The organism is Labrys sp. F242 (genome assembly GCF_057813875.1).
This window is the reverse complement of record NZ_JBVASG010000001.1, coordinates 1,977,464-2,033,155: the sequence shown is the minus strand read 5'-3', so window position 1 is coordinate 2,033,155 and position 55,692 is coordinate 1,977,464. Positions and strand designations below refer to the sequence as shown.

Below are 55,692 nucleotides of genomic sequence, written 5' to 3'. Positions count from 1 at the left end.
CTGATAGGGAGCCTTCGCAAGATTGCGGGCATAGTCCAGGAGCTTGTCCCGAGAGAAGACCTCGCCTTCCTTCAGACCGGGGGCGTCGATCGCAGCCCGAGCCCCCTGGGGGGCAGCCAGCACACCGGCGGCAATGGAAGCAAATTTCAAGAAGTCGCGTCTGTTCATGGTCTTCTTAACGCGCTTTCGGCAGGCGCAATAGGTGTGGCTGGGCAAGGAACGGCACCACGTCCCTTGGGAGGAAGCGTCTAGTCTTCATCGGGGCACCATAGGTTATACGGTCGCCGGCAACAACTGGCGGGTGTATTCGCGACGTCGTTCCCCGACCATCCCACACCCGAGCCGTCGGCCTTCAACCGAAGAATCGTGACAACTTCATGATGTAGAAGGAGAGGCTTTCCATTTTGTTGTCACAAGTCGGCCAAACCCCAGGCATGAGGGCCCGTATCAGGGCGGAGGGCGACGGGGGCCTTGAGGAGCGCATTGCGTGGGGAAATGCCGGAATGTACCCGCGCGTAGTGGCTTAAGCGCTTGTTTCGTTGACTTTAAGGGTTCGTTTCTGCCACTACCGGCCGTGAATTGCGTGGGTTGCTTGCTCATCGGCGTGCCGGCAGGCCGAATCACGGAGATGCCGGCGCCTGTGCCCGCTGCCCACGCTAGCTGACCTGCCTTGAAAGAAGATCATGATCGAGACCACCTTTGACCCCGCCAGCGTCGAGCCGCGCGTGTCCGCGGCCTGGGAAGAGGCACAGGCTTTCCGTGCTGGCCGGCCCGATCGGGCCGGCGCCGCACCCTATTCGATCGTGATTCCGCCGCCGAATGTCACCGGCTCGCTCCATATGGGCCATGCGCTCAACAATACGTTGCAGGATATCCTCTGCCGCTTCGAGCGCATGCGCGGCAAGGACGTGCTCTGGCAGCCCGGCACCGACCATGCCGGCATCGCCACCCAGATGGTGGTCGAACGCCAGCTCCAGGAGCGCCAGATTCATCGGCGCGAGATCGGGCGCGAGAAATTCCTCGAGCGTGTCTGGGCCTGGAAGGAAGAATCGGGCGGAACGATCGTCAAGCAGCTCAAGCGCCTGGGCGCTTCCTGCGACTGGTCGCGCGAGCGCTTCACCATGGACGAGGGCCTGTCCAAGGCGGTGATCGAGATCTTCGTGCGGATGAACGAAGCCGGTCTGATCTATAAGGACAAGCGCCTGGTCAGCTGGGATCCCAAGCTGCTCACCGCGATCTCCGACATCGAAGTCGAGCAGATCGAGGTGAATGGCAGTCTGTGGCACTTCGCCTATCCGGTGGTGGATGAGGCGGGCCAGGAAACGGGCGAGACCATCACCGTCGCCACCACCCGCCCCGAAACCATGCTCGGCGATACCGCCGTGGCGGTGCATCCCACCGATGAACGCTACACCCATCTGGTTGGCAAGATGGTGCGGCTGCCGCTGGTCGGCCGGTTGATTCCGATCGTCGCCGACGAATATTCCGATCCCGAGAAGGGTACCGGCGCGGTGAAGATCACGCCCGCGCACGACTTCAACGATTTCGAAGTCGGCAGGCGGCACAACCTCGAGGTGATCAACATCCTCACGGCCGAGGCGCATATCAACGACAACGCGCCGGAAGCCTATCGCGGCCTGGAGCGTTTCGAGGCGCGCAAGCGCATCGTCGCGGACATGGAAGCGGCCGGCCGCCTGGTCGAGATCGAGAAGCACAAGCACCAGGTGCCGCATGGCGACCGCTCGGGCGTGCCGATCGAGCCCTGGCTTACCGACCAGTGGTATCTGAACGTGCGTCCGCTCGCCGAGGAAGCCCTGGCGGCGGTGCGTCGCGGCCAGACGCGCTTCGTACCGCAGAACTGGGAAAAGACCTTCTTCGACTGGCTGGAGAACATCCAGCCCTGGTGCGTGTCGCGCCAGCTCTGGTGGGGCCACCAGATCCCGGCCTGGTACGGGCCTGATGGAGGTTACGTCATCGCCCGCGACGAAAAAGAAGCGCGCGCCAAGGCCGATGCCAAATGGGGTGCCGGCGCGGCGATCACCCGCGACGAGGATGTGCTCGACACCTGGTTTTCCTCGGCGCTGTGGCCCTATTCGACCTTCGGTTGGCCGGACAAGACGGCGGATCTCGCCAGATATTACCCGACCTCCGTGGTGGTGACCGGCTTCGACATCATCTTCTTCTGGGTTGCCCGCATGATGATGACAGGCCTGTTCACCCAGAACGACGTGCCCTTCAAGGATGTCTATCTCCACGCCCTCGTGCGTGACGAGAAGGGCGCCAAGATGTCGAAATCCAAGGGGAACGTCATGGACCCCCTGGATATCATCGACGGTGTCGAACTCGATGCCCTCATCGCCAAGCGTACTGCGGCGCTCGCCAACAAGGCCGATGTCGCTCACGTCACTTCGGAGACCCGCAAGGCCTATCCGAATGGCATCGAGCGCTATGGTGCCGACGCCTTGCGCTTCTTCCTGGCCGCGATGGCTGCACCCGGCCGTGACATCAAGCTGTCGATCGACCGCGTCAAGGGCTATCGCAATTTCGGCACCAAGCTGTGGAACGCCATACGCTTTGCCGAGATGAAGGGCTGCGTGCGCGATCCGTCCTTCGATCCGAAATCGGCGAAGATCGCCCTCAATCGCTGGATTGCCGGCGAAGCGGAGAAGGCCGTCGGTGAAATCCAGCGTGCCATCGAGGCCTATCGTTTCAACGATGCTGCCAGCGCGGTTTATCGCTTCATCTGGAACGTGGTGTGCGACTGGTATGTCGAGCTTGCCAAGCCGATCATCGAGGGCGAGGACGAGGCGGCGCGGGCCGAAACGCGCGCCATGGTCGCCTTCATCCTCGACCAGTCCACGCTCCTGCTGCATCCCTTCATGCCCTTCATGACCGAGGAGCTCTGGTCGGTGACGGCGGGGCCGGTTCCGCGTGAGCAGATGGCGGCCCTGACCGCGTGGCCTGACCTTGGCGGCCTGCTCGATGCAGCGGCGGATGAGGAAATCGGCTGGCTGGTCGATCTCGTTACCGAGATCCGCTCGATCCGTACCGAGGTCGGCGTGCCCGGCGGCGCCCAGGTGCCCCTGGTCATGGTGAACGCCTCCAAGGCCATCGAGGCACGCGTCGCCGCTCATGGCGAGACGCTCAAGCGCCTGGCCCGCATCAGCGAGATCGGCTTTGCGCCATCGGCTCCGAAGGGCTCGGTGCAGATCATCGCCCGCGGCGCCGTGGCGGCCCTGGCCCTGGAAGGCGTGGTCGACATCGAGGCCGAGAAGGCGCGCCTGAAGAAGGAAACCGACAAGATCGACGGCGAGATCACCAAGATCAACGCCAAGCTCGGCAATCCCGACTTCATCGCCCGGGCCAAGGAAGAGGTGATCGAGGAAAATCGCGAGCGTCTCGAGGAAGCCACGGCCCGCCGCGCCAAGCTGCAGGACGCTCTGGCCGGCCTGTAATCGATACGGCGTGCCGATCTCCGGATCGGTACGCCGTATCACCACTACGGCTATCGGCCGGTCAGGGCGATCGGCCGCCGGCCCCCGACACGCGGGCCAGGAAGGCCTTCGAGCGCTCCGATCGTGGTGCCGTGAAGAAGGTTTCGGGCGATGCCTCCTCCACGACGAGGCCGTCATCCATCATCACCACGCGGTCGGCGACCTCGCGGGCAAAGCCCATTTCATGGGTAACGACGATCATGGTCATGCCGTCGCGGGCGAGCTCCTTCATGACTTCCAGCACTTCGCCGACCATTTCGGGATCGAGTGCGCTGGTCGGTTCGTCGAACAGCATCAATGTCGGCTTCATCGCCAGCGCCCGTGCGATAGCCACGCGCTGCTGTTGGCCGCCCGAGAGCTGGGCAGGATAGGCATCCGCCTTGTCCTTGAGGCCCACACGGGCCAGCAGCGCCTCCGCTTCGCGGCGGGCCGTCGCCGGGTCGATGCCCAGCACCTGCGTCGGTGCTTCGATGATGTTGCCCAGTGCACTCAGATGCGGGAACAGGTTGAAGCGCTGGAAGACCATGCCGATGTCGCGGCGTTGCCGGGCGATGTTGCGCTCGCTGTCTTCGACGAGGCGTCCTTTCTTTTCGCGGTAGCCGATGAGATGGCCGTTCACACGGATGCGGCCGTTCTGGATCTTCTCCAAATGGTTGATGCAGCGCACGAAAGTGGTCTTGCCCGACCCGGAGGCGCCGACGATGACGACGACCTCTCCGCGCCTGACGTTGAGCGAGACGCCCTTGAGCACCTGCATCGGGCCGAACCATTTCTCGACGCCCTCGGCCTCGACCGTCCATTGGATGTCTGTATCGCTCATGGGTTGGCTCCGAACAGGCCGGTCAGAAGCCGTCGGCGCGGCGCCCTGCTGCGCGTCTCGGCAAAGGGCGTGCTGAAACGAGCCTCGATATAGCGTTGGAGGAGGCCCCAGAGGGTGGTGAGCGAGAGGTAATAGAGCGCGACCACCGAATAGAGTTCGAAGACACGGAAGGTTGCCGACGTCACCATCTGGGTTGCCAGCAGCAGTTCGGGCACGCCGATGACGCTGAGCAGCGTCGTGCTCTTCAGCATGCCGTTGAAATTGTTGCCGAGCGGCGGAATGATGACCCGCGCGGCCTGTGGCAGGATGATGCGCCGCAGGAGCTTGGCCGGCGTCATGCCGAGCGATTTGGCCGCCTCCGTCTGCCCGCGATCGATCGAGGTGATGCCGGCGCGAATGATCTCGCCCATATAGGCCGCTTCGTTCAGGCTGAGGGCGATGATACCCGCCTGAACATTGCCCGGCAGGATCATGAAGCCGAGATCGATGTCGTGAAAGCGCAGTACGCCGGCGGCGGCAAGGGCGGTGTAGATGAACACGATCTGCACCAGCAGCGGCGTGCCGCGCATCACCCAGACATAGAAGGAGGTGATCGCCTGCAGGACCCGCCAGGACGACAGCCGCCCCAGGGCCACGAACAGGCCGAGGGTGGTGCCGACGATTTGCGCGACGATGCTGATGCTGAGCGTCAGCCAGAGGCCGTGCAGATAGATGCTGGAGGGTTCGAGCAGATAGTGAAAGAAGAAGGCCCAGTTGAAGTTCATGGCAGGACCTCACAAGGCGTCGCGTTCGATACCCCAGCTTTGCAGGATCTTCAGGTAAGTGCCGTCCTTGCGCACGGCCTCGAGCCCCAGGGTGAAAGCCTTCTGCAGATCGGTGTCGTCCTTCCTGAAAGCAGCGCCGATGATGGCCTGGGCGAAGGGCTTGCCCCCCAGTTCGAAAAGATCGGGTGCCTGCTGGAAGTAGTAGCCGGCCGTCTTGATCGTGGTGCCATAGGCATCGACCTGGCCGATGCGCAGGGCCTGGAAAGCATCGGTATCCTTGGGAAAGACGACGACCTGTGCCTGTGCCCTGCCTTCGCCGGCGAGCTTCTTGTTTTCCTCGTCGACCAGGGACTGGATCGTGGTGCCGTTCTCGACCGCAACTTTCTTACCGGAGAGATCGGCGAGCCCGGTGATATGGCTCGAATTGCCTTTCAGCACCACAAGCGACTGGCTGGAGGCGAGATAGTCGACGAAATCGACGACTTCGCGGCGCTTGGGCTTGTCATAGAGCTCGGACATGATCACGTCGCACTGCTTGGCGATCAAAGCGGGGATGATGCCGTCGAACTGCACCTGCTTCCATTCAGCGCTGACGCCCAATTGCTTGGCGATGGCATTGCCGAGTTCGATCTCCGCTCCCGTCAGCGACCCGTCGTCCTTGTAGAAGGATAGGGGCGGCGATCCGATATCGGCACAGATCACCATCTTCTTGGCTTCGGCGATGGCTGCCGGCGGTTCGATGGGCTGCGCCAGGGTTGGGGTGGCGATGCTCGCCGCCGCGAGGGCAACCGACAGGAAAGCAAGGTCAGGGCGAAGACGAGGCAGTACGGCACGGAATGCGCGCATGGTGGTGCTCCGGGGTGACTTGTTCCTGGTCCCGATATGGAACCAATTTTATTATTGATACCGATATTGGGACATAACATTGGCATGCCAGCAAGAAAAATCGCATGGACATTTCGAGAAAATCGATACTAAGTTATGGAACCAATATTTGAATTGGTTTCAAAATGAACAGCAAACAACAAGCCGCCCAGAGCCTCCGCAGCCTGCTGAACGGGGGTGTCTATCCTCCTGGAAGCCGCTTGCCGCCAGAGCGTGACCTGTTGCATCAGCTCGGCCTGAGCCGCCGGGCGCTCCGCTATGGTCTTGAGCAATTGGAGGCCGAGGGACGCCTGTGGCGACATGTCGGCAAGGGCACCTTCGTGGGCACCCGGCCGCCCGAGCGGGAACTGGGCATGTCGCTGATCACCGCCAGCACCAGCCCGGCCGAACTTATGGATCTCTGCCTGTGGACGGAGCCTACCTATGCCAGGGTTGCCGCCACGCGGGCGAGCCGCATGGATATCGACAATCTGCGTTATCTCCTCGATAAGAGCGCCGCCGCCCGCGATGCCGCGACCTGGGACATCTGGGATGTCCGCCTGCATCGGGCCATTGCGGAGGCCACGCACAATGCCCTTGCCCTCGCCGTGTTCGACAGCCTGAACGCCGTGCGGGAGGAGGGAGCGTGGCGACGCTTGCGCAACGATCCCACCACGGCGGAGCGTTTCGAGGAACTCACGCTTCATCATCGCCAGATCGTCGATGCCATCGCTCGGCATGATCCACCAGCCGCCGAAGCGGCCATGCGGCGGCATCTGCGTTCGGTCCAGCATGCCTTGCTGCTGGAACACGCCGACGCAGACGCCGGCGATGGCGACGACCTGTCGACCGATCTTGTGCGCAACGCATTTCAGGAAGAAGCACCATGAGGGATTTTCAGCTTCCGGGCCGCTCACCCGTCCGTGCCATGGACGCAATGGTCGCGACGTCCCATCCGTTGGCCAGCGCAGCCGCTCTGACCTTGCTGCAGGAAGGGGGCAATGCCATCGACGCGGCAATCTGCGCGTCTGCCGTCCTGGCGGTGGTGGAGCCGCAGTCGACGGGAATTGGGGGTGACTGTTTTTGCCTCTACGTGCCCGGCGGAAAGGGGCCGGTGCTTGCTTATAATGGGGCCGGCCAGGCGCCCGAGGCCGCAACCATTGACTGGTACGAGGGCCGAGGTTTCACGGAGATACCGGCCGATAGCCCGCATGCCGTCACCATTCCTGGCGCGATCGATGCCTGGTGCCGTCTTTCGGCCGATCACGGCCGCACTCCGCTCGCGCGCGTGCTCGCTCCTGCCATCCACTATGCCGAGGCCGGCTATGTGATTCACGACCGTGTCGAGGCCGATTGGCAAGAGGCCAAGGACCTGTTGGCGCAAGATACTACGGCGGCCCGCATCTTTCTGCCTGGCGGTTTCGTCCCAAGGGCCGGCGATGTCCATCGCCAACCCGAGCTTGCCCGGAGCCTGCGCCTCATCGCAACCAGGGGGCGGGAAGTTTTCTACGAGGGAGAGCTCGCCGAGGATCTGGTTGCCCATCTGCGCAGCAAGGGAGGGCTGCACACGCTCGACGACTTCGCTGCCGCCGGGGGCGGTTACGTCGAGCCTGTCAGAACCACCTATCGCGGTGTCGATATCTGGCAGATGCCGCCGAGCAATCAGGGGCTGACAGCCCTGGTGATGCTCAACCTGCTGTCTGGTTTCGATCTGGCCGGGCTCGATCCGCTGGGGCCTGAGCGGCTGCATCTGGAGGTCGAAGCCGGGCGCCTCGCCTACCGGATCCGGGACGAGTTGATCGCCGATCCCGATCATGCTGACGTCCCCGTCGACGCCTTGCTGGCGCCAACCTATGCCGATGCTTTGAGACGCAGGATCGATTCGGATCTTGCCAACCGCGAACTGCCGGCAGCGGTGATGGAACCGTCGGATACCGTCTATCTCTCGGTCGTGGATCGCGATCGGAATGCGGTCAGCTTCATCAACTCGACCTATCACTCCTTCGGCAGCGGTCTGGTCGGCCCGAAATCGGGTATTGTCCTGCAGAACCGTGGCAAGGGATTTCGTGTCGATCGCAGCCATCCAAACTGCATCGCGCCACGCAAGCGCCCCCTCCACACCATCATGCCCGGCATGGCGACACGCAATGGCCGTGTGATCGCGCCCTTTGGTGTCATGGGAGGCGACTACCAGCCCTTCGGCAATGTCCATGTGCTAAGCAATCTGCTCGATTACGGCATGGATCCCCAGGCCGCGATCGACCTGCCGCGGGTTTTCTACCAGAAGGGCGAGCTCGTTGCCGAGCGCGGCGTTCCGGTAGCCACGCTCCGCGCGCTGGAGGCGCGCGGTCACAAGGTCGGCCCGGCCGAGGAGCCACTCGGTGGCGGGCAGATGGTTCTCATCGATTGGGACAGGGGAACGCTGACAGGTGGCTCCGATCCGAGAAAGGATGGGCTTGCCATCGGCTACTGAGCCCCAAATCGGCGCTCCTTGTCGGAACCGCTTGATCTCGCACGTCCTTGGGACGGATTGGCGCGAGGAGAACGCGATGAGAGAATTGATCCTGACGATGACCATGTCGCTCGATGGCTTTGTCTGCGGCCCTGAGGGCGAACTCGAATGGATATTCGACGGCGATCAGGAGGCCATTGCCTGGAAGTTGGAGAATGTCAGGAACGCCAGCCTGCACATCATGGGCAGCCGTACCTTTCAGACCATGGCGGCCTATTGGCCGACGTCCACCAGCGTGTTCGCACCGCCGATGAATCAGATTCCCAAGGCCGTCTTCTCAGGCCAGGGGCCGGCGATCCTGAAGGTGGTTGAAACCCAATCCAACGTAGGCGGCACTCATTCGGAACGGCTGCAGCCTGGTGCGGAAAGTTGGGGTGAGGCTTATGTGGCCGGCGGCGATCTGGCTGACGAGATCGCCAGGATGAAGGCCGGCGACGGCAAGCCGATCATCGCCCATGGCGGTGCCGCCTTGGCGCGCAGTCTCATCGCCCAGGATTTGGTCGATCAATACGCCCTGGTGGTGCATCCGCTGGTTCTCGGCAAGGGCTTGCCGATCTTTTCCGACGTCGTCCCGCCAAGGCGCCTCAAACCGATCAGCTCGACAGCCTTTCCGGGCGGCTCGGTGGTGCAGATCTATCGGCCGGCGTGACTACGTCTCATACCGATAGGCATTTTCAATGACTCTCGGTTCCTTCTGATGATTTTCGCCAGATCTTTGATTTGGTGTCGAAAATCGTCTGCTGTTCAAGCTGAGAATGCCTCAGCATTTTCGAGGCTTGGCATTATGCGCGACTTCTAATCCCTGAGTGCCTGGATCAGGTCGATCGTCTGCGTCAGCGTTTCGATCTCGCGAAAACGCGGCTCGTGCAGCGGCGCTTCCGCATGTTCGAAGGCCCAGGTCAGGGGATGGGGGACATAGACGCCCCAACTCCCGACCCGAAGCGCTGGAATCACGTCGGACTTCAGCGAATTGCCGATCATCATGCTGGCCTGGGGGCCGTCGCCATGCCGGGCGAAGGCCTGCGCATAAGTGTCGGCGCTCTTCTCGCTGACGATCTCGACGGCCTCGAACAACCCCCTCAGCCCCGATTGCGCGATCTTGTTCTCCTGGTGGAACAGATCGCCCTTGGTGATGAGGACCAGCCGGTAGGTGCCCGCCAGGCTTTCCAGCGTGTCGGCGACCCCCGGCAACAGCTCGACCGGATGGTTGAGGATTTCCTTGCCGAGCGCCAGGATTCGCCCGATCACCGGCGCCGGCACGCGGCCGCCGCTGACGTCGATGGCGGTGTCGATCATCGAGAAGGTGAAAGTCTTCATGCCGAAGCCATGGCTGACGACATTACGCTTGCTGACTTCCAGAAGATGCGCCAGCAGCGTGTCCTTGTCGGCATAGTCGGCCAGGAGGGTGATCACTTCCGCTTCGGCCGTCCGGAAATATTGCTCGTTCTGCCAGAGCGTGTCGTCGGCATCGAAAGCCAGGGTGGTGAGGCGGGCAGGGGACATGACGGTCTTCCGAAGTGAGGCCGTCCCTATAAGCCCAAAAGCGCCACCGAGGCCAGCCCGTGTCGGATGCAAGCAAGGTCTTCTCGCGATGTATTCCGACAATTGTTATTCCCCTTTGCGAATCCAGCCCAGCGCGTCAGGCCCGTCATGTCCCAGTCCAAGCCCAATATTCTCATCATCATGGTGGACCAGCTCGCACCGGCCTTCCTGCCGGTGCACGGCTTCGATCTCGTCAAGGCGCCCAACATCATGGGGCTGGCCGAGCGCGGCGTGGTGTTCGACAGCGCCTATTGCAATTCGCCCTTGTGTTCGCCCTCCCGCGCCGTGTTCATGAGCGGGCAATTGCCGTCACGCTCGGGTGTCTACGACAATGCCGCCGAGTTCCGCGCCGACATCCCGACCTGGGCGCATTATCTCAGGCGTGCGGGCTACCGCACGGTGCTGTCCGGCAAGATGCATTTCTGCGGGCCCGACCAGCTTCACGGTTTCGAGGAGCGGCTGACCACCGACATCTATCCGGCTGATTATGGCTGGACGCCAGACTGGGATCATCCGCAGGAGCGCCCGAGTTGGTATCACAACATGTCCTCGGTTACCGATGCCGGCCTTTGCGTGCGCACCAACCAGCTCGATTTCGACGATGAGGTGGTGTTCGCGGCCGAGCGCGCCCTCTATGAGCACGTACGCAGCCCCGACAAGCGCCCCTTCTGCATGGTGGCCTCGCTCACCCATCCGCATGATCCCTATGCGATCACGCAGGACTATTGGGATCTCTATCGCAACGAGGAGATTCCCTTGCCTCGCCATGCGGTGCCGGTCGAAGAGCTCGATCCGCATTCCCGGCGGCTGCGCCATGTCTGCGACATGGACAAGGCCGAGATCACCGACCAGCACATCCGCAATGCCCGACATGCCTATTTCGGCGCGATTTCCTATGTCGATGCCAATGTCGGCAAGCTGCTCAAGGCCTTGGAAGCAACGGGCCTCGACAAGGAAACGATCATTCTGTTTACCGGCGATCACGGCGAAATGCTGGGCGAGCGTGGTCTCTGGTACAAGATGAGCTGGTTCGAAGGCTCGGCCCGGGTGCCACTGATCATCAGCGCGCCTCAACATTATCGGCCGCACCGGGTTGCTGCCAGCGTGTCGCTGGTCGACATCCTGCCGACCCTGGTGGATATGGCCGAGCCCGGCTCGGCTGCGGGGCTTAGCGGCATCGATGGGGCCAGCCTGGTGCCGCATTGCCTCGGAGAAGGCGGGCATGACGAAGTCCGTGGCGAATATCTTGCCGAAGGCGCCATCGCGCCCTTGCTGATGCTTCGTCGCGGCAGCTTCAAATTCGTGCACTCGCCCGCCGATCCCGATCAGCTTTATGATCTTGCCGTCGACCCTGATGAATTGACGAATCTCGCAGCGGCGCCGGCGCATGCCGAAATCGTCGCGGGATTCCGTAAGGAAATAGAAACGCGTTGGAACCTCGCTGCTATTGATGCCGATGTGCGTGCCAGCCAGCGGCGCCGGCGTGTGGTCGATGATGCCTTGAACTCGGGGAAAGCGACTTCTTGGGACTTTCAACCTTTCAAGGATGCTTCCAGGCAGTATATGCGCAACACCATAGACCTCGATGATCTGGAAGCGATGGCCCGCTATCCTCGCGTGCGTCCGTAAATGCTATGGTTAATGCTTCACTGTCCGGTGTGGCAATAGAGCAACACGGATTCGAAGTCTTGCGTTGACGGCTCCCACTCGTCGACTTGGCCGCGTTCCTGCCACAAAGTGACCGCTGAATTCAGCCCGCACCTTGGAGCATCCAGAGATCTCCAGCGTGCTGGACATAGTTGAGTTGCTTAAGTGGCGGTCGAACTTGGATAGAGCTTTTCGCGAACACGCATTGGACAGCGCCGGACTTGCCAGTGGTCGTGTCCACGTGCCCGGGGGATTCCGCTGGCCGGTCGGCACCGTCGCGAAAAAGCCATCAACTTTGCGGCTTTGGCATAAGAGCTGCCGTGAATCGGTCAAAGAATCGGCAGAAGTGTCGGCTATGTCCTTCACGATGAACCAGATTTCTCTCTTGGCCGATTGGCAGGACGCTGGCGGATCCGCAGGCCGGGTCCAGGCGCGTCATGGCCAATCCTTGACCTGGCTGCGCTGCCTTCTCGGCGCCGGTGGTCTCGGCCTTTTCCTGTCCCTGGGTTGCGTGGGGGCACAGGCTTTCGATGGCACCAAGACGCCGGCGGATGATCCTTCTCCGATGCAGGCCTTTCGCAACGGTACCAAGGCCTATAAGGCCGGTGACCTCGCCGGAGCGTCCCAGGCACTGGAATTCGCCGCCAGCAAGGGCCATGCTTTGGCCCAGTGGAAGCTCGCCCGCATGTATTCGGAAGGGGATGGCGTTCCTCGCGACGACAAGAAGGCATTCGACTATTATCAGGCCATCGTCGATGCCCATGGCGAGGACAGCCCGGATACCGCCCAGGCCCGCTTCGTCTCCAGCGCGATCGTCGCGCTCGGCTCCTATTATGTTTCCGGCATCCCCAATGAGGTGAAGCCCAACCCCAGGCACGCGACCGAGCTGTTCCAATATGCCGCCACCTATTTCGGTGACAGCGACGCGCAATATAATCTCGGCCGCATCTATCTCGACGGCAATACCGTGCAAAAACGCGATGCCATCACGGCCGGCCGCTGGTTGCGCTTGGCCGCCGACAAAGGCCATCGCCAGGCCCAAGCCGTGCTCGGCCATCTCCTGCTGTCGGCAAGCGACATGCCTCGCCAAGGCGCTCGTGGCCTGATGTATCTGACTCTGGCGCGCGACGGCGCCAATGGCGAGCGTGATCAGTGGATCATCGATCTGTATGACGATGCCTTCGCCAAGGCTACGCCGGACGAGCGCGAGATGTGCCTGACCTATCTGGCGCAGTTCCTCAAGGATCATTCCTGATCCGACGCGTCGGCTCGGGGAGGCGTGAGACGCGACCTCGGGCGTTATGTGGCGCCGCGGATTATATCAATCCGCATTGAGATCCGCTCTTCATCGGATCGCAGCCCTATCCTCAGGATGTCAGTATTTTCGAGGCTAAGTAGAACCGGGCAGCGTTGAACGTGCAGCGATCAAAGCTGGGTCACGCCCTGCCAATTGGGTTTCGGATTTTCTATCAACTTTTTGAAATGGTTTGAGTAATAGTCATAGAGGCGCTGATACCCTCCCTGATAGGTCGAGGCATTCTTCTCCAATAGGCTGAGGGCTTCAACGAAATCGCCGGCCCGATAGGGCGGCAGGATTTCCGCCTGGGCGCCTTGCAGCCGGAGGAAGGCGGTGTCCGCCTCGCCGGTATGGAGGGCGAAGAGGCCGATGGCGCCCTGGCGGCCACGCACCATGGCACGATCGAGTTCCAGGAAAGGCATGTCGGCGGCAGCGCGGCTGGTGGCCTCGGTGACGAGAATCTCCACGCCATAGAGCTTCGTGAGGGCTTCCAGGCGCGAGGCGAGGTTGACCGCGTCGCCGAGGGCCGAATATTCGAGCCGCTGCTCCGAACCGAGATTGCCGACGCAGGCTTCGCCCGTATGCAACCCGATGCCCATCTGGATCGGCGGATCACGGAAAGCGCGCGCCATGATGGCGATATCCAACGCGGCCTTGCAGGCAAGAGACGCATGGTTCGGCATGTCGAGCGGCGCATTCCAGAACGCCATCATGCCGTCGCCGATGAACTTGTCGATAGTGCCGCTATGGCGAAGAACGGCCTCCGTCGCCGGCGTATGGATGCGCCGGATCAGCGACACCACGCCTTCCGGCGACTGCGTCTCGGCGATGCCGGTGAAATTGCGCACGTCGGAAAACATGATGGTGAGTTCGCGGATCTCGCCGCCGAGCACGATGCGATCCGGCGCCTCGACCAGCCGCTCCACCACCGCCGGCGTCACGAATCGGCCGAACATGCTGCGCACCTCCGCACGCCGATGCTCGGCCTCCTGGTAATGATAGACCGTGGCGGCGAGGAAAATGATGAGAATGCCCGTGCCCGGCATCACCGCATCGAACAGCACGCCCTGCCGCACATAGAGAATCCAGCTCCAGCAGGCGATCATGATCGGGATGGAGAGGCCTGCAACGGTCGAAACCAGCGGCATGTTGCGGGTGCGCCGCAAGATCCAGGCGAGCAGGACGCCGAGCACGATGATGAGGAAGGCTTCAACACCCCGCATCCAGTCTGGCCGCACCAGGCTGGCGCCGGCGAGAATCTGCTCGACGATTTGTGCGTGTACCTCGACACCGGGGAGCGCCAGTTCGACAGAGGTCGTCCTCTGGTCGCGCAGGCCGATGGCGACGGCCCCCACGAAGATGATGTGATCCTTGACGTCCTCAGGATTGAAGGTGCCGTCCAGCACGGAAGCAGCCGAGATCCAGGACGAGGGCTCCGAGCGGCGGGCAACCAGGCGGACTTCGCCGTTGCTGTCCGTGTCGATGAAGATGGCCCTATCGCCGTCACCGATCTTGACGGTGTTGATGCCACTTTGAACGCCGAAGGCCGGCGCGCCGCTGGCATTGGACGAGCGCACCATGAAAGTGTCGGCCCCGATGGCGACGCGAATTGTTTCCATCGACAGGGATGGCGCCATCTTGCCGCCGATGGCGACGAAAGTCGGCACCTTGCGAATGACGCTGTCGCCATCTGGGAGCCAGTTGATGGTGCCGGCGCCCCTGGCAGCATCGTACAGCACGGGAATCGGCATCTTGGCAGCGGGGAAGGCCTGAACGAAATTGATCGGATCGTCCCCCAATTGCCCGTATCCGCTCTTGATTTTGACGGGGTCCCCCACATCGGTTCCAAGCACGCCGAGCACGACCGGTGTCTGTTCCATGGTCTGGGCGAACATGACATCATAGGAGGCAGTGGACGGAGACATTGCCTTTTCCAACGCTTCTCGTTCGGCGCTGGTTGGCAATTTCTTGACGAGCAATCCAGGCGAGGTCTGATCCGCTTCGCTGAACAGGATATCATACGCGATAACGACGGCTCCGGCATCGGCGAGCTTGCGCGTGAGTTCGGCAATCACGTTGCGCGGCCAGGGAAACTGGCCGATCTCGGCGAGGGATTTCTCGTCGATCACCACGATACGCACGGGCGAATCGGGGTCCCTGCCTTTCGCGTGCCAGCGCTGGTAGGTATCGAAGACGATGTCCTGCAGCCGAGGCAGCGGGGCCGGGCTCAGCAAGGTCAGCAGACTGAAGATCAGCAGGGGTATGGCTACCACCAGCGGATATCCCAGGAAGCGCTTCAGCCGCATATCGATGTCACGCTCACACTCCGCCCCGAAGCTTACTACTGGAGTAATTCGGCACGGTCTGCCAGTGATTTATCCCAATCTCGATGTTTTCGGGCGGGCCATTCGGTTGCAGATTCGAAAACCCTCGCCTCTTGATCGTGGAAGCGAATGCGTCATGATGAAGATTGCATCGGCACCTGCAAATCGGTGCGCTTGGCGAAGGTGCCGGAGAATGGGTGCCGCTTCCCGGCAAGAACGATACGACCACAGTCTCTCCAACGGGTTACCGGCATGCCCTCATCGCGCTTCCTGACCTTCCGTCTCCTGGGACTAGGCGCCCTCTGCGCGGTTGCAGCCATGCCCGCTTCGGCAGCGGAGACCGTGGGCAATACGGTCGGCGTCACCCCCGCCGCCATCGGCACGGTTTCGGGGGAACTCGGCGTCGATATTGCGGTCTATCGCGACGAGACTGTGCGCACTGGCCCTTCCGGCGCGCTTGAAATCAAATTCCTCGACCAGACGCGTCTGGCGCTGGGCTCCTCGTCATCGGCCAAGCTCGATCGTTTCGTCTATTCGGGCGGGCAGGCCAGGGATGTGGTGATCGGCCTGTCGAAGGGGGTGTTTCGCTTTGCCAGCGGTCTCTCCGCCAAGAAGGCTTATTGGATCCAGACGCCGCTCGCCGGCATCGGCGTGAGAGGGACCAATTTCACCGCTGAAATCAGCAACAATTATGAACGCTTCACCATCTGGGAAGGTGTCATCGAAGTCTGTCCGCGTCAGAAAGGGCTCTCGATCGACGAGGAGCGCAAGCGGCGTTGTCCCCTTCTGAAACGGCGGGGAGATACCATCACCATCTTCCCCGGAAGTAGATCGCGCCGGGGCGGGCCGCCGGTGGTGTTCTCGCCCCATTGTGCCGAGACCGGCGCCGGAGCTCAGCTCTGCGGACGCTATGGCGGCGAGGGCGGCAAGAATCGTGGCCAGAGGCGGCCAGGCTTCAACTTCCCCACTTTCAACCCGCCGCAGCAGCGAGGCTGACGCCCCGGTCGTCGACTGGACGACGAGCTCTTCGACCGTCAGAGGGCCAGATCGCAGCGAATCGGCACGTGGTCGGAAGCCTTTTCCTGCCCGCGCATCGCCTTATCGATGGCGCAGCCCTGGAGGCGCGAGGCGGCTTGCGGCGACAGCAGCAGATGATCGATGCGAATGCCGTTGTCCTTTTGCCAGCCGCCGGCCTGATAGTCCCAGAAGGTGTAGTGCCCTGGCGCATCCTCGCAGGCCCGGAAGGCATCAGTCAGGCCCAAGGCCAGTAATTCGCGGAACTTGGAGCGGCTCTGCAGCAGGAACAGGGCATCGTTCACCCATTCGGCCGGATTCTTGGCGTCGGCCGCCTGCGGAATGATGTTGTAGTCACCCGCCATCACGAAGGGTTCTTCCAGCGCGAGCAGACCGCCGATATGCAGCCTGAGGCGCTCCATCCAGCCGAGCTTGTAAGGGTATTTCTCGGTGCCGACCGGATTGCCGTTGGGCAGGTAGATCGAAGCGACGCGCAGCGCTCCCGAAGCGGTCGAGATTACGGCCTCGATATAGCGGGCCTGTTCGTCACCCTCGTCGCCCGGCAGGCGCGTTTTCACTTCGTCGAACGGGTGTTTGGAGAGAATTGCCACGCCATTGAAGGTCTTCTGGCCGTGGACGGCGACATTGTAGCCCAGCGCCTCGATGTCGGCGGCAGGAAAGGCCTCGTCGACGCATTTGATCTCCTGGAGGCAGACGACGTCCGGTTGGGCGTCCTTCAACCAACCCAGCAGATGGGGAAGCCTCTGGCGGATGGAGTTCACGTTCCAACTGGCAATACGCACCATGTTACACCGAGAAGCTCGTGCCGCAGCCGCAAGCAGCAGTGGCCTGCGGGTTGTTGATCTTGAAGGCGGAACCGATCAGATCCTCGACATAATCGAGCTCGGCGCCTTCCATATAGTGCTGCGACATCTCGTCGATCAGTACCGTGGCGCCTTCCTTGGCGATCGCCAAATCATCGTGATGACGTTGGGTGTCGAACACGAATTTGTATTGGAAGCCGGAGCAGCCGCCCCCCTCCACGCTGATGCGCAGCATCGAGCCGGAAGGTTCATTCTCAAGGATCTTGGCGATCCGGCGCGCAGCGCGGTCGCTTACGGAAACGGGGCTGGTCATGGCATCCTGCAAACTTGCTTGTGTCCTGTTCCGAAAATATGTGCGAAGGGCCGAAGGTTCAATGCTCGATCGTGTAGCGTGAAGAGCGAAGCCGAACTGGGTACGGATGGGCAGCATCCAGAAAAACGACGTTTCCTAATGCGTTTTGCGATGAGATGGAATTCCCAAAAATCGCAAAGACGCGCTGAAACAAAGAGTTAAAGCAAATCGGCGTTCAATTGTGCACGCACTTTGCTCTAGGATTGCAGGGGAACAAGGCTTGTCCGCCGGATTCCAAACGCTCTTCGATCTCGAAAAGAATTGGCATGCGCTCCGCAGTGTTGTCGATGACATTATAGCGCCAGCGGCCTTGCGCCTGCCATAGGCCGCGTTCCTCGTTGCCAGTGAAGGCTATGCGGCGACCCGGCCTGCGTATCGGTGAGCGATAAGCCGGGGATGTCACTGCCCTGGGCGCTAGCGTTCCACCAGCGAGAGTGCCGGCCGGCTTCCCGGCGTGTGGGTTTCCCGTCCGTTTCGGACATGGCGCGCATATCGAGAGCAGGTCGCCGATACTGGGCACGCCTGTGGGCTGCTGCGACGTCCGCCACTTCGGAAAGAAGCTTTGCCATGACCCGTGGCAGTCTCTATGCAGGCGCAAGCAAGGCGTGAGGCGCGATGGCCGAACTCGACATACCCGATTGCGTGATCCGCCCTCGTGGCCCGTGGGCGGTGGCGCCTCGATCGCGCGGACGGCTGTTCGCTGAGCCGCAGTCACCGACGCGGACCGATTTCCAGCGAGACCGGGACCGCATCATCCACTCCACCGCCTTCCGCCGCCTCAAGCACAAGACCCAGGTTTTCGTCGCGCATGAGGGCGATCATTACCGCACCCGGCTGACCCACACGATCGAGGTTGCCCAGATCGCCCGTTCGATCGCCCGTTCACTGGCGCTCGACGAGGATCTCGCCGAGGCACTGGCACTGGCTCATGATCTCGGCCACACGCCGTTCGGCCATACCGGCGAGGACGCGCTGGACGAGGCGATGCGTTCCTATGGCGGCTTCGACCACAATGCCCAGTCTCTGCGCATCGTCACCCGCCTCGAGCGGCGCTATGCCGAGTTCGACGGGCTCAATCTTGCCTGGGAAACCCTGGAAGGGCTGGTGAAGCATAATGGGCCTCTGCTGCGGGCAGATGGTAGCCCCGTCGCCCGCTATCGCGAACGGGGCATCCCCGTCGCCATCCTGGAATATCAGGCTCAGCAGAATCTCGAACTCGAGAGTTTCGCCAGCGCCGAAGCGCAAGCCGCCGCCATCGCCGACGACATCGCCTACAACGCACATGACATCGATGATGGGCTGCGCGCCGGCCTGTTCGAACTTGCGGACATGCAGCAGGTAGCGTTGGCGGGGGAACTGCTCGCCGAGATTGCCGAGCAACATCCCGGGCTCGACCGTGGGCGCACCACCCACGAATTGATGCGCCGCGTGATCACCCGGCTGGTGGAGGACGTGATCGGCGTGGGCAAGGCTGCCTTCACATCCGGGCTCTACCGGTCGAGCGAGGACGTGCGGGCCGCCGGCAAGATGCTCATCACCTTTTCGCCGTCCGTCGCGCAGGCCGACAAGGGTATCAAGGGCTTTCTCTATCCCAACATGTACCGACACGAACGGGTCATGCGCGTCCGCTCGCATGCCGCACAAGTGGTGACCCGCCTGTTCGATGGCTTGTTTGCGGATATCAGCCTGATGCCGGCCGAATGGTGCGAAGGGCTGGAAACCGCTCGGGAGGACAAACGTGCGCGCCGTGTCGCCGACTATATTGCCGGCATGACCGATACTTTCGCTCTCAACGAGCATCGGCGCCTGTTCGGAACGGCGCCGGATCTGCGCTGACGCCGCCATGGACCTGATCGAATGGCTCAGGCGCGGTGTAGAGGGAGCCGTCGCCTCGTTGCAGGCTGCGGGTCGTCTGCCGGCTGGTCTCGACCTGGCCTCGATCGAGATCGAAGCGCCAGGCGGGTCGGGGCGGGGAGATTTCACCTGCAACGCTGCGCTCGTACTGAGCCGGCCGGCGGCACTGCCATCCCGGACCCTGGCTGGTCTCTTCGCCGAAACGCTGGATGGCATCGAAGGCGTCGGCGCCATCGACATTGCCGGACCCGGTTTTTTGAACTTGACGCTGACGCCGGCCATCTGGGCACGGATGCTTGCCGCTGTGCTGGAGGCCGGTAGCGGCTATGGCGCCAGCGAGCGCGGCGGGGCAGGTTTCTCCACGATCGCCTTTCACGCCACGGATCCGCAGAGCACTAGGCCCTTGTCGCCGGCGCGCCGCGAGGCTGTCGGCACCGCCTTGGCCAACATGATCGAGCATCTCGGTTTTCGTGCAGACAGGCGCTTTCGGACGCGCTCTGAGAAAGCCGATGTCGTTGTCAGGCTCGGACCATTCCTTGGCGTGAAAGGGCGGGAAGCTGCCACCATGGCGGGCCGCTTTGCAGACGATCTCGATCTTTCGGTGGTCGCCGGCGTCGTCGGTCGCGATGCCGCTTGCCTGGGCATGCTGATGCAGCCCGCCGGCGCTCCGCTCGTGCTCGATCTCGACCATTTGGCCGACCAGAGCCATGCCAATGCCGTCTTTCACCTGCATTATGCCCATGCTCGTTGCTGCGCTCTGCGCCAGCGGGACGAAGGGATGGGGCATGTCGATTTCGACCACAGTCGTTGGGATGTCCGCGCTTTCGAGGATGAGGGAGCACGGTTGATTCTACGCCTGCTCGCCCTATATCCAAGCCAGATCGATCTCGCCGTCAGGCAGTGCGAGCCCTACAGGGTGGTCCAGCACCTGTGTGGCCTCGCCGACGGGCTGCACCAGCAATATTATCGCAGCCTTGGTGCTCCGCATTTACGCTTCATTAGGGATGATGATCGATTGTTAACAGGCGCCCGCTTGGCGTTGGTGCGCGGGGTCGAGACGGTTCTTAAGTCTGGACTCGCCTTGCTCGGCAGTTCTGCGCCGGACGAGATGCGCTGAAACGAGATCGGCCGCTTTGGCCGCAGATCGCCCCGGTGGTCGACCAGCCTGGTCAGGAACGAGTCATGATTGAAACCGAACATCGCCGTGCACAAGCCAGCAACAGCGATCAATGGCTGGCAGATCTGGCAACCACAGGCGCCGATCACGATGTTTATGCTGAAAGGCGCGACACAAAGGCCTATGGTGCGGCCGGCGTTTTGCGTTCGCGGGAGGCGGGCATGACGGATCGCTATGATCGCAACGGGCACGAGGTTCGCGACGGCCATCCCGAAACCGTGACCAAACACGCGCAATCAGAGCAGGCGCAGGCCTATCAGGACGAATATTACGACGACCGAGATGTCGCCACGCGCTCGTCGAAGGCCTATGTCTTCGACGATGAACGTGAAGAGCGAGGGCCCGAATGGGTCTATGACGAACAACGTGGCGTTTGGGTCGACCACGACGGCAATCCCTATGTCGAGGCCTATCCCGAGGGCGAGGAAGATCGCTATGCTCCGGCCGCCGATGACGAGTATCTGGCGCCGCGTGCCGAGGCCCGGGTACCACGCCGCAAGTCACGCGGCAGTGCCGTCAGCCTTGCCGCTCTCGTTCTTGTCGCCAGCATCGGCGGCGGTATGGCCTATGTCTGGAAGAAGGGCGGCTTCGTCGGCAGCGACATCCCTGGCATCGGCAGCGCGCCGCCGGTGATCAAGGCGAGCACCGATCCGGTCAAGATCAAGCCGGCCGAGAACGCAGCGGCCGCCAGCCAGCCGACTCACGAGATCTTCAATCGCAGCAACCAGACCGCCTCCGTCGCCAACGAAAGGCTGGTGCGTCATGAGGAGCAGCCGGTTGCGGTGGTGCCGACGCGTCCGGAAGGGACGGCAGCGCCGGCTCAGGCGGCGCCCGACGCCAATGCGACGCGTCCGGTGACCACCAGCAACATCGTGCTCCCCAATCCCGAGGGGGCTACGACGCCCGACCAGACGGCCAGCAACACTGCGGAAACCCGGGTTGCGCAGGCACCCGATGAGCCGCGGCGCGTGAAGACCATCAAGATCATGCCGGATAGTTCGGTGGTGACCGGTGAAGCGCCGATCACCAATGCGGAGCCGCCTGCCCAGCAGACCCGTTCTCTCGATGTCTCGGCCCTGGCGCCGACGCCTCCGGCCGGCCAGCCATCGTCCGAGACGGCGCCGGCCGCTCCCGCGGCCCCCGATGCCGCTCCGCTTGTGCAGGGCGGCTCTGGTCAACCGGCTGCCCCGGTCGCAACCGTGCCTGCCGGCACGGCTGCTGCCCTGCCGGACGACCAGGCACCCGCGCAGGCGCTGCCGGGCGAGGAGGATGGCGGCGCCACCACGGTGGTCGAACCGACGCAGACCCCGGCGGCACCGCCGGCGGTGCCGCCGGTCCGTCCCCGCCATATGCCTCCGGCGCCAAAGCCGGCACAGGTGGCGTCGGCCGAGCCAGCCGCTGGGGCTGCCCCGGCGGCGGCTCCGACCGCTGCCCCGGTCGCCAATGGCAGCTATGTCGTCCAGGTTTCGTCGCAGCGCACGCCGGCCGACGCCCAGAACGCCTTTCAGTCGCTGCAGCGCCGCTTCGCAGCCGTGCTGAACGGTATGAAGCCTTCGATCCGCAAGGTCGATCTGCCTGATCGCGGCACTTATTACCGGGTGCGTGTCGGAGGCTGGTCCACCCCGGCCGAGGCTACGGCTTTCTGCGGCAAGCTCAAGGCCGCCGGCGGTGACTGCGTAATCGCCCGCAACTGATTGCGGGCCGCTCCGAGACTGCAGATTTGAGAGTTTTCGACAGGCCAAACTGGATCGGGGCGACCGGAGCCGAGTTCCGATCGCTCCGATCCAGTTTGGCCTGATCGACCTTTGCAGATTTTTCTGAAAGCCAAAGCGTTTTGCGATTTGACGGAATCACCTGGAATCGCAAAGACGCGCCAGAACAATGAGTTAGAGCAAAGAGCGTTCAGCCATGAACGCTCTTTGCACGAGGAGACTGCCATGCCCCAATCAGCGCTGATCCTGGGTTGTTCCGGTCTGTCGCTCACGTCCGACGAGCGCGCCTTCTACCGGGATGCAAATCCGTGGGGCTTCATCCTGTTCCGGCGCAATGTCGGCACGCCGGAGGAAGTGCGGGCCTTGACGGCTTCCTTGCGCGACGCAGTGGGGCGCGACGCTCCGGTCCTGGTGGACCAGGAGGGGGGGCGGGTCCAGCGGCTGACCGCACCCCATTGGCCCAAATATCCGGCAGCGCGCCGCTATGGCCAGATCCACGCCAATGATCCGGTGACGCGCCGCGAGATCACCCGATTGGCGGCGAGGCTGATCGCGCACGATCTCCTGGCAGTCGGCATCAATGTCGACTGTCTGCCCGTGCTCGATATTCCCGTACCAGGCGCTCATGACGTGATCGGCGACCGGGCCTATGGCCTCGACGCGACTACGGTGGGCACGCTGGGCCGGGCCGCCGCCGAGGGCATGATCGCTGGCGGTGTGCTGCCCGTCATGAAGCATATGCCGGGGCATGGCCGGGCCGGCGTCGACAGCCATCTCTCGCTGCCGATCGTGACGGCGAGCAAAGCCGAACTCGAATCACTCGACTTCCTGCCCTTCCGCATGCTCGCCGACATGCCCGCTGCGATGACCGCGCATGTGGTTTACAATGCTTTGGACCCGTCATCCCCAGCTACGACGTCCAGAAAGGTGATCCGGAATGTGATCAGGAAGGCGATCGGCTATGATGGTCTCCTGATGAGTGACGATCTTTCCATGCAGGCTCTCGAAGGAACATTGGAGCAACGGGCGGCGGCCGCCTTTTCGGCCGGCTGCGATCTCGGCCTGCATTGCAATGGCAAGATGGATGAAATGATCGGGGTGGCGCGTGCCGCTCCAAGCTTGGCAGGCAAGGCGCGGCGCCGCGCCGATGCCGCCTTGGCCCGCATCCGGCATTTGCCGGAGCCGCTCGACATTGACGAGGCGCGTGAACGGCTGGCTGGGGCGCTCGCCGGCGGAGAGACGGTCTGAATGAGCGATGAATTCGAGGAGGAGGTGAGGGCGGATAAGGCGGTCAGCGATCCCATGCTCGTCGTGGATGTCGATGGCTTCGAAGGACCGCTCGATCTGCTGCTCGAATTGGCGCGTCGCCAGAAGGTCGATCTCACGCGGATTTCCATCCTCGCCCTTGCCGAGCAATATCTCGTCTTCGTCGAGGAGGCCCGCCGCGTCCGCCTCGAACTGGCGGCCGACTATCTGGTGATGGCGGCCTGGCTGGCCTATCTCAAGTCGCGCCTGCTGCTGCCGGAATCGCCAAGGGGCGAGGAGCCTCCAGCAGCGGAATTGGCCGCGGCCCTTGCCTTCCGCCTGCAGCGCCTGGAAGCCATGCGCAATGCCGCCGCCCAGTTGCAGGAGCGGGCCGTGCTTGGCCGCGACGTGTTCAAGCGAGGCATGCCCGAGGGCATCCGGCTCAACAATCACGGGCGATTCGAGGCGACGCTGCACGATCTGCTCTGCGCCTATGCCCAGCAGCGCCAGCGGGCGATGGTCGGCTATGTCAAATTGCCCGAGCGCAATGTCTGGACGCTGTCCGAAGCACGCGAATTGCTGGAATCGTTGATCGGCCCGGCGGCGGACTGGCTCAGTCTCGACGAATTTCTGGTGGACTATCTGGCCGAGCCCTCGACAAGGGCTACGGTTCGGGCCTCTAGCTTCTCTGCAAGCCTCGAACTCGTGAAGGAAGGCAAGCTCGATCTGCGCCAGGCTACTCCCTTCTCGCCGATCTATCTGCGCTCGCGTGGTGATGCTGGGCAAGCAGATTCCTCCTGATCGAACCATGGCTCGATCAGGAGGAATCTGCAGAATTTCAAGCGCTTGCGGAGTTTCTGGCCTTGGAGGCAGGGCGGGTGACGGCCACTCCGTCGGGGGCAGACTGGTGTTGGCAGGCCATGCAGGTAAGCGCTCAATTTCGTGGCGCGGCCCGCATAGGGAAGGATTAGACCTTGGGCGAGATTGCATCGTTCCAGCCGGAAGGCACGGAGCAGACCGATCTGCAGCAGCATATGCGCTTGATCGAAGCCTTGCTGTTTGCGGCGACGGAACCATTGGACGAGGCGACGCTGGCGTCGCGGCTGCCCGAGGGGGCCGATATCGGCGCTGCCATCGGCACCCTGCAGGCCGACTATGCCACGCGTGGTGTCAATCTGGTCAGGCTGGGGGGGCGTTGGGCTTTCCGCACCGCCGACGACCTCGCCTGGATCCTGTCGCGTGATGCCTATGAGACGCGCAAATTGTCGCGGGCGGCGATGGAGACCTTGGCGATCATCGCCTATCACCAGCCGGTAACCCGTGCCGAGATCGAGGATATCCGCTCGGTCTCGATCTCCAAGGGCACCCTTGACGTGTTGCTGGAGACCGGCTGGGTGCGCCTGCGCGGGCGGCGGCGTGCGCCGGGACGGCCGGTGACTTATGGCACCACGCCCGCATTTCTGGAGCATTTCGGCCTGGATGGCGTTGGTGATCTGCCGGGGCTCGATGAACTCAAGGGCGCGGGCTTGCTCGATGGCCGCCTGCCGCCCGGCTTCAGCGTGCCCATGCCCAATGATGACAGTGCGTTGACGCCGGACGAGGAGCCTCTGGAGACTGCCGACCTCTCTTTCGCATTTCCGGAACCGGAACCCGAACATGAAGGTTGAGTAAGAACGGCGAACGTTCTTGTTTTTGCCGTTAAGCCCGCCTAGATTCCAGTGGGATCATCGGGTCGCGTGCGGCGCCGTTGTTGTGTTGTTGCGATCGGCTTTGCCGCGTTGGAGGGTGTCATGGGTACATGGGGTATTACGCACTGGATCATTCTGGCTGTCGTCGTACTCGTCCTGTTTGGTGGACGTGGCAAGATTTCGGACTTGATGGGTGACGTTGCCAAGGGCATCAAATCCTTCAAGAAGGGTATGGCCGACGACGAACCGGCTGCTGCCCAGCAGCCTGTGAAGACGATCGACACCCAGGCCGGCACGACCGTCAATCCGACCGAGCAGACCAAGGTAGGCTGAGCCGGCGCGGTTTGCGCCGGTGAGGTCGACCTGAAGACTGGGTCTTTTTAGGCTCCGCGTATGTGCGCGGAGCGTTTCGTTTCGCCAGACCGAGCGTTGCATGTTTGATATCAGCTGGAGCCATATCCTGATCGTGGGCGCGGTGGCTGTCGTGGTCATTGGCCCCAAGGAACTGCCCAGCACGATGCGCTCCCTCGGTCGAGGCGTGAACAAGTTGCGACGGATGGCTGGCGAGTTTCAAGGCCAGTTCAACGAAGCCCTCAAGGAAGCCAATCTCGAGGATGTCAAAAAGGAATTCGACACGCTGCGCCAATCGGCGGCAACCTTGAGTAGCATTGGCAGTCCCGCGGGCCTCGCTCGCAATGCCCTGAAGTCCTCCGTCTTCGATTCGGAGCCGCCTCTCAGCCCGGCTGCGATTGCGCCCGTCCTGGATGCCACAGCGAGCGAACCTTCCATCGCCGGCCCCAGCTCTTCGCCTTTGGCCTCCAAACTCGTCGGCGTCGAAATCCCTTCCGCCTTCGCCCCTCTCGCAGCGTTCAAATCCTAAGATGACCGAAGACGAAATCGACGCCTCCAAGGCGCCGCTGCTCGATCACTTGATCGAACTGCGCACGCGCCTGATGAAATCGGGCATTGCCTTCATCGTTCTGTTCATCGGCGCCTTCGCGGTTTCCAAATCGATCTATCTCTTCTTGTTGTGGCCCTACGAGTGGGCGGCGGCCGGCAATCCGGTCAAGCTGATCTACAACGGTCCTCTCGACTTTCTTTTTACTCAGATCCGGGTGGCTTTTTTTACGGCCGCTTTCATCGGCTTCCCCTTCTTCGCCATCCAGATCTATCGCTTCATCGCCCCCGGTCTCTACCGGCACGAGCGAAACATTTTCGTGCCCTATCTGATCGCCACGCCTCTGTTCTTCTTCCTGGGCGGGTTGCTGGTCTACTTCATCGCAATGCCGGCGGTGATGCATTTTGCGCTGGGCATGCAGCAGCTCGGCGGCAGCGGCATCGCCACGATCGAATTGCTGGCGACGGTGGAGGGGTATCTATCCCTGTTGATGAACCTGATTTTTGCCTTCGGCGTCGTCTTTCAGCTGCCGGTGGTGCTGACCCTGTTGGGGCGGATCGGTATCGTGGATTCGACCTTCCTGAAGGAGAAGCGGCGCTATGCCATCGTCATCGTCACCGCAATTTCGGCCGTGCTGGCGCCGCCCGACCCGTGGAGCATGATCGCGCTTGCCGTGCCGGGCGTGCTCCTTTACGAACTCTCGATCTATTCGGTCCGGTGGGTTGAGAAGAAGCGCGCGGAAAGCGATACGCAGACTTCGGAATAGCCCGTCGGTGTCCTGACGTCCGTTCTGGAGTTGATCTCATGTATGATGTGAAGTGGATCCGCGAGAATTCGGGTCTCTTCGACCAGGGCCGGGTTCGCAGAGGGCTTGAGCCGCTGGCCGCCACCATACTCGAGCTCGACGAGAGCCGCCGGGCGCTCGTTGCCCGGCTGCAGGCTTCCCAGGAGCGCCGCAACGCTGCTTCCAAGGAGATCGGCGCGGCCAAGCAATCCAAGGACGAAGCCAAGGCACAGGCCTTGATGGCGGAGGTCAACGCGCTCAAGGCCTCGATGCCGGCTGACGAGGAGGCGCTGCGCGGCGCCGACAAGGCTCTCTACGACCAGCTCATCTCGATCCCGAATCTGCCGCTCGACGAGGTCCCTTTCGGCGCGGACGAGCATGCCAATGTCGAACGCCACCGCCACGGCGTGGCGCGCGCCTATACTTTTGCCCCTAAAGAGCATTTCGAATTGGGCGAAGCTCTCGGCCTGATGGATTTCGAGATCGCCGCCAAGCTCTCCGGCTCCCGCTTCGTGGTGCTGCAGAAGGGCCTGGCTCGGCTTGAGCGGGCGCTAGGCCAGTATTTCATCGACAAGCACACCGGCGAGCACGGCTATACCGAGGTCGCCGCGCCCTTGCTGGTGCGTGACGATGCCATGATTGGCACCGCTCAGCTGCCGAAATTCGCGGAGGATCAGTTCCGCGTGCAGCCCGGCGATTTCTGGCTGATTCCGACGGCCGAGGTTTCGCTGACCAATCTCGTGCGCGATGCCATCACCGCCGAGGAAGAGCTGCCGTTGCGCTATACTGCGCTGACTCACTGCTTCCGTGCGGAAGCTGGCGCTGCGGGGCGGGATACCCGTGGCATGATCCGCCAGCACCAATTCCAGAAGGTCGAACTCGTCTCGATCACGGCTCCTGAAAAGAGCCGGGACGAGCACGAGCGCATGCTCGCTTGCGCCGAGGCCGTGTTGAAGGGCCTGGACCTGCATTACCGCGTGATGACGCTGTGCACCGGCGACATGGGTTTTGCCTCGCAGAAGACCTATGACATCGAGGTCTGGCTACCGGGGCAGGGGCTGTTTCGTGAAATCTCCTCCTGCTCGGTCTGTGGCGATTTCCAGGCGCGTCGCATGAACGCCCGGACCCGGCCGAAATCTGGAGGCGCCCCGCGTTTCGTGCATACGCTGAACGGTTCGGGCGTTGCGGTCGGCCGTGCTCTCGTGGCGGTGATGGAGAATTATCAGAACGAGGACGGTTCCATCACGGTTCCGGAGGTTCTCGTCCCCTATATGGGCGGCCTGCGCCGGATCGAGAGACAATAAGCCTCGATCTTGCCGTACCTTGTCACACCCTCCTTGATTCCAGAATCAAGGAGGGTGAAGTAATCATTTGTTTCTGCAGGGATTTCTGCAACAGCAGGGGATTGCGTATGACAAACTCTCGCCGGAGCTCCTTTTCCTGTGGCACACTGAAGCAAAGCGCGTTTCGACGCGTCTTTGCGATTCGAGATGATTTCATCTCATCGCAAAACGCTTTGGTGTCGATTTAGTGAAACAAGGACGGACGGTGGATGCGAGTTCTGATTACCAATGATGACGGCATCCATGCGCCCGGCCTGGTTTCCCTCGAAAGGATCGCCCGCAGCCTGAGCGACGACGTGATCGTCGTGGCGCCAGAGACGGATCAGTCCGGCGTGTCCCATTCCCTGTCGCTCAGCATGCCGCTGCGTCTGCGGCGGATCGAGGAAAAGCGCTATGCCGTCAGCGGCACGCCGACCGATTGCGTGCTGATGGGTGTGCAGCATCTGCTCAAGGGCCAGCAGCCCGACCTCGTGCTGTCCGGCGTCAATCGGGGCCAGAACGTCGCCGAAGACGTTACCTATTCCGGCACCGTGGCGGCGGCGATGGAGGGCACCGTTCTTGGGGTTCCGTCGATCGCGCTCAGCCAGGCCTATGGCATCGGGGGCAGGGACGGCATGCGCTGGCATTGCGCCGAGCAGCATGCGCCCGGCGTGATCCGCAAACTGCTGGCCCATGGTTTCGCCAAGGGAACCTTGTTCAACGTCAATTTTCCCGATTGCGAGCCCGAGGAGGTCGCTGGCGTTGCCGTCACCATCCAGGGGCAGCGCGATGTCGCCCTGGTCGATGTGGTCGAGCGAGAGGATTTTCGTGGCGGCCCCTATTATTGGCTGGCGCCGCGCCGGGAAACGCCGCCCCGGCTCGAGGGCACGGATCTTGCCGCTCTCTTCAACAAGCGTATTTCTGTGACGCCCCTTCATCTCAATCTGACCGACGTGCCTGCTCTGCAACGCCTTTCGGATACCTTTGAAACGGTGCCAAGACCGACATCATGACGGACAATATGACGGACTATCAGTCTTTTGTGAATCCTGACGACGAGCATGCCCAGGAGATGATGGCCTTCATCCTGCGCCTGCGCCGCCACGGGTTGACGGACCAGAAGGTGCTGAATGCCGTTTCCACCCTGCCACGCCCGGTTTTCGTGCTGCCTGAATTCGCCGAATACGCCTGGCGCGATCTCAGCCTTCCCATCCAGTGCGGCCAGACCATCACGCCGCCGGTGCTCGCTGCGACCATTGCCGAGCGCTTGGACGTCGAACCGCTGCATCGCGTGCTGGAGATCGGCACGGGCTCTGGCTATCTGACCGCGGTGCTCGGCCGTCTGGCCAAGCGCGTCCTGACCCTCGATCGTTGGCGCACCCTGGTCACCGAGGCAGAGGAGAGGCTGCGGGCCGTTACCATCCTCAACGTCACCATGATGGTCGCCGATGGCAGTTCCGGCTGGCGCCAACAGGCTCCCTTCGATCGTATCGTCACCACGGCGGCGATGAGCGAGGTGCCCGAGGACTTGCTGGATCAACTGGCGCTGGGCGGTCGGATGATCGCACCAATCGGCCCGCCCGGCGAAGAGCAGCAATTGACCATGATCGCGCGCGATGCCGATGGCTTTCACTATACACCGCTGATGGATATCCGTGCCGCGTCCATCATCTTGGGCGTGGCCGACCGGCTTTGAACCACCCTTGAACTTGAGCTGGGTTTGGTTTTCGGGCGCTTCATCGCAGGTGCTGCGAGACAATCCAGTTCTTCTTGCCGGGCCAAGCCACGATCGCCCGATTGCAGTCGCAGCGGCGAAGTCCCGGCGCTGGTGGATCGCAGCAAATTCAGATCGCAGAGGTATGGCGGGATACCTCCATCCCGTGCAGTATACGGCGGTTTCCGACGGCGCTGGACTGGCAACTCAGGTCTGATTTCAAGATCGCCCCTGGCCGGTCAGTCAGAGCAGCACGTTGGTTGGGGGATTTGAGATGACCGAACAAGCAGCACAACAAATCAATTCAGATATACCTATATTCACTATTGCCGAACTGGATCAGGACACCCACGCCCTGTTCAGAAAGTTTCGACCGGAAACCCCTTTCATCCAACGGGACGATGGGCCGCTCTTCATTCTGCGTGCCAAGGATGTCGTCAGCCTCACGACCGATGAGCGCACCCGGCAGATCGAGACCGAACTCCTGCAATTGAGGGGCGTCACCTCGGGCCCACTATTCGATTTTTACGACAAATGCATGCTGCTTTCGAACGGGGCCGCCCACAGGAGGCGGCGCGGCCCGATGGCGCGGACCTTCGCCTTCAAGATGGTCGCCGAGGTCCGCCCCAAGGTACGGGCCATGGCGGAGAAACTGATCGACCAGCATTACGAGGCTGGCGGGTTGGATCTGTTCGAGGATTATTCGGCGATCATTCCCGCCCATACCGTCGCTGCGATTCTGGGGATGCCCGAGGCCGACATCCCAAAATTCGCGCAGTGGATCTATGTCATCGCTCGCAGCCTGGGTACCTCCTGGACGGAAAAGGACATTCCCGACCTCGAGGATGCCTGCCGTCAGATGACGGACTACATGTATGAACTGGTGGCAGAGCGCCGTCAGAACCCTCGCGGCGATTTCCTTTCCGATTATATCACCGCCATCGACGAGAACCCCGAGATGACGCCGCTCGAGGCGATCATGCAGATCATCATCGTGGTCTTGGGCGGCAGTGATACCACGCGGGCCTCGATGGCGATCCAGGCCGCGCTTCTGCTCGAGCACCCTGAACAATGGCAGTCGGTGTGCGCCGATCCCAGCCTCATCCCCGGTGCGGTCTCCGAAGCGCTGCGATTCGAACCCTCGGTCGCGTCGCTGCCACGGCTTGTGCTCGAGGAGATCGAGATAGGCGGTCAAAAATTGGCACCGGGATCGTTGCTGATGCTTTCCACCATGTCGGCCCTGCGGGATCCGGAGGTGTTCGGCGAGCCGGATCGATTCGACATCAGGCGAACGGATCACACGCGCTGGCATTATGTTTTCGGTGGCGGTGCGCATCGTTGTCTCGGCGAGGCCCTGGCAAAGGCCGAACTGGAAGAAGGACTGGCGGCGCTCGTCAACCGGATTCCGCAGGCCAAGCTCGTCGGCAAATTGAAGGTCGAGGGCCATGGCGGTATTCGCCGCGCTGAGGATTTGCGCCTGGAATGGACGCGCTGAGGCTGCTTGCGAGTCGCGCTGGCCATGCTGATTCCCTGCGAAAACCGACGTGGCACGACTTTAACGCATGGGGCGGGGGCGATCCCCGCTCTTAATCATCCCCGCCCAGTCGGGGACCGGTCGGCAGACCGGCTGATCGACTGGAAAACGCAGTGGACTCAAGGGCATGAGGAGCGGACGATCTGAGTTTCTCAGCCCGCCGCAATCGGAGCCGTTTCCGGATTTTGTCCAAATTGAGTCCGGCTCTTAAGGCGTTGTTTACCCCAATAGAGGCTTAATTACCCCGTGTTCTTCTCAAGCGTGGGTGTGAACGTCCTATGCGTTTTCCGATCGAATTGATCCGTTCGCGCCACTTGTCGCGCGTCGCCGTGATCGCCCTGGTGGCTGGCCTCGCAGCAAGCTGCAGCGACACTTCGAGGTTCGCCCAGAACCCCTTCTCGAACCCGTTCAACTCGGGTGACAATCAGTTGGCCTATGCCCAGGCACAGCCTACCAAGGCCGCGCCGCGCTATGGCAATTCCAACTATGCCGTCAACACGGTGCCGGCGGCCGGCGTGGTCGCTTCGCAGCCGCTGCCGCCGGTCGGCGCCGTCGCACAGCGTAGCGCGCCGTCGACGCAATATCGACTGGCTCGTGGCGAGCAGCCCATCGTGACGGGGGCGATCTCGACGCCCGCTCCGCAGATCGGCGGTTTCAAGGCCGGTGGCTGGACTGCCACGGGCGGCACGCCGGTTACCGCCGCGGCGGGTGAGACCATCAATACGCTCTCCAACCGCTATGGTGTGCCTTCCGACGCGATCATGAAGGTCAACGGCCTGACCTCTCGCTCGCTGACGCCCGGCCAGCAGGTGATCATTCCCGTGTACAACGCGGCTCAGAACGGCAACACCGCGGTGACGACGGTGGCCGCGACCGCTGAGCAGCCCTATCCGGGAGACGTGCCCGAAACTTCTCGGGGCAGCGTCGGCGAAGTCAAGGTCCGGCCGGTCGCCACCACGCCGGCTGCGGGAGCCAAGCCGAAGCCCGCCGCCGCCGCTTCCGGCGTCCATGTCGTCAAGCCGGGCGAGACGCTGACGTCGATCGCCAAAGCCTACGGCACGACGCGCCCGCGTCTGGCCAAGGAGAATGGCATCGACGAATGGATGAGCGTCAAGATCGGCCAGAAGCTGGTCGTGCGCGGAACGGCCCACGCTGCTGCGCCGGCTCCGGCTGCAGAGGCCGTGGTCGACAACCGCCCGCCGCGTGACGTGCCGGTGGCGGCCGCCGTGCAGCCCAGGCCCGTGGCGGCTCCCAAGCCGGTACAGGCCGCGCGGGCGGCCAATCCGGCGCCGGTGAGGACGGCCAAGACCCAGGCGAAGTCGATTGCCGCCGAAGCGATGCAGGTTGCTGCGCCGCATGCCCAGCCCGTCAGGACTGCGACCGTCAAGCCAGTAACGGTCAAACCCGTTCAGACTGCAAGGGTCGCCCCCGTCGATGTCAAGGCCAAGCCCGCCCAGGTGGCGGCGGCCAAGCCGGTCGATGCGGCCAAGGCGAACAAGCTCAAGGCGGAGAAGCTTGCTGCCGCCAAGCAGAAGGCGCTGGCCAACAAACCTGCGCAGGTGGCTGTCGCCAAGCCGGTCAAGCCCGCCGAGGCCAGCCAGCCCGCGCCGGTTGCAACCGGGACGATCTCGCCTGCCGCGAGTGCATCTCAGCCGGCAGCTCCGGCCGCCGAACTGCCGAAGGATGCCAATGCCGCCACCCCGGGCAATCCGGAGTTCCGCTGGCCGGTGAAGGGGCGGATCATCCAGAATTTCGGCCGCAACAGCGACGGTATCAACATCTCGGTGCCTGAAGGAACCGAAGTGAAGGCTGCCGAGGATGGTGTGGTCGCCTATGCCGGCAGTGAGCTGAAAGGCTATGGCAACCTGATCCTCATCCGCCATGCCAACGGCTATGTCACGGCTTATGGCCATGCCAAGCAGCTCGACGTCAAGAAGGGTGAAAGTGTCAGGCGTGGCCAGACCATTGCGACCGCAGGTCAGACCGGCAACGTGACCTCGCCGCAAGTGTTGTTCGAAGTACGCAAGGGTGCCGCGCCGGTCGATCCGACCCGCTATCTTTCCGGCACCTGATAACAGAATCTGCTTCTCCGCGAGACCCCGAAGCAGCTCGAGTGGCCCGGCAGCGATGTCCGGGCCACTTTTTATTGAACACGCGGACCTGGCTCAGTTCAGCGTCTTGCCCAGCCGGCCTGCGAGATCCTGCACATATTGCCAGGCCGTGCGGCCTGACCGGGCACCACGGGTCGTCGCCCATTCCAGGGCCTCGGCCCGCATGGTGTCTCGATCGTGATCGAGGCCGAAATGATCGGCATAACCATAGACCATGTCGAGAAAATCGTCCTGGCTGCAGCGATGGAAACCGAGCCACAGGCCGAAACGGTCGGAGAGCGACACCTTTTCCTCCACCGCCTCGCCTGGATTGATCGCAGTCGAGCGCTCATTGTCGATCATGTCGCGCGGCATCAGATGACGCCGGTTCGAGGTCGCATAGAAGATGAGATTGTCCGGCCGCCCCTCGACACCGCCTTCCAGCGCCGCCTTGAGCGATTTGTAGGAGGTGTCGTCGCTGTCGAAGGAGAGATCGTCGCAAAAGACGATGAAGCGATAGGGGGCCTTGCGGGTGAGATTCATCAACTCGGGCAGACTATCGATATCCTCGCGGTGGATCTCGATCAGCTTCAGGGTGCCACCGATCTTGGCGTTGATGTCGGCATGCGCGGCCTTCACCAGCGACGACTTGCCCATGCCGCGCGCGCCCCAGAGCAAAGCGTTGTTGGCGGGCAGCCCGTTTGCGAAGCGCTCGGTGTTGTCGACCAGGAGGTCGCGCACCAGATCGATGCCCTTGAGCAACGGCATCGCGACCCTGTTCACCTTCGGTACAGGTTGCAGATATTTTTCGCCGGCCTGCCAGATGAAGGCTTCTGCAGCATCGAAGTCGGCCTTGATGGCGGCCGGTGGAGCCAGCCGCTCCAGGGCGTCGGCGATACGGGCGAGCAATTGCGGCAATTCGCTGGATGAAAAGTCAGTCATGGCAACCAAATGAGATGAACTTGTGGGTGAGCCCTTCGTCTCTAACGCGCCTGAGAGGCGCTGAAAAGCGGCGGCATGCCGCGCCTGCCTTCCGTTTTGCATGTGCGCCCAGTGCCGGTGGGTCACCCAAGGGGGCCACGGGCAAGCCGAGGCGTGCGTGGAGCCGACTTGTGAGGAGACAGGCGATTCCCTGTCGCTATCCGTAGTCCTCCCGACAGCCCATCATGTTGGCCCGATTGGCGGTTTCCCACATCGGAAGGCATGAATTTTTCGTCATGTGCTGGGCAAAAGTGGCGTTCTGTTTGCTTTCGGTGGCTGGTTCACTATATTCCGCGCGAATTCGCGGCTGGGCTGTCCCGGCCGCTTCTCTTGAGAGGCGATCCAATGTTCACGACTCCAGCCTTTGCCCAGGCAGCCCAGGGCGGCGGCGATCTGTTCTCCAGTCTCGGTGGCACGTTGCTGTTGCCGATCGCGATGTTCGTGATCTTCTATTTCCTGCTGATCCGCCCGCAGCAGCGCAAGGCGAAAGAACAGGCCGCTCTGCTCAAGGCAATCCGTCGTGGCGATACCATTGTGATGTCGGGCGGCATGGTCGGCAAGGTGACCAAGGCTGTCGAGGGCGAATCCGAGATCGAGGCGGAGATCGCCGAGGGCGTTCGCGTGAAGGTCATCCGCGAGATGGTGGTCACCGTCCGCTCCAAGACCGAGCCGGTGAAGAAGGCCGAGGCAGCCTGAGGTCCACGCGGGGCAACGCCCCTCTTTGGTCTCGATCACAAGACACGATAAGAGACTCAGGATAGGGTCGGGGCGAATCTACATCTCCCGATCGTCCTGAGAATAGCCTGTCAAGGCTCGGAATCGCTCCGCTATGCTGCATTTTTCTCCCGTCAAGACGGCTTCGGTTCTCCTGACTTTGCTGATCGGCCTGTGGCTGGCCGTACCCAATCTGATGCCGGAGAGCTGGGTGAAGGCGATGCCGTCCTGGCTGCCGCACAAGACGCTGACGCTGGGCCTCGATCTCCAGGGCGGATCCTACTTCCTGCTCGAGATCGACAAGAATGCCGTGGTCAAGGAACAGGTCGCCAGCCTGCGTTCGCAGGCGCGCCAGATCCTGAACGACAACAAGATCCGTAGCCAGGCTGCTTTGCAGGGGCGCGGCATTGTGGTGACGCTGCCCAATCCGGCCGATACCGAGAAGGCCGTGCAACTCCTGCAAGTGCTGGGCAATCCCGCCGACGGCAACCTTTTCGGCACCGGCAACCGGACGGCCACGATTGCCTCGACCACCCCAGGCCAGATCGGCGCCACGCTGACCGATGAAGGCCTGCGTGACCGCATGAACCGCATCATGGTGCGGGCGGTGGAGATTATCGGCAACCGTATCAACGGCTCCGGCGTGGTCGAGCCCGTCATTCAGCGCCAGGGCGAAGATCGTATCGTGGTGCAATTGCCCGGCCTGGAGAATCCCGACCGTTTCAAGGACCTTCTCGGCCAAACAGCCAAGCTCGAATTTCGCCTGGTGGATCTGAGCATGCCGGTCGATCAGGCCATGCGTTCTCGCCCGCCGGTCGGTTCCACGGTTCTGCCATCGTCGGATGGCGGCCAGAACTATCTGATCGAAGACCAGGTGATGGTCGCCGGCGACGAACTGACCGACGCCCAAGCAAGCTTCGACCAGAACACGCGCGAGCCGGTGGTCTCCTTCCGCTTCAACACCAATGGCGCGCGCCAGTTCGGCCGCGTCACCACGGAGAATGTCAACAAGCCCTTCGCCATCGTGCTCGACGGCAAGGTCTTGTCGGCACCGGTCATTCGCGAGCCGATCACTGGTGGTTCGGGCCAGATCTCCGGCAATTTCACCACGCAGCAGGCCCAGGATCTGGCGCTGCTTCTGCGTTCGGGTGCCTTGCCCGCGCCCATGACGGTGATTCAGGAGCAGACGGTTGGTCCAGGCCTCGGCCAGGCCGCCATTCGCGCCGGTGAGATGGCTGCCCTAGTCGGCTCAATCCTGGTCGTCGGCTTCATGATCGCCAGCTACGGCCTGTTCGGTATCATCGCGTCCATCGCCGTGGCGCTCAATGTCGGCATGATCTTCGGCATCCTGTCCCTGCTCGGGGCGACGCTGACCTTGCCGGGTATCGCCGGCATCGTGCTGACAGTCGGCATCGCAGTCGACTCCAACGTGCTGATCTATGAGCGCATACGCGAGGAGGTGCGTGCCGGACGAACCGTTTTGATGTCGCTCGACGCTGGCTTTGCCCGGGCGCTGGCGACCATCCTTGATTCCAACATCACCACCTTCATTGCCGCCGCCGTGCTGTATTTTGTCGGTACCGGCGCCGTGAAAGGGTTCGCGGTGACGCTGGGGATCGGCATCATCACGACGGTGTTCACCGCCTTCACGGTCACGCGCCTGTTGGTTTCCTGGTGGTATCGCGGGGTCAAGCCTCGCTCCATCCCGATTTGATAGATTGATGGAGTGAGCGCGGTGCGCCATCTTCGCATTGTTCCCGACAACACCAGCTTCGGCTTCATTCGGTTCCGGCGTATCAGCTTTCCGATTTCGGCGGTGTTGTCGATCTTGGCTCTGGTGCTCTTCTTCACCCATGGCCTGAATTACGGTATCGATTTCAAGGGCGGCATCGCCCTCGGCGTCACGGCTCAATCCGGGCAGGCCGACGTGCAGGCCATTCGCGACAAGCTGGCGCCGCTCGGATTGGGTGAGGTCCAGATTCAGAGTTTCGGCGACAAGGGACAGGTGCTGATGCGCATCGCCCTGCAGCCGGGCGGCGACGCGGCACAGAATGCCGTTGCGGAGAAGGTCAAGCAGACGCTGGCTCCCGACTATGTTCCCGGCAAGGACGATCAGACACAGATCATCGGGCCGAGCGTTTCGCAGGAACTGGTGACGGTCGGCATCGTCGGCATCTTCGTCGCCATTCTGGGCATTCTGATCTATCTATGGTTCCGCTTCGATTGGCAGTTTGCCGTCGGCGCCATGATCGCCAACATGCACGACATCGTGCTGACCATCGGCTTCATGTCGGTGACGCAGATCGACTTCGACCTCACCAGTGTCGCCGCCTTGCTGACCATCCTTGGCTATTCACTCAACGACACCGTGGTGATCTACGACCGCATCCGCGAGCTCTTGCGCAAGTACAAGAAGAAGCCGATGGATGAACTGCTGGACGAGTCTATCAACGCCACGCTGTCGCGCTCGGTGATCACCCACGTCACCGTGGCACTGGCGTTGCTGGCCCTGCTCCTGTTCGGGGGGCACGCCATTCACAGCTTCACCGCCACCATGCTGTTCGGCGTCGTGCTGGTCGGCACTTACACCTCGATCTTCATTGCCTCGCCCGTCCTGATCTATCTGGGCCTGCGTCCGGGCAGCCATGAGACGGCGGGCGGCAACAAGCCGGAGTAAGCTGCCATGACCGCAGGCGAACGGCGCTTCCTGCCACGCGTGGCGCCGATCGACGCCTATGGCGCCGGCGGGTTCCGTTTTGCGGAGATGTCGCATCGCGGTTCGCTTCTTTGCCTGCCCTCGGGCATGCATGCGTGGTCGGTGACAAGTGTTGCTCAATTCTCGGCTGAAGCATTCGAGCCGGTTTTTGCGGAAGCCGATGCCATCGAGATCCTGCTCGTCGGCACCGGCCCTGATGTGGCTTTTTTCCCCGAGGCGCTGCGCTGGCGTTTTCGCGATCTCAAGATCGTCGTCGACGCCATGCCGACCGGCGCAGCGATCCGCACCTGGAACGTTCTGCTGGCCGAGGACCGGCGCATCGCCGCCGCCCTGATCGCCGTGCCATGAGCATCTTGTCATGAGCGCCGCTCGCCAAACCGGTTCCCTGGCCAATTCCAATATCAGCATGAGCAACCAGGCTTATTGCGAGAGTCTGCTGCGCGAGCACGATCGCAATCGCTGGCTCGCCAACCTGTTTGCGCCCGCCGAGCACCGACGCGCCCTGAATGCGCTCTATGCCTTCAACAGCGAGATCGAACGCGTGAGGGATATGGTGTCGGAGCCGCTCCCCGGCGAAGTCCGCCTGCAATGGTGGCGGGACCTGCTGGAGGGGCAGGCGAGGGGGCAGATATCGGGGCATCCCGTTGCCTCCGAACTGATGGCCGCGATTGATCGCTACCACCTGCCGGTTTCCGCTCTTGTGACCCTGATCGACGCCCACACGCATGATCTCTATGACGATCTGCTGCAGAGCATCACCGATTTGGAAGGCTATTGCGGCGAGACCTATTCAAGTCTGTTTCGCCTGGCCAGTCTCATTCTTGCCGATGGCGGCGATGCCGGCAGTGCCGATCTCGCCGGGCACGCCGGCGTGGCCTATGGCATAGCCTGCCTGATGAAACAGGCTGCCCGGCACGCGGCCCGGGGGCAGATCTTCGTGCCGGCCGATCTTGCCCTCAAGCACGGCACAGCTCGCGAAGATCTGTTGAATGGACGCAGCACCGGCGAGATGCGCGCGATGTTCGGTGAGCTCGCTGGGGCAGCGCTGCATCATCTGGACGCAGCGGAGCAATTGCTGCCTGCCGTGCCCAGTGCGGCGGCACCCGCCTATATCGGCCTTGCGCTGGTCAGGCCCTTGCTCAAGCGGATGACCCGCCCGGGTTTTGACTGGTTCCGCCATGAAGCCGAATTACCGCAATGGCGCAGTCAATGGCATCTGTGGCGTTTCTCACGCCGGCTGCGCTAGAGCGTTTTCCAGAAAAGTTGATGGACTTTTCGATTAAGAAAATACGTCAGAACAAAGACATGGAGAGAAGTGCGGTTCGAAGAAATCGCACTTTCTCCAGTCGAAAACAGTCGTAACGTTGCGGCGAGTTATTTCGGCTTGGCAGCCTGTGTCAGCGCCTTTTCGAGGTCTTCACGCTCCTCGCAGCCATTGGGGCAGAGCTTGACCAGCGCCGCGAGATTTTGCTGGGCCTTCGGAATGTCGCCGTTCTCGACGAAGAGCTCGCCCTGATATTCCAGGGTTCCCTTGTGGTTGGGATCGATGGCAAGCGCCTTCTCATAGAAGGTCTGCGCGGTCTTGCGGTCGCCGCTTTTGCGTAGGCTGAAGCCAAGCAGATTGTAGACGTCAGGGTCCTTCGAACCCTGGTCCGCCAGAGGCTGGAGGGCTGCGATGGCGGATTTGTAGTCCGCCGCCTTGATCTGGGCCCGGATGGGCGCGAGGTCGGTCGCGGTCGCGGCAGCAGGCGCATCGGACGAGGTGTCGGCGGCCCAGACCGGGCCTGCAACGAGGACGAGGGCCAGGGCGGAGGCGAGGCCATGGAGGCGGAGCATGGCAGGATCCTGTTTGTAAATGACGAGGCGGGGTGGTGAACGTCGTCGGTCGGATCTTCGGTTCTCGCCACGACGTGGGCCGGGCAGGAACGGATAGCAAGCTACATCGTTCTGGAGCCCGTGCCCATCCTGCCTCATGTCCCGGGACGGAAGTCACCCAGGTAGAGCTTCCCGTCGCAAGGGCACCATACGATCACGCTCAGGCTGAGAGATGTTCGCCGGCCACCGCCCGCTTCCAGCCCTCCAGGGCTTCCAAGGCTCTGGCGCTCATCGCCCTTTTCTTAGCGTGAGTCTTTTCGCTGCCGCGCAGGCGCTTTCCATCTTCCCCTTTGGGCGAGACCTCAAGAGGAGGGAACAGGCCGAAATTGACATTCATCGGCTGGAAGGAGCGCGGCCCCGCATCCTCGCTGACGAGGTGACCGCCAGTGATGTGGTTGAGCAGCGCTCCGAGGGCCGTGGTGGCCGGGGGCGTGGCCACCGGTCGACCCAGGCGCTCGGCGGCGGCAAAGCGGCCCGTCATCAGGCCGACACTCGCGCTCTCGATATAGCCTTCGCATCCGGTGATCTGGCCGGCAAAACGCAGGCGTGGCTGCGTTTTCAGGCGAAGCGTTGCGTCCAGCAGCACGGGTGAGTTCAGATAGGTGTTGCGATGTAGCCCGCCAAGGCGAGCGAATTCGGCATTTTCGAGCCCGGGAATCATGCGGAACACCTGCACCTGTTCAGCATATTTCAGCTTCGTCTGGAACCCGACCATGTTGTAAAGCGTGCCGAGCGCATTGTCCTGGCGCAGTTGCACGATGGCGTGGGGCTTGACGCTGGGGTTGCGCGGGTTGGTAAGGCCAACCGGCTTCAGTGGTCCGAAGCGCAGGGTTTCACGGCCACGCTCCGCCATGATTTCGATCGGCAGGCAGCCATCGAAATAGGGCGTGCCTTCGAACTCCTTGAAACCGGTCTTGTCGCCGGCGAGAACGGCATCGAGAAAGGCCTCGTATTCCTCCTTGCTGAGGGGGCAGTTGATATAGTCGGCACCGGTGCCGCCCGGACCCGGCTTGTCGTAGCGCGACTGATACCAGGCGATGTCCATGTTGATGGATTCGCGATGCACGATCGGCGCGATCGCATCGAAGAAAGCAAGGGAGGTTTCGCCGGTCAGGGCTGCGATTGCATCGGCAAGGGGCTTGGAGGTGAGGGGACCGGTGGCGACGATGACGTTGTCCCAGTCCGCCGGCGGCAGGCCGTCGACATGTTCGCGCCGGATCTCGATTAGGGGATGGGATGCCAAGCGTTCCGTCACCGCAGCCGAGAAACCATCTCGGTCCACCGCCAGGGCACCGCCTGCCGGAACCTTGTGGTCGTCGGCGCAGGCCATGATCACGGAATCCAGCCGGCGCATCTCCTCGTGAAGCAAGCCGACGGCATTGGTCTGCGCATCGTCGGAGCGGAAGGAGTTGGAGCAGACGAGCTCGGCGAAGTCCGTGGTCTTATGGACCTCGGTCGGCTGAACGGGGCGCATCTCGTGCAGGATGACGGGCACGCCTGCCTGGGCGATCTGCCATGCGGCTTCGGAACCGGCGAGGCCGCCGCCGATGATATGAACGGGGGTGATTGTCATGCCCGGCTTTTAGACCATCGGGCCTCATGATTGAAGCACCAGCATAACAAAAAGCCGCCCTGAGGGGGCGGCTATGTGGCGCTTGGCCCTGTTCCAGCAAGGCGGGCACCCACCACTTCCCGTTTAGGCGCGATGAAATCGCTGCCCGATTGTCGGCCGACATAGCTAGAGCAAAGCGTGTTTAGACGGAAACGCTTGTTTGCTCTCAATCATTTCGACGCGTCCTTGCGATTCTTGGCGGGACTACCAAATCGCAAAACGCTTCAGCCGACAGAAACGATACGACTTTCCACTGCAAAAGATGAACGCGCTGGTGGATCGTCGAAACTGTACCAATGAGCTGAACAGCCCATTGGTCATCACCTGCGTGATTAGGCGCGGGCAGCCTGACGCGCGATAGCGCGAACGTCGGCAGGGTTGATACCGATGTCGGCCAAATCGCGTACGTTCAAGCGCCTGAGCTCGGCCAGCGTCTCGCGCTCACGGCGCCAGATACGGACACGTTCGATCAAAGCTGCGAACAACATGATAAGGTTCCTCTTCTGCGAACCTGCGTTGAAGCGAATTCCTCAACGCCGTTCACATTCTCTATATGCAGCCTTTTCGTCGAATGAGGTAGATGCTGCACCGCACAACGAGCATGCAATTTTTGCATGTCGCAAAGTTGCCATTGTTAAAAAATCGTCAAAATTGACCTAACGGGTGGCCACTGGATGCATATGGTGCATGCCTCTTCCGCCCGCAAGGCGTGATGGCTTCAGAACGGAGCAGTCGGGGGAACGCATGGTTGTATCCATTCGAATGCTCCCACGAGCGTCTGAACCCGCGGCCAGGGCCAAATGGCAGGGGGCATGCCTAATCTGGGTCCCTGGAGCTCATGCCGAGACCTAGTGCGCGCTGCCATCAGTAGTACCGCCATATACCAAAGTTGGACTTGGCTTCCCAAGGTGTCGGTATGCTATAGGGAGCATGAAAACTAGGCATATGCCGGGGCGAAGAGGGCGTTAAATTATGCGCTCTTCGGGTTTTGTTGAAATATAAAACCAATATTAATTGCAGGTATATCTTCTATATCCCTCTTAATGGAAGGATATATTGATTAAATCTGGCCTTTTAACTTGCGTGGTTCCGAAGTTCACCGAACCCTTGGAAGCTTAGCGGGAGACTGGAGCAATGACGAGGAACGGTACAGAGGACGGCCTGGAGAAGAGACCTCGTAAATATCTCTTGGTTGCTCGGATAGGGCCGAAAAGTCTTCACGCGCAGTGGCTGGCTGCGAGTGCGGATAGAAATTACGATGTCTTTTTAAGCAGCTACGATACCAGCTTGCCCGCTATCGCGGGCGATGGCGTCTATTTCGAGTATCGATCCGGTAGCAAGGTCGCCGGCTACGATGGGCTTTTGCGTGAACACGCGGAGTTTCTTGGTCGATATAAATACATCTGCTTCTTTGATGATGATATTAGCGCGACTCCTTCCTCCATAAGTGGAATTTTTTTGCGCTGTGATCAGTATAATCTCAAGATCGCGCAACCGGCGCTGACATGGGATAGTCATTTCACCTATGCCTGCCTGCTACAGCAGAAGCGATATGCCCTGCGGTATCTCAACTTCGTGGAGATGATGTGTCCGGTTTTCCGGCATGACATTCTCGAGCGGATCGCACCGCTCTACGCCTTAGGATACGAAAGCGGCATCGACCTCGTCTGGTGCAATCTCGTCGCCGAAGGGCCGGGCGATTTTGCCGTGATCGATGAATTTCCGGTTCGGCATACCGAACCCGTCGGCGGCAACAAGGTTGCCAATGGCTTCGTCGACGGGCGTCTGTATGAGGACGACATCCACGCCATTCTTGCGCTGTTTCGCTTGCCCTGGCTCCGGGCGACACCAATCTCCGCCGTCAGCCGGTCGGGCCGCGAGATCAACGGCCGAATGAGCCTGCTGCTATCGGCACTCGTTCTGCTGGCGGCTGTGCCGCTACGCCGGCCCGTGGCCGGGCGTTTTCGCGCCATTCTGGTTCATTGGCGTCATCTGTGGCTGGGGGCTGCAGGCAATGTCCACACCGAGTTTCCGGCAGGAAACGCGGATAGATCCCCTGGCTATGGCGTTCTTCCATCATGCAAACCAAGGGAGAGTGCAGGGCAGTCGATGCCAATGGCGTGATCGGATTCCTCGTTTCGCTCAGGGCTGAGCCGGCAAGCTGACCGGTGCAAAACCGTATCTGCCGAAGGCGGCCTGACCTTCCGGGGAGAGGATCGCTAGCATGAGCGCCACGGCGGCGGCATTGTCGGTCCGTGCCAGAGCCAGGCCATATTCCGGGCCGGTCTCATAGGCTTCGGGCACCTGGATAACCTCGAGGTTCGGCGTGACGGCCTTGCGTTGTGCCGCGCCACTGCAATAACCCATCATCACATTGATCTGACCGCTCTTGAAACCATCGGCAATCGGATCTTGCCCGGCGGGAGTGGGGGCGGTCGAGCCACCGACGATCTTCTGGGCCTTGGCATCGAGCTTGGCGAAAGCACCCGGATTTCGCTTGTCGATCAGCTGGAACATGGCCCAGGTGTAGTCGCCGCCGGGGTCGGCCTTGGGCGTGGACGTGCCGAGCTTCACGGCGGGATCGAGCAGGCGTTCGGCAAAGTTGACAACGGCGAGCCTGGCTTCCGGCAGGCCAAAGGCGCAAAGCCGGTTGCGGGTGAACATGACGACGGCACTCGCCCGGCCATCCCTTTGCAACTGGCGGGGACTGGCCATGTCCGCCGAAGCCAGGATGTCGACCTTGTCGCCTTGCTCGATCTTTTCCCGCATCAACCCTGAGGGGCCGAAGGCGGTACGCACCTTGATGCCACTCTTCTTGCTGAAATCCTGGGCGATATCGGTCAGCACGGCGCGCAGGCTTCCCGCGCCGTAGAGTACTACCTCGTCGGCCCGGGCCGCGACGCTTCCAAGGGCCAGGCAAGAGGCGAGCACGATCCTGAGCATTTGTTTTTCCCGGAAACGGAGTGGCGTGGCGATTCGCTATATATGAATGGCTATAGCGATAGCTGCGAGAGCCTCCACTTGGCAATGGCCTTGCCGGGGGACAAGCAAGGATGCCCGGCAAGATGCATTGTCTGGGACCCGGGGCGACCACCTGCATCTGCCTTGTCGCCGGGGCGGCTTTGCCAGGAACAGGCGGGGACGCCTACGGTCCCAAGGATTTCTATTCCGCCGCTTCGCCCTGGCGCCGCTGAGGGCGACGCTCCATGACTTCTCGCAGGAAGCGCCCGGTATGGGAGCGGGGCTCGCGAATGATCGCCTCCGGCGTGCCTTCGGCGACCACTTCGCCGCCAGCGTCGCCCCCTCCGGGACCCATGTCGATGACCCAGTCAGCCGTCTTGATGACTTCGAGGTTGTGTTCGATCACCACCACGGTGTTGCCCTGCTCGACCAGTTCATGCAGCACTTCCAGCAGCTTGGCGACATCGTGGAAATGCAGGCCCGTGGTCGGCTCGTCGAGGATGTAGAGTGTGCGTCCGGTCGAGCGGCGCGACAATTCCTTGGAGAGCTTCACGCGCTGGGCCTCGCCGCCCGACAGGGTGGTCGCCTGCTGGCCCACCTTGACATAGCCGAGGCCCACTCGTGCCAGCGTTTCCATGGTGTTGCGGATGGTCGGCACCGCCTTGAAGAATTCGGCTCCCTCGTCGACGGTCATGTCGAGCACGTCGGCGATGGACTTGTTCTTGAAGCGAACGTCCAGCGTCTCACGGTCGTAGCGCTTGCCCTTGCAGACGTCGCAGGTGACATAGACGTCGGGCAGGAAGTGCATCTCGATCTTGATGACGCCGTCGCCCTGGCACGCCTCGCAGCGGCCCCCCTTGACGTTGAAGGAGAAGCGCCCCGGCAGATAGCCGCGCGCCTTCGCCTCCGGCAGGCCGGCGAACCATTCGCGGATGGGCGTGAAGGCACCTGTATAGGTGGCCGGATTGGACCGCGGCGTACGGCCGATCGGCGACTGGTCGATGTCGATGACCTTGTCGATCAATTCCAGGCCGTCGAGCTTGTCGAAGGGAGCGGGATGTTCGAGCGCGCCGTTCAGCTTGCGGGCGACCGCCTTGTAGATGGTGTCGATCAGGAGCGTCGACTTGCCGCCGCCCGATACGCCGGTGACGCAGGTAAACAGGCCGAGCGGAATCTCGACCGAGACATCCTTGAGATTGTTGCCGCGGGCGCCGGTGAGCTTCAGCGCCTTGCCCTTCTGGCGCCGGCGCCGTTCGGCCGGCATGGGTACCGCCAGCTCTCCGGTGAGATATTTGCCGGTGAGAGACGCCGGATTGGCCATCACCTCGGCAGGCGTGCCGTGGGCCACCACGCGCCCACCATGCACGCCGGCGCCGGGGCCGACATCGACCACATAGTCGGCCTGCAGAATGGCATCCTCGTCATGCTCGACCACGATCACCGTATTGCCGAGTTCGCGCAGCCGCCCCAATGTTTCGAGCAGGCGTTCATTGTCGCGCTGATGCAGGCCGATGGAAGGTTCGTCCAGCACATAAAGCACGCCGCTGAGGCCGGAGCCGATTTGGGAGGCCAAGCGGATACGCTGGCTCTCGCCACCCGACAGGGTCCCGGAGTTACGGGCCAGCGTCAGATAATCGAGACCGACATCGACGAGGAAGCGCAGGCGTTCGCGAATCTCCTTGAGAATGCGGACGGCGATCTCGGTCTGCTTGGCGTTGAGTTCGGCCGGCAGGGCCTCGAACCAATGCTGGGCCTGGCGCACCGACATTGCCGAGATCTCGCCGATATGGCGGTGCGTGACCTTTACCGCTAAGGATTCGGGTTTCAGGCGGAAACCGGCGCAAGCCTTGCACGGCGTATTGGCCATGAAGCGCGAAATATCCTCGCGGGCCTGTTCTGAATCGGTTTCCTTCCAGCGCCGCTCCAAATTGGTCACCACGCCCTCGAAGGCCTTGCGTGTCTCATAGGAGCGCAGGCCGTCATCGAAGGAAAAGACGATTTGCTCCTCGCCCGAGCCATAGAGGAACACCTGCTGCACCTTCTCCGGCAGGTCCTTCCAGGGCGTGGTCACGCCGAACTTGTAATGCTTGGCGAGGGCGTCGACGGTCTGGCTGTAATAGGGGCTGGTGGATTTCGCCCAAGGCGCCAGCGCGCCCTTGCGCAGCGACAGGGTCTCGTCGGGCACCACCAGGACGGGATCGACCGTCATCTCGGTGCCGATGCCGTCGCAGGACGGGCAGGCACCGAAGGGGTTGTTGAAGGAGAACAGCCTGGGCTCGATCTCCGGAATGGTGAAGCCGGAAACCGGGCAGGCGAATTTCTGGCTGAACATCACGCGCTTGGATGAGCCGTTGGCCTCCTTCTGATCGGCCAGTTCGACCACGGCGATGCCGTCGGCCAACTCCAAGGCCGTCTCGAAGGAATCAGCCAGGCGGCTGGCGATATCGGCGCGCACCACGATGCGGTCCACCACCACGTCGAGATCGTGCTTGAGCTTCTTGTCGAGGGCGGGGGCGTCGGCGATCTCGTAGAAGGTACCGTCGATCTTGACACGCTGGAAGCCGCGCTTGAGGAAGTCGGCGAGTTCCTTGCGATATTCGCCCTTGCGCCCGCGCACCACCGGCGCGAGCAGGAAAAGCCTGGTGCCCTCTGGCATGGCCATGACGCGATCGACCATCTGGCTGACGGTCTGACTTTCGATCGGCAGCCCGGTCGCCGGCGAATAGGGAATGCCGATACGAGCCCAGAGCAGGCGCATATAGTCGTAGATCTCGGTGACTGTCGCCACCGTCGAGCGGGGATTGCGCGAGGTCGTCTTCTGTTCGATCGAAATAGCGGGCGACAGGCCGTCGATCTGGTCGACGTCCGGCTTCTGCATCATTTCGAGGAATTGGCGCGCATAGGCCGAAAGGCTCTCGACATAGCGGCGCTGTCCCTCGGCATAGATGGTGTCGAAAGCGAGCGAGGACTTGCCCGAGCCGGACAGGCCGGTGAACACCACGAGCTTGTCACGCGGGATTTCCAGATCGACATTCTTGAGATTGTGCTCGCGCGCGCCGCGCACGGTAATGAAGCGGCGGTCGGCAGGCGACGGAACAGCGCTGCCGGAGATGGGGCGGCCAGACATACGGACGATCCTGTGGGCTTTTGTCGAGAGATAGGCGCTTTGGCTCGCAAATTGAAGGAGGGCTGGTGAAAAAACAAGAACAATTCGTGAACTTATCCGCAAAATTTTGCGGCACCCCGAGTTCCGATGGGTTATGCACGCGCCATGATCGAGATTAACCCCACCTTGTTCATCGACGAGCGCGAGATCGATGAGGACTTCGTGCGCTCCTCGGGGCCCGGCGGACAGAATGTCAACAAGCTGTCGACGGCGGTGCAGTTGCGCTTCAATATCCGCAGGTCGCCCTCGCTCCCGAACGACATCGCCATCCGTGCCCAGAAGCTGGCGGGCAGGAAGCTGACGCAGGAGGGCGTGCTGGTGATTGTTGCCCAGCGCTTCCGCACCCAGGAGCGTAATCGCGAGGACGCGCGCGAGCGGTTGGTCGCTCTCCTGCGGGAGGCCGCCACGCCGCCGCCGCCGCCCCGCAAGGTGACGAAGCCCTCCAAGGCCGCCAAGGCGCGGCGGCTGGAATCGAAATCGCGCCGCTCAAACGTGAAATCGCTGCGTGGCGGCAAGTTCTCCGTGGATTGAGGTCTGGCCGAGGACGAAGCCCGGGCACGGCAAATCGGAGCTTTTGAGATTTCGCCGTTTGCTTTTCGGGGCAGACTGCCGGGATCAGGCCAGGATGCGCGCCTTCACTTCGTCCATCGTCTCGGCGATGTAGTCGGCACCGGCTGCCACCAGGGTTTCCTCGCTGGGGGGCATATGATGCAGTCCGCCGACAAAGCCGATCACCGTCATGCCGGCCGCCTTGGCTGCCTTGATGCCGACCACGCTGTCCTCGACCACCACGGTCTTGGCGGGATCCACGCCGAGAGCCCTCGCGGCATGCAAAAACAGGTCCGGGGCCGGTTTTCCCTGCGCCACCAGATTTGCGCTGAAGATGTTGGGATAGACGAGCTCGAACAGGTTGGTGATGCTGAGGCCGAGACCGAGCTTGGCCGGCGGGCTGTTGGAAGCCACGCAATAGGGCATCGGCAGGGTTTGGAGCACTTCGCGCACGCCCGGAATCGGTTCCAGACGCTCCACATAGGCGGTCCGAAGCATGCGGCGCGTGGTTTCGGCGTGGTCCGGCGGCAGCTTGAGCCCGAAATCCTGCTCGAAACGCTCCTCCAAAGCCTCCTGGGTTAGGCCAAGGAAACGCTGCATCACGTCATGCGGGGTGACTTTTACGCCGAGGGCCGACAGGGCCTCGGCTTCGACTTCCGCCGACAGGATCTCGCTGTCGACGAGAACGCCATCGCAATCGAAAATCACTAGAGAGAAGGGCATGGGAACCGCCTGATCCGAGAAGACGTGCAGAGGCCGGCGTGTCGCGATTCTTGTCAAGGTGAGCCCGAGCCAGGGGATGATGGCGCGCAGCCATGCGTTCCGGCAAGTTCTTTCCAACGATTCGAGGCTGCCATGTCCATCATCCCGTCCCTGAGCCGCGAAGAAAGCTGGATGCGCAAGTCCGCGCTCCACTATCTCGGCCAGCGATCGACCAGCGTCGCCAATCTCCGCCAGGTCTTGCTGCGGCGGGCGCGTCGCAAATTGGACCCGGAAATCGAAGTCGCCGAAATGATCGAGCGCACGATCGATTATTGCAGGCAGCTTGGTTTCATCGACGATGCCAGTTTCGTGGAGGCCCGCCTTCATGCCGGGCGCAGCCGCGGCTTTTCCGCCCGCAGGATCGGTGCCGCCCTGGCGGCCAAGGGGGTTGATCGCACCTTGGTGGCCCAGGCCCTTGCGGGGGAGGACCGCGATGCAGCTGAAGAAAGAGCCGCTGCCCGGCTGGCACAGCGCCGGCGCATTGGCCCCTGGCGGCGGACCGACCGCGATGCCGAGCTCGAGCGGGAGATTGCGATATTGGCACGCGGAGGCTTTGCTGTCTGGCTGGCCCGCCGCATCGTTACCGCGGATCCCGACGAAATCCGTGCTCTTCTCGAGGTTTGAAATCTTGCATCGGCCGGGTGCGGCGTGTTTTGTATGATGAATACAGTCCTCTTGGTGGAATCGGCATGTTCGAACTTTTCTGGCGCGGCGTTGCGATCGGCGTTGGCGCAACGGTCCTCATGGATCTGTGGGCGATCCTGCTGCACAAATTCTTCGGTGAGAACCTGCCCAACTGGGCGCGTGTGGGCCGCTGGTTCTGGCATCTGAAAGAGGGCCGTGTCTTCCATGACGATATCGGCAAGGCCGCACCCTACGCCCATGAATTGGCACTGGGCTGGATCGGCCATTACGTGGTCGGCATTCTCTACGGCGTGATCCTGGTGATCTTCGCTGGTGCGGCCTGGCTGTCCGACCCGACATTCCTGCCGGCCTGGATCCTCGGCATCGTCACGGTGGGGGCCGGCTGGTTCTTGCTGCAGCCCGGGCTTGGCATCGGCTGGGCTGCGTCGAAAACGCCCAATCCCACCAAGGTGCGCCTACTCAATCTGGTCGCGCACACGGTATTTGCGGTTGGCCTGTGGGGGACGGCGCTGATCATCCGCTGATGGGTCAGGGCAGGTCGCGCCACGAAGCGAACAGGGCGGCCTGGCCGTGGCGGTTGCCCGCTTCGTCGATCACTTCCCAGACTGTGGCATTTTCGATGAAGAAGCGTCGGCCGGATTTGGCAATTCGCACGCCGTGATAGTCGGCGATGAATCCCTGCTTCTTGACGGTGTCGAGCAGGCGCTGGCGTTCGTCACGATTCGGAAACTCCGCCGACAGGCGGGAGGGCAACTGCGTCAATTCCTCCCAGTTGTATTCAAAACAATCCTGTACGACCTTGTTTCCATAGATAAAAACAGGATCGGCCCTGGTGTCGTGGGCCAGAAGGCAGAAGGGCGCCTCGGCGTAGAGCCACGCGGCGTCTGCCCGGTCGGCCGGAGGAGCTGGGAAAAGGCCACGCCCTGTCAGGCGACGGAGGCTATGATCGAGCAAAGCGGCGAAATCGGTATTGCCGGCAAGATCCGGCCAGGTCTCGGCGAGCTCAGGGCTTAATGTCATGATCGTATGGCGGTTGTGAGGATGAGGCCGCGCAGCGGGCGCATCGAAGCGGGAGCTGCCGGTTGCACGCACCAAATCTCGTTGCCAGATGACAGCAGGTCAAGCCCGACGGTTGAAATTGATCAGACAAAACTTCCGGCCCGACTTGCGACTGACATGTTAGTCTGTTATCGAGGATTACATATTGAAAATTCGATGGATGACAGGGATGACGCACCAATTTTTTGGCCTTTCGGTGGCATTGGCAACACCCTTCGATGGCGATGGGCAGGTCGACGTCGCCCGTGCCATCCCGCATGCACGCTGGTGCCTCGCCAATGGTTGCGGCAGCGTCACGCTGTTCGGCACGACCGGGGAGGGGGCGTCGATCGCTTCCGCCGAGCGTGAAGCCTTGCTGTCGTCCTTCCTGGCGGATGGCATCGAGGCGCGGCAGATCATGGTTGGCGTGATGGCAAATGCCATTGCCGATGCTGCGGCGCAGGCCCGGCAGGCGCTGGATGCCGGTTGCCGCGGCGTGCTGCTGGCGCCGCCTTCCTATTACAAGGGGCTGAGGGATGACGGCCTGTTTGCCTGGTTCGCTGCCGTGTTTGCGGCGATCGGGCCGAAGGCAAGGGATGTCTATCTCTACAATATACCCTCGGTCACCGCCGTGGAGCTTTCAGTGGCCCTGATTGGGCAACTGAAGCAGGCGTTTCCGGCAGTTGTGGCCGGCGTCAAGGATTCCTCGGGCAATTGGCCGTTCACCCAGGCCCTCCTCGAGGCCCATCGCGATCTCGCCATCCTGATCGGCGACGAGCGAGGCCTGGCGGCCGGCGTGCGCTTGGGGGGGCAGGGGGCGATCTCCGGCATGGCGAATATCTGTCCCGGGCGCATGCTGCCGATGGTTCACGAAGGACGGGACGATGCGGGACTGATCGCCCTCGTCGACGAACTCGTCCACTATCCGGTCATCCCGGCGGTCAAGGCCCTGGTTGCCCATCGCACCGGTGATGCGGCATGGTCGACCACAAGGGCGCCTCTGGTGGCGTTGCCGGAGCAGGATGCCAAGAGGCTGGCCGGCTTGTTCGACCGCATCGAGCAGACGAAGGCGGCTTAGAGACGCACTAAAACAAGGAGCTGGAGCAAATTGCGATTGGGAAAAATCGCATTTTTCTCCAGGCCAGGGAGGGACGGATGGAGGAGGGCGGCGAACCGCTGCGATTGCGGGAAAAGGCTTATGCCAGTTTCACCCGCCATTTGTTGGCGCGCGATGTTCGTCCCGGCCAGTTCGTATCCCAACGCGAGTTGGTGGCGCTGACTGGCCTGCCGCTCGGGGCCATCCGCGAACTCGTGCCGCGCCTGGAGGCGGAGGGCCTGCTCTCCACCATCCCCCAACGTGGCATCCAGATCGCCCATATCGATCTCAGCCTCATCAAGGATGCCTTTCAGTTCCGGCTATTCCTGGAAAAGGAAGCCATCGCGCTCTTCACCGTTTCGGCTTCCGATGGCTTGCTGGCGAAGCTGCGCCATGAACATGAGGACATGCTAGCCAGGGGACTGTCGGAAGATTTGGCGCCCGAGATGGTGGAGCAGGCGCAGGCGATCGACTGGAACCTGCACGACACCATCATCGACTCAACTGGTAACGAGATCATCGCCAAGGCCTACCGCGTCAATTCGATCAAGATGCGCCTGATCAACCAGGAGCGTTTTCGCATCGATGGCCGGGTGGTGCCGGTGATGCGCGAGCATCTGGCCATTCTCGCTGCCATCGAGAGCCGCGAGCCGCAAAAGGCGGTGGACGCCATCGCCGAACACATCAACAACGCCCGTGCCCTGGCGCTGAAGGTTTAGCGCCAGGACGATCCACAAGACAGACGATCCAAAAGAAGCTTTGGGAGGAGGAACCTATGAGTTTTGATTTGTTGAAGCCGTCGCGCCGGCAATTCCTGGCCGGTTCCGCCGCACTCGGCGCTGCTGGTCTGGCGGGTATCCGGCCGGCCTTCGCGGCTGTCGACTGGAAGAAATATGCCGGCACCACGCTCGAAGTGAACCTGATCAAGAGCCCGCGCGGCGATACGCTGCAGAAATACCAGAAGGAATTCGAGGAACTAACCGGCATCAAGGTCAATGCCGAGCAGACGCCCGAGCAGCAGCAACGCCAGAAGGCCGTCATCGAGCTGACTTCAGGCAAGCCGAGCTTCGATGTCATCCATGTCAGCTACCACGTGCAGAAGCGCCAGTTCGAAAAGGCCGGTTGGCTGGCCGATCTCGGACCGTTCCTCAAGAACCCGGAACTGACGGATCCTTCTTTGGTCGAGAGCGATTTCGCCGCCGCGGGCCTCGCCTTCGCCAAGGACAAGAATGGTCGCTTCGGTGCACTGCCCTTCTCGGTGGATTACTGGATCGTCTATTGGAACAAGGATCTGTTCGCCGCCAAGGGGCTGGAATATCCCAAGACCTTCGAGGAGATGGTCAAGGCGGCAGAAGCCATCACCGATGCCAGCAACAACATTGCCGGCTTCGTGGCGCGCGGCGCCAAGAATGCCAATGTGCCGGTGTGGACCAGCTTCCTGCTCGGCCATGGCAAGAACCCCGTCGGCGCAGACGGCTCGCTGCAGACCGATTCCGCCGAGGCCATCGAGGCGGCCGCGCTCTATCAGCGCCTGATGACCAAGTCGGCTCCGCGCGGCGTCACCGGCTTCAACTGGGCCGAATGCCAGTCCGCCTTCCTGCAGGGCAAGGTCGGCATGTGGCTCGACGGCGTCGGCTTTGCCCCGCCGCTGGAGAATCCGCAGAAGTCTCGCGTCGTCGGCAAGGTCGGCTATGGCGTGATGCCCAAAGGGCCGGCGACACAGGCCTCCGCCACCTTCGGCGATGGCATCGGCGTTACCGAGGCCTCGGCCAAGAAGGAAGCCGCCTATCTCTATTGCCAGTGGGCGATTTCCAAGGAGATGGGTGCGCGCTTGTTGCAGGCTGGCGCGGGCGTGCCGTTCCGCAGTTCGATCCTGAACGACGCCAAGGTCCGTGAAGGCGTCACCATGCCCGGAAGCTGGGTCGACTGTGTCGCGCAGTCGGCGCCGATCAGCCAGCTCGGGCTTCCCGTGATCATTCCGGTGACCGAGTTCCGCGATATCATCGGCGTGGGCCTGACCAATCTGCTCGGCGGCGGCGATCCGGCGGCGGAGATGAAGAAGGCGACGGAGGCCTTCAAGCCCGTGCTCGCCCGCAGCGAGGCGCAATGAGCGTCGAAAGCCCAGCCAGATCTTCTGCTCAGGCGATGGCTCCCGCCCAGGCGGCTGACAATGGTTCCGGCCCCCTGCGGCCGGGCTACTGGCCCTTTATTCTGCCGGCACTGGTGCTCGTATCGGCGGTGATCGTCTTTCCCTGGCTGTTCACCATCGGTATGAGCGCCAATGCCTGGCAGGTCGGATCAGCGCCGCGCTTCGTCGGGCTCGAGAACTATATCCGCCTGGCCGGCGACATGCGGTTCTGGGAGTCGATGTGGCACACGCTCACCTACACCGTGCTCTCAGTGGTGGCGCCCCTGATCCTGGGCACGCTGGCGGCCCTGGTCTTCGATTCGAAGATGCCGCTACGCGGCGTGCTGCGCGGCATCTTCGTGATGCCGATGATGGCCACGCCCGTCGCGGTCGCCCTGGTCTGGACCATGATGTTCCATCCCCAACTCGGCGTCCTGAACTACCTCTTGTCGCTGGCGGGCATTCCGCCCCAGGCCTGGATCTTCGAGCAGGGCACGGTAATTCCCTCCCTGGTGCTGGTAGAAACCTGGCAGTGGACGCCGCTCATCATGCTCATCGTGCTCGGCGGACTGGCCTCGATGCCGCGTGAACCCTTCGAAGGCGCTGAGATCGACGGTGCCAATGCCTGGCAGAAATTCCGCTACATCACGCTGCCGATGATCCTGCCCTTCATGATGATCGCGGTGATCATTCGTTCGATCGACGCCCTCAAGAGCTTCGACATCATCTATGCCATGACACAGGGCGGCCCGGGCACGGCCTCGGAGACCATCAACCTCTATCTCTACAACGTGGCCTTCTCCTACTACGACATCGGCTACGGCTCGGCGATCGCCGTGGTGTTCTTCGTCATCATCATCCTGATGTCACTGGTGCTGCTGCATCTGCGCCAGCGCGCGAAATGGAACACCTGAGGACAAGAAGATGAAGGCTTGGATGATGAAGTTTCGGACGATGACCTTTCGACGTCTCTTGCGTCTCGCCGGCACGTTGTTCCTGGGCTTCGTCGTGGTGTCGCCGGCGCTGCTCTTTTTCATCTGGATGCTGTCGCTATCGCTGAAATACGAGATCGACAACGGCGCCTATCCACCGATTCTGATCCCCGAGCAGTTCGCCTGGTCGAACTACACCGAGATCTTCGCCACCAACGATTTCCTGCGTTATTTTTGGAACAGTGTGGTCGTCACAGGCGCGGCTACGGCGCTGGCGCTGATCGTCGGCGTACCGGCGGGCTACGGCATTGCCCGCATCAAGGCCGACAAGGCGGCGATGGTGATCATGATCGCCCGCATGACGCCGGGCCTGTCCTTCCTGATCCCGATGTTTCTCTTGTTCCAGTCGCTCGGCCTGCTCGGCACGCTATGGCCGCAGATCATCATCCATCTGGTGGTGACGATCCCGATCGTGATCTGGATCATGATCGGCTATTTCGAGACGACGCCGCTGGAGCTGGAGGAAGCGGCCATGATCGACGGCGCCTCGCGCTGGCAGATCTTCTACAAGGTGGCACTGCCGATCGCCAAGCCCGGCATCGTGGTCTCGCTGATCCTGGCCGTGATCTTCTCCTGGAACAATTTCGTCTTCGGCATCGTGCTGGCCAGCCGCGAGACGCGCACGCTGCCTGTCGCCGTCTACAACATGCTGTCCTTCGAGCAGGTGAGTTGGGGGCCGCTCGCCGCCGCAGCGCTTGTGGTGACGCTGCCTGTGCTGTTGCTGACTTTGTTCGCGCAGCGCCAGATCGTCGCGGGCCTAACGGCCGGGGCGGTGAAATAGGTGGTTTCGATATGAGTGCTTCAGGCACGGTGATATGAAAAGAAAACCCGGCGAGATGGCTCGCCGGGTTCGACTTTTCAGCAACAGGAACGGGGCGACTCAAGCCTGCCCGATCGGCGGAATGCGCAGGACCCAGCCGGGGAGGATGTGGTCGGGGTCCTTGACGGGCGGCGTGTTGGCCTTGACGATCTCCTTGTAGAGATT

At 62.2% G+C, this 55,692-nt stretch carries 52 protein-coding genes (2 of these 52 only partly in view); 35 read left to right on the top strand and 17 right to left on the bottom strand.

Annotated features, from left to right (window positions below):
• On the bottom strand, positions 1-168 hold the start of the coding sequence (locus ACZYTC_RS09505) for an OpgD/OpgG family glucan biosynthesis protein (protein WP_434956316.1). 1,362 nt of this gene lie to the left of the window's left edge; only the first 168 of its 1,530 coding nucleotides appear in the window; its start codon is at positions 166-168; its stop codon lies beyond the left edge, outside the window.
• Positions 169-683: 515 nt separating this feature from the next.
• Here ACZYTC_RS09505 and ACZYTC_RS09500 point away from each other — a divergent pair.
• Positions 684-3,455, top strand: a complete 2,772-nt coding sequence (locus ACZYTC_RS09500; protein ID WP_488989408.1) for a valine--tRNA ligase — start codon at positions 684-686, stop codon at positions 3,453-3,455.
• 61 nt (positions 3,456-3,516) lie between these two features.
• Here the strand turns inward: ACZYTC_RS09500 and ACZYTC_RS09495 are convergent, their stop codons facing one another.
• Genes ACZYTC_RS09495 through ACZYTC_RS09485 form a run of 3 tightly spaced genes read right to left on the bottom strand, consistent with a single transcriptional unit; the run spans position 3,517 to position 5,924 of the window.
• A complete protein-coding gene (locus tag ACZYTC_RS09495; protein WP_441773029.1) occupies positions 3,517-4,314 on the bottom strand; it encodes an amino acid ABC transporter ATP-binding protein in 798 nt (265 codons plus the stop codon).
• Positions 4,311-5,078 carry an amino acid ABC transporter permease gene (locus tag ACZYTC_RS09490; RefSeq protein WP_434956319.1) on the bottom strand — a complete coding sequence of 256 codons (768 nt, stop codon included), beginning with the start codon at positions 5,076-5,078 and terminating at the stop codon, positions 4,311-4,313. Before ACZYTC_RS09490 ends, ACZYTC_RS09495 begins: the two co-directional genes overlap by 4 nt.
• A gap of 9 nt (positions 5,079-5,087) precedes the next feature.
• Entirely contained in the window at positions 5,088-5,924 is an 837-nt protein-coding gene (locus ACZYTC_RS09485) for an ABC transporter substrate-binding protein (RefSeq protein WP_434956320.1), read from the bottom strand.
• A gap of 164 nt (positions 5,925-6,088) precedes the next feature.
• On the opposite strand from ACZYTC_RS09485, the gene ACZYTC_RS09480 reads away from it, so the two are divergent.
• The 3 genes from ACZYTC_RS09480 to ACZYTC_RS09470 all read left to right on the top strand — a co-directional run bounded on the left by ACZYTC_RS09480 (position 6,089) and on the right by ACZYTC_RS09470 (position 9,103).
• Positions 6,089-6,832 carry a FadR/GntR family transcriptional regulator gene (locus ACZYTC_RS09480; RefSeq protein ID WP_434956321.1) on the top strand — a complete coding sequence of 248 codons (744 nt, stop codon included), beginning with the start codon at positions 6,089-6,091 and terminating at the stop codon, positions 6,830-6,832.
• Positions 6,829-8,415 (top strand): gamma-glutamyltransferase, encoded by a 1,587-nt coding sequence (ggt, locus tag ACZYTC_RS09475; protein ID WP_488989407.1) that lies wholly within the window; start codon positions 6,829-6,831, stop codon positions 8,413-8,415. The genes ACZYTC_RS09480 and ggt overlap by 4 nt, the downstream gene beginning before the upstream one ends.
• A gap of 76 nt (positions 8,416-8,491) precedes the next feature.
• Entirely contained in the window at positions 8,492-9,103 is a 612-nt protein-coding gene (locus ACZYTC_RS09470) for a dihydrofolate reductase family protein (protein WP_488989406.1), read from the top strand.
• Positions 9,104-9,249: 146 nt separating this feature from the next.
• On the opposite strand, the gene ACZYTC_RS09465 is transcribed toward ACZYTC_RS09470, so the two are convergent.
• Entirely contained in the window at positions 9,250-9,957 is a 708-nt protein-coding gene (locus tag ACZYTC_RS09465; protein ID WP_488989405.1) for an HAD family hydrolase, read from the bottom strand.
• Positions 9,958-10,104: 147 nt separating this feature from the next.
• Between ACZYTC_RS09465 and betC the strand changes: the two genes are divergently transcribed.
• On the top strand, positions 10,105-11,625 hold the full coding sequence (gene betC / locus ACZYTC_RS09460; RefSeq protein ID WP_488989404.1) for a choline-sulfatase: 1,521 nt from the start codon (positions 10,105-10,107) through the stop codon (positions 11,623-11,625).
• A 373-nt stretch (positions 11,626-11,998) separates the two neighbouring features.
• Entirely contained in the window at positions 11,999-12,898 is a 900-nt protein-coding gene (locus ACZYTC_RS09455) for a tetratricopeptide repeat protein (RefSeq protein ID WP_434956326.1), read from the top strand.
• A 170-nt stretch (positions 12,899-13,068) separates the two neighbouring features.
• Here ACZYTC_RS09455 and ACZYTC_RS09450 read toward each other — a convergent pair whose 3' ends face one another.
• A complete protein-coding gene (locus ACZYTC_RS09450) occupies positions 13,069-15,246 on the bottom strand; it encodes a CHASE2 domain-containing protein (protein ID WP_488989403.1) in 2,178 nt (725 codons plus the stop codon).
• 270 nt (positions 15,247-15,516) lie between these two features.
• Here ACZYTC_RS09450 and ACZYTC_RS09445 point away from each other — a divergent pair, with 270 nt between their 5' ends.
• Positions 15,517-16,260, top strand: coding sequence for a FecR family protein (locus ACZYTC_RS09445; RefSeq protein ID WP_441773021.1), 744 nt, complete (start codon positions 15,517-15,519; stop codon positions 16,258-16,260).
• Between the two features lie 38 nt (positions 16,261-16,298).
• Here ACZYTC_RS09445 and xth read toward each other — a convergent pair whose 3' ends face one another.
• Positions 16,299-17,081, bottom strand: a complete 783-nt coding sequence (gene xth / locus ACZYTC_RS09440; protein ID WP_488989992.1) for an exodeoxyribonuclease III — start codon at positions 17,079-17,081, stop codon at positions 16,299-16,301.
• 4 nt (positions 17,082-17,085) lie between these two features.
• Positions 17,086-17,415 carry an iron-sulfur cluster insertion protein ErpA gene (erpA, locus tag ACZYTC_RS09435; RefSeq protein WP_434956329.1) on the bottom strand — a complete coding sequence of 110 codons (330 nt, stop codon included), beginning with the start codon at positions 17,413-17,415 and terminating at the stop codon, positions 17,086-17,088.
• 654 nt (positions 17,416-18,069) lie between these two features.
• Here erpA and ACZYTC_RS09430 point away from each other — a divergent pair.
• The 14 genes from ACZYTC_RS09430 to ACZYTC_RS09365 all read left to right on the top strand — a co-directional run bounded on the left by ACZYTC_RS09430 (position 18,070) and on the right by ACZYTC_RS09365 (position 33,454).
• Positions 18,070-19,290: a deoxyguanosinetriphosphate triphosphohydrolase gene (locus ACZYTC_RS09430; protein WP_441773020.1), complete on the top strand. Its 1,221-nt coding sequence runs from the start codon at positions 18,070-18,072 to the stop codon at positions 19,288-19,290.
• Between the two features lie 7 nt (positions 19,291-19,297).
• Entirely contained in the window at positions 19,298-20,425 is a 1,128-nt protein-coding gene (locus ACZYTC_RS09425) for a DALR anticodon-binding domain-containing protein (protein ID WP_488989402.1), read from the top strand.
• Between the two features lie 65 nt (positions 20,426-20,490).
• The gene (locus tag ACZYTC_RS09420) at positions 20,491-22,179 is read left to right on the top strand and encodes an SPOR domain-containing protein (protein WP_441773018.1); all 1,689 of its coding nucleotides are present in this window, start codon (positions 20,491-20,493) and stop codon (positions 22,177-22,179) included.
• A gap of 243 nt (positions 22,180-22,422) precedes the next feature.
• Complete coding sequence (gene nagZ, locus ACZYTC_RS09415; protein WP_488989401.1) at positions 22,423-23,445, top strand: beta-N-acetylhexosaminidase; 1,023 nt, start codon at positions 22,423-22,425, stop codon at positions 23,443-23,445.
• On the top strand, positions 23,446-24,243 hold the full coding sequence (locus ACZYTC_RS09410; protein ID WP_441773016.1) for a segregation and condensation protein A: 798 nt from the start codon (positions 23,446-23,448) through the stop codon (positions 24,241-24,243).
• A 233-nt stretch (positions 24,244-24,476) separates the two neighbouring features.
• The gene (gene scpB, locus ACZYTC_RS09405; protein ID WP_441773167.1) at positions 24,477-25,109 is read left to right on the top strand and encodes an SMC-Scp complex subunit ScpB; all 633 of its coding nucleotides are present in this window, start codon (positions 24,477-24,479) and stop codon (positions 25,107-25,109) included.
• A gap of 123 nt (positions 25,110-25,232) precedes the next feature.
• Complete coding sequence (locus tag ACZYTC_RS09400) at positions 25,233-25,463, top strand: twin-arginine translocase TatA/TatE family subunit (RefSeq protein WP_434956335.1); 231 nt, start codon at positions 25,233-25,235, stop codon at positions 25,461-25,463.
• Positions 25,464-25,563: 100 nt separating this feature from the next.
• Entirely contained in the window at positions 25,564-26,010 is a 447-nt protein-coding gene (tatB, locus tag ACZYTC_RS09395; protein ID WP_434956336.1) for a Sec-independent protein translocase protein TatB, read from the top strand.
• 1 nt (position 26,011) lies between these two features.
• Positions 26,012-26,794 (top strand): twin-arginine translocase subunit TatC, encoded by a 783-nt coding sequence (tatC, locus tag ACZYTC_RS09390; RefSeq protein ID WP_434956337.1) that lies wholly within the window; start codon positions 26,012-26,014, stop codon positions 26,792-26,794.
• Between the two features lie 38 nt (positions 26,795-26,832).
• A complete protein-coding gene (gene serS, locus ACZYTC_RS09385) occupies positions 26,833-28,116 on the top strand; it encodes a serine--tRNA ligase (protein WP_441773015.1) in 1,284 nt (427 codons plus the stop codon).
• Between the two features lie 248 nt (positions 28,117-28,364).
• Positions 28,365-29,147 (top strand): 5'/3'-nucleotidase SurE, encoded by a 783-nt coding sequence (surE, locus tag ACZYTC_RS09380; protein WP_441773014.1) that lies wholly within the window; start codon positions 28,365-28,367, stop codon positions 29,145-29,147.
• The gene (locus tag ACZYTC_RS09375; RefSeq protein WP_434956340.1) at positions 29,144-29,830 is read left to right on the top strand and encodes a protein-L-isoaspartate(D-aspartate) O-methyltransferase; all 687 of its coding nucleotides are present in this window, start codon (positions 29,144-29,146) and stop codon (positions 29,828-29,830) included. Before surE ends, ACZYTC_RS09375 begins: the two co-directional genes overlap by 4 nt.
• 292 nt (positions 29,831-30,122) lie before the next feature.
• Positions 30,123-31,343 carry a cytochrome P450 gene (locus tag ACZYTC_RS09370; RefSeq protein ID WP_454813887.1) on the top strand — a complete coding sequence of 407 codons (1,221 nt, stop codon included), beginning with the start codon at positions 30,123-30,125 and terminating at the stop codon, positions 31,341-31,343.
• A gap of 317 nt (positions 31,344-31,660) precedes the next feature.
• Positions 31,661-33,454: a peptidoglycan DD-metalloendopeptidase family protein gene (locus ACZYTC_RS09365; protein ID WP_488989400.1), complete on the top strand. Its 1,794-nt coding sequence runs from the start codon at positions 31,661-31,663 to the stop codon at positions 33,452-33,454.
• 93 nt (positions 33,455-33,547) lie between these two features.
• Here the strand turns inward: ACZYTC_RS09365 and ACZYTC_RS09360 are convergent, their stop codons facing one another.
• Complete coding sequence (locus ACZYTC_RS09360; RefSeq protein ID WP_434956343.1) at positions 33,548-34,414, bottom strand: ATP-binding protein; 867 nt, start codon at positions 34,412-34,414, stop codon at positions 33,548-33,550.
• Positions 34,415-34,798: 384 nt separating this feature from the next.
• On the opposite strand from ACZYTC_RS09360, the gene yajC reads away from it, so the two are divergent.
• From yajC to ACZYTC_RS09335, 5 genes are all read left to right on the top strand, one after another.
• Positions 34,799-35,149: a preprotein translocase subunit YajC gene (yajC, locus tag ACZYTC_RS09355; protein ID WP_149250899.1), complete on the top strand. Its 351-nt coding sequence runs from the start codon at positions 34,799-34,801 to the stop codon at positions 35,147-35,149.
• A gap of 133 nt (positions 35,150-35,282) precedes the next feature.
• Entirely contained in the window at positions 35,283-36,881 is a 1,599-nt protein-coding gene (gene secD, locus ACZYTC_RS09350; RefSeq protein ID WP_434956345.1) for a protein translocase subunit SecD, read from the top strand.
• Between the two features lie 21 nt (positions 36,882-36,902).
• A complete protein-coding gene (secF, locus tag ACZYTC_RS09345; protein WP_434956346.1) occupies positions 36,903-37,844 on the top strand; it encodes a protein translocase subunit SecF in 942 nt (313 codons plus the stop codon).
• Positions 37,845-37,850: 6 nt separating this feature from the next.
• On the top strand, positions 37,851-38,231 hold the full coding sequence (locus ACZYTC_RS09340; RefSeq protein ID WP_434956347.1) for an Mth938-like domain-containing protein: 381 nt from the start codon (positions 37,851-37,853) through the stop codon (positions 38,229-38,231).
• 10 nt (positions 38,232-38,241) lie between these two features.
• On the top strand, positions 38,242-39,129 hold the full coding sequence (locus ACZYTC_RS09335; RefSeq protein ID WP_434956348.1) for a phytoene/squalene synthase family protein: 888 nt from the start codon (positions 38,242-38,244) through the stop codon (positions 39,127-39,129).
• A gap of 128 nt (positions 39,130-39,257) precedes the next feature.
• On the opposite strand, the gene ACZYTC_RS09330 is transcribed toward ACZYTC_RS09335, so the two are convergent.
• The 3 genes from ACZYTC_RS09330 to ACZYTC_RS09320 all read right to left on the bottom strand — a co-directional run bounded on the left by ACZYTC_RS09330 (position 39,258) and on the right by ACZYTC_RS09320 (position 41,858).
• The gene (locus ACZYTC_RS09330) at positions 39,258-39,719 is read right to left on the bottom strand and encodes a tetratricopeptide repeat protein (RefSeq protein WP_434956349.1); all 462 of its coding nucleotides are present in this window, start codon (positions 39,717-39,719) and stop codon (positions 39,258-39,260) included.
• 199 nt (positions 39,720-39,918) lie between these two features.
• Positions 39,919-41,331, bottom strand: a complete 1,413-nt coding sequence (gene trmFO, locus ACZYTC_RS09325; RefSeq protein WP_481272152.1) for a methylenetetrahydrofolate--tRNA-(uracil(54)-C(5))-methyltransferase (FADH(2)-oxidizing) TrmFO — start codon at positions 41,329-41,331, stop codon at positions 39,919-39,921.
• Between the two features lie 371 nt (positions 41,332-41,702).
• Positions 41,703-41,858, bottom strand: a complete 156-nt coding sequence (locus ACZYTC_RS09320) for a YjiS-like domain-containing protein (protein WP_434956351.1) — start codon at positions 41,856-41,858, stop codon at positions 41,703-41,705.
• A gap of 646 nt (positions 41,859-42,504) precedes the next feature.
• Here ACZYTC_RS09320 and ACZYTC_RS09315 point away from each other — a divergent pair.
• Complete coding sequence (locus ACZYTC_RS09315) at positions 42,505-43,494, top strand: hypothetical protein (protein ID WP_488989399.1); 990 nt, start codon at positions 42,505-42,507, stop codon at positions 43,492-43,494.
• 18 nt (positions 43,495-43,512) lie between these two features.
• Here the strand turns inward: ACZYTC_RS09315 and ACZYTC_RS09310 are convergent, their stop codons facing one another.
• Positions 43,513-44,313, bottom strand: a complete 801-nt coding sequence (locus tag ACZYTC_RS09310) for an extracellular solute-binding protein (protein ID WP_488989398.1) — start codon at positions 44,311-44,313, stop codon at positions 43,513-43,515.
• 220 nt (positions 44,314-44,533) lie between these two features.
• A complete protein-coding gene (gene uvrA, locus ACZYTC_RS09305; protein ID WP_488989397.1) occupies positions 44,534-47,458 on the bottom strand; it encodes an excinuclease ABC subunit UvrA in 2,925 nt (974 codons plus the stop codon).
• A 126-nt stretch (positions 47,459-47,584) separates the two neighbouring features.
• On the opposite strand from uvrA, the gene arfB reads away from it, so the two are divergent.
• Entirely contained in the window at positions 47,585-48,028 is a 444-nt protein-coding gene (arfB, locus tag ACZYTC_RS09300) for an alternative ribosome rescue aminoacyl-tRNA hydrolase ArfB (protein WP_454813894.1), read from the top strand.
• Positions 48,029-48,112: 84 nt separating this feature from the next.
• Here the strand turns inward: arfB and ACZYTC_RS09295 are convergent, their stop codons facing one another.
• A complete protein-coding gene (locus tag ACZYTC_RS09295) occupies positions 48,113-48,769 on the bottom strand; it encodes an HAD family hydrolase (RefSeq protein WP_488989396.1) in 657 nt (218 codons plus the stop codon).
• Positions 48,770-48,901: 132 nt separating this feature from the next.
• On the opposite strand from ACZYTC_RS09295, the gene ACZYTC_RS09290 reads away from it, so the two are divergent.
• Both ACZYTC_RS09290 and ACZYTC_RS09285 read left to right on the top strand, forming a co-directional pair.
• Positions 48,902-49,432 carry a regulatory protein RecX gene (locus ACZYTC_RS09290; protein WP_488989395.1) on the top strand — a complete coding sequence of 177 codons (531 nt, stop codon included), beginning with the start codon at positions 48,902-48,904 and terminating at the stop codon, positions 49,430-49,432.
• Between the two features lie 65 nt (positions 49,433-49,497).
• Positions 49,498-49,977: a DUF2938 domain-containing protein gene (locus ACZYTC_RS09285; RefSeq protein WP_488989394.1), complete on the top strand. Its 480-nt coding sequence runs from the start codon at positions 49,498-49,500 to the stop codon at positions 49,975-49,977.
• 4 nt (positions 49,978-49,981) lie between these two features.
• Here the strand turns inward: ACZYTC_RS09285 and ACZYTC_RS09280 are convergent, their stop codons facing one another.
• Positions 49,982-50,473, bottom strand: a complete 492-nt coding sequence (locus ACZYTC_RS09280) for an MEKHLA domain-containing protein (RefSeq protein WP_488989991.1) — start codon at positions 50,471-50,473, stop codon at positions 49,982-49,984.
• Positions 50,474-50,681: 208 nt separating this feature from the next.
• On the opposite strand from ACZYTC_RS09280, the gene ACZYTC_RS09275 reads away from it, so the two are divergent.
• The 5 genes from ACZYTC_RS09275 (at position 50,682) to ACZYTC_RS09255 (ending at position 55,488) form a co-directional block, all read left to right on the top strand.
• Positions 50,682-51,569, top strand: coding sequence for a dihydrodipicolinate synthase family protein (locus ACZYTC_RS09275; protein ID WP_488989393.1), 888 nt, complete (start codon positions 50,682-50,684; stop codon positions 51,567-51,569).
• Positions 51,570-51,646: 77 nt separating this feature from the next.
• A complete protein-coding gene (locus ACZYTC_RS09270; RefSeq protein WP_488989392.1) occupies positions 51,647-52,306 on the top strand; it encodes a GntR family transcriptional regulator in 660 nt (219 codons plus the stop codon).
• 56 nt (positions 52,307-52,362) lie between these two features.
• Positions 52,363-53,697, top strand: coding sequence for an ABC transporter substrate-binding protein (locus ACZYTC_RS09265; protein ID WP_488989391.1), 1,335 nt, complete (start codon positions 52,363-52,365; stop codon positions 53,695-53,697).
• Positions 53,698-53,732: 35 nt separating this feature from the next.
• Positions 53,733-54,629 (top strand): carbohydrate ABC transporter permease, encoded by an 897-nt coding sequence (locus ACZYTC_RS09260; protein WP_488989990.1) that lies wholly within the window; start codon positions 53,733-53,735, stop codon positions 54,627-54,629.
• A gap of 40 nt (positions 54,630-54,669) precedes the next feature.
• Entirely contained in the window at positions 54,670-55,488 is an 819-nt protein-coding gene (locus ACZYTC_RS09255) for a carbohydrate ABC transporter permease (RefSeq protein ID WP_454813899.1), read from the top strand.
• Between the two features lie 99 nt (positions 55,489-55,587).
• Here ACZYTC_RS09255 and lysM read toward each other — a convergent pair whose 3' ends face one another.
• Positions 55,588-55,692 carry the end of a peptidoglycan-binding protein LysM gene (gene lysM, locus ACZYTC_RS09250; protein ID WP_441773002.1) on the bottom strand. Its footprint extends 369 nt past the window's final position, so 105 of the gene's 474 nt are visible here — the last part of the coding sequence; its start codon lies off the right edge, out of view; it ends in the stop codon at positions 55,588-55,590.

What these genes read in the sequence shown, in the direction of transcription:
- ACZYTC_RS09500 (WP_488989408.1), top strand. Translation starts at nt 684, where the DNA reads ATGATCGAGACCACCTTTGACCCCGCCAGCGTCGAGCCGCGCGTGTCC.
- ACZYTC_RS09495 (WP_441773029.1), bottom strand. Translation starts at nt 4,314, where the DNA reads ATGAGCGATACAGACATCCAATGGACGGTCGAGGCCGAGGGCGTCGAG.
- ACZYTC_RS09490 (WP_434956319.1), bottom strand. Translation starts at nt 5,078, where the DNA reads ATGAACTTCAACTGGGCCTTCTTCTTTCACTATCTGCTCGAACCCTCC.
- ACZYTC_RS09485 (WP_434956320.1), bottom strand. Translation starts at nt 5,924, where the DNA reads ATGCGCGCATTCCGTGCCGTACTGCCTCGTCTTCGCCCTGACCTTGCT.
- ACZYTC_RS09480 (WP_434956321.1), top strand. Translation starts at nt 6,089, where the DNA reads ATGAACAGCAAACAACAAGCCGCCCAGAGCCTCCGCAGCCTGCTGAAC.
- ggt (WP_488989407.1), top strand. Translation starts at nt 6,829, where the DNA reads ATGAGGGATTTTCAGCTTCCGGGCCGCTCACCCGTCCGTGCCATGGAC.
- ACZYTC_RS09470 (WP_488989406.1), top strand. Translation starts at nt 8,492, where the DNA reads ATGAGAGAATTGATCCTGACGATGACCATGTCGCTCGATGGCTTTGTC.
- ACZYTC_RS09465 (WP_488989405.1), bottom strand. Translation starts at nt 9,957, where the DNA reads ATGTCCCCTGCCCGCCTCACCACCCTGGCTTTCGATGCCGACGACACG.
- betC (WP_488989404.1), top strand. Translation starts at nt 10,105, where the DNA reads ATGTCCCAGTCCAAGCCCAATATTCTCATCATCATGGTGGACCAGCTC.
- ACZYTC_RS09455 (WP_434956326.1), top strand. Translation starts at nt 11,999, where the DNA reads ATGTCCTTCACGATGAACCAGATTTCTCTCTTGGCCGATTGGCAGGAC.
- ACZYTC_RS09450 (WP_488989403.1), bottom strand. Translation starts at nt 15,246, where the DNA reads ATGCGGCTGAAGCGCTTCCTGGGATATCCGCTGGTGGTAGCCATACCC.
- ACZYTC_RS09445 (WP_441773021.1), top strand. Translation starts at nt 15,517, where the DNA reads ATGCCCTCATCGCGCTTCCTGACCTTCCGTCTCCTGGGACTAGGCGCC.
- erpA (WP_434956329.1), bottom strand. Translation starts at nt 17,415, where the DNA reads ATGACCAGCCCCGTTTCCGTAAGCGACCGCGCTGCGCGCCGGATCGCC.
- ACZYTC_RS09430 (WP_441773020.1), top strand. Translation starts at nt 18,070, where the DNA reads ATGGCCGAACTCGACATACCCGATTGCGTGATCCGCCCTCGTGGCCCG.
- ACZYTC_RS09425 (WP_488989402.1), top strand. Translation starts at nt 19,298, where the DNA reads ATGGACCTGATCGAATGGCTCAGGCGCGGTGTAGAGGGAGCCGTCGCC.
- ACZYTC_RS09420 (WP_441773018.1), top strand. Translation starts at nt 20,491, where the DNA reads ATGATTGAAACCGAACATCGCCGTGCACAAGCCAGCAACAGCGATCAA.
- nagZ (WP_488989401.1), top strand. Translation starts at nt 22,423, where the DNA reads ATGCCCCAATCAGCGCTGATCCTGGGTTGTTCCGGTCTGTCGCTCACG.
- ACZYTC_RS09410 (WP_441773016.1), top strand. Translation starts at nt 23,446, where the DNA reads ATGAGCGATGAATTCGAGGAGGAGGTGAGGGCGGATAAGGCGGTCAGC.
- scpB (WP_441773167.1), top strand. Translation starts at nt 24,477, where the DNA reads ATGCGCTTGATCGAAGCCTTGCTGTTTGCGGCGACGGAACCATTGGAC.
- ACZYTC_RS09400 (WP_434956335.1), top strand. Translation starts at nt 25,233, where the DNA reads ATGGGTACATGGGGTATTACGCACTGGATCATTCTGGCTGTCGTCGTA.
- tatB (WP_434956336.1), top strand. Translation starts at nt 25,564, where the DNA reads ATGTTTGATATCAGCTGGAGCCATATCCTGATCGTGGGCGCGGTGGCT.
- tatC (WP_434956337.1), top strand. Translation starts at nt 26,012, where the DNA reads ATGACCGAAGACGAAATCGACGCCTCCAAGGCGCCGCTGCTCGATCAC.
- serS (WP_441773015.1), top strand. Translation starts at nt 26,833, where the DNA reads ATGTATGATGTGAAGTGGATCCGCGAGAATTCGGGTCTCTTCGACCAG.
- surE (WP_441773014.1), top strand. Translation starts at nt 28,365, where the DNA reads ATGCGAGTTCTGATTACCAATGATGACGGCATCCATGCGCCCGGCCTG.
- ACZYTC_RS09375 (WP_434956340.1), top strand. Translation starts at nt 29,144, where the DNA reads ATGACGGACAATATGACGGACTATCAGTCTTTTGTGAATCCTGACGAC.
- ACZYTC_RS09370 (WP_454813887.1), top strand. Translation starts at nt 30,123, where the DNA reads ATGACCGAACAAGCAGCACAACAAATCAATTCAGATATACCTATATTC.
- ACZYTC_RS09365 (WP_488989400.1), top strand. Translation starts at nt 31,661, where the DNA reads ATGCGTTTTCCGATCGAATTGATCCGTTCGCGCCACTTGTCGCGCGTC.
- ACZYTC_RS09360 (WP_434956343.1), bottom strand. Translation starts at nt 34,414, where the DNA reads ATGACTGACTTTTCATCCAGCGAATTGCCGCAATTGCTCGCCCGTATC.
- yajC (WP_149250899.1), top strand. Translation starts at nt 34,799, where the DNA reads ATGTTCACGACTCCAGCCTTTGCCCAGGCAGCCCAGGGCGGCGGCGAT.
- secD (WP_434956345.1), top strand. Translation starts at nt 35,283, where the DNA reads ATGCTGCATTTTTCTCCCGTCAAGACGGCTTCGGTTCTCCTGACTTTG.
- ACZYTC_RS09340 (WP_434956347.1), top strand. Translation starts at nt 37,851, where the DNA reads ATGACCGCAGGCGAACGGCGCTTCCTGCCACGCGTGGCGCCGATCGAC.
- ACZYTC_RS09335 (WP_434956348.1), top strand. Translation starts at nt 38,242, where the DNA reads ATGAGCGCCGCTCGCCAAACCGGTTCCCTGGCCAATTCCAATATCAGC.
- ACZYTC_RS09330 (WP_434956349.1), bottom strand. Translation starts at nt 39,719, where the DNA reads ATGCTCCGCCTCCATGGCCTCGCCTCCGCCCTGGCCCTCGTCCTCGTT.
- trmFO (WP_481272152.1), bottom strand. Translation starts at nt 41,331, where the DNA reads ATGACAATCACCCCCGTTCATATCATCGGCGGCGGCCTCGCCGGTTCC.
- ACZYTC_RS09320 (WP_434956351.1), bottom strand. Translation starts at nt 41,858, where the DNA reads ATGTTGTTCGCAGCTTTGATCGAACGTGTCCGTATCTGGCGCCGTGAG.
- ACZYTC_RS09315 (WP_488989399.1), top strand. Translation starts at nt 42,505, where the DNA reads ATGACGAGGAACGGTACAGAGGACGGCCTGGAGAAGAGACCTCGTAAA.
- ACZYTC_RS09310 (WP_488989398.1), bottom strand. Translation starts at nt 44,313, where the DNA reads ATGCTCAGGATCGTGCTCGCCTCTTGCCTGGCCCTTGGAAGCGTCGCG.
- uvrA (WP_488989397.1), bottom strand. Translation starts at nt 47,458, where the DNA reads ATGTCTGGCCGCCCCATCTCCGGCAGCGCTGTTCCGTCGCCTGCCGAC.
- arfB (WP_454813894.1), top strand. Translation starts at nt 47,585, where the DNA reads ATGGGTTATGCACGCGCCATGATCGAGATTAACCCCACCTTGTTCATC.
- ACZYTC_RS09295 (WP_488989396.1), bottom strand. Translation starts at nt 48,769, where the DNA reads ATGCCCTTCTCTCTAGTGATTTTCGATTGCGATGGCGTTCTCGTCGAC.
- ACZYTC_RS09290 (WP_488989395.1), top strand. Translation starts at nt 48,902, where the DNA reads ATGTCCATCATCCCGTCCCTGAGCCGCGAAGAAAGCTGGATGCGCAAG.
- ACZYTC_RS09285 (WP_488989394.1), top strand. Translation starts at nt 49,498, where the DNA reads ATGTTCGAACTTTTCTGGCGCGGCGTTGCGATCGGCGTTGGCGCAACG.
- ACZYTC_RS09280 (WP_488989991.1), bottom strand. Translation starts at nt 50,473, where the DNA reads ATGACATTAAGCCCTGAGCTCGCCGAGACCTGGCCGGATCTTGCCGGC.
- ACZYTC_RS09275 (WP_488989393.1), top strand. Translation starts at nt 50,682, where the DNA reads ATGACGCACCAATTTTTTGGCCTTTCGGTGGCATTGGCAACACCCTTC.
- ACZYTC_RS09270 (WP_488989392.1), top strand. Translation starts at nt 51,647, where the DNA reads ATGGAGGAGGGCGGCGAACCGCTGCGATTGCGGGAAAAGGCTTATGCC.
- ACZYTC_RS09265 (WP_488989391.1), top strand. Translation starts at nt 52,363, where the DNA reads ATGAGTTTTGATTTGTTGAAGCCGTCGCGCCGGCAATTCCTGGCCGGT.
- ACZYTC_RS09260 (WP_488989990.1), top strand. Translation starts at nt 53,733, where the DNA reads ATGGCTCCCGCCCAGGCGGCTGACAATGGTTCCGGCCCCCTGCGGCCG.
- ACZYTC_RS09255 (WP_454813899.1), top strand. Translation starts at nt 54,670, where the DNA reads ATGACCTTTCGACGTCTCTTGCGTCTCGCCGGCACGTTGTTCCTGGGC.